This window comes from Janthinobacterium tructae (genome assembly GCF_006517255.1).
In the GTDB taxonomy this organism is placed as follows: Bacteria; Pseudomonadota; Gammaproteobacteria; order Burkholderiales; family Burkholderiaceae_D; genus Janthinobacterium; species Janthinobacterium tructae.
In genome coordinates, this window is the sequence record NZ_CP041185.1 from 1,537,029 (window position 1) to 1,594,699 (window position 57,671).

Below are 57,671 nucleotides of genomic sequence, written 5' to 3' on the forward strand. Positions count from 1 at the left end.
TCTATTTAGCATTCCCCCTCATCTGGTAAGGAATAACCACATGCCGGGCAATAAACGCTCCAGTGTTGGTTGATCGTGCCAGACTCGGCGCTTTCCCAGCTGTGATACCTGGCCCGTTCATGCGAACATGCCGGGCACTCCGCCTCAAAGTGCTCATTGTCGAGTTCCATGCCGCCAAGCTCGACGCCCCTTCCAAATACCCTGGTTCCCATATTGGCCTCCTCAGCAAGCGCCTTGTCTGGAAGGTGAAGCCCTCCGAGCAAGGAACCGCATCAACTGGGTTCGCCGCAACCAGAGCTCCATCGCGAGGTCAACAACACAGGCAAACAACGATCCTGTACCTGACCTCAGATACGGGAACATACTGCCAAGATGACACTGATATGGCATCTTCGCGCATGCCGAAGCGTGCAATATCCGAGAGTCGCCTGAGCTTGACCGGAGCAGTGCACACGCGACATACACCTCCCCGCTCACCTCACGTAACCCGGTGCCGCCGAGTAAAATGCAAAGCGGGTATGGCTGATCCTGTAGAAATTGTCGTTGGGACATGATAGCTCTCCAAAAAAAAGAAGGCACCATGGCCCCGCACGGGGACCGCGATGCCCCGCACACGATAAGATATGCCTAGCTATCGTCAAAAAACCGATAGACAAGCGAAAGAAGGCCCGCCATTCCGAAGAACAGGGGCCTAACCTGAGAAGTATCTAATGGAAGGTACTTCCATGACGCAAACGATCCTCCGCTTGCGCTATCAGCCTGACAAGTGGCCAGGCAAAGATCGGTTGCCGAAGCAACGTGTCGAAGTCTTATTCGACAGGTGAATGACGGGTGACGACCGCAACGCTCACCACGCGAGTGGCAAGATCCTGCCAGACATCCGCGATGGATGGGGCAGGAGCAATGTGAGAGCGATTCTCACAGAAAGCATTTTTATTTTTGCAGTAGTTCTTGACGAATTCAAGCCGCATCAAGACGAAAGTTCACCGAAAATCGATCGTTCATAGAACATTGGTCTTGCCGATGCATTACGAAACGTGCATCTGTTTGGCGAGCGAATGCATTACGGTGGTGGCCCAGCCGTGAATGAGGTTCGTACAGCGCGCGACGCCAGCGCCGCCAGGAGAGAACTCACTAACGGTACCCACACCATGTTCAAACAGAAACGCAGAATTATCGAGGTGCGGGACATCGGCAATTGCCGGCAGCAAAAGAAGGCAGAAAGCGGCACGCATGCGGTTCACTCGTAGAGCATCATGATAAATATGTGCAGACTCCATTGCTTCGAGCACATTTTCCCGGTGGCGACGATACTTTGCGTCCAGAACAATGAATTCGCATTTTTCACCGGAGACAATTCCAATCACAACATCGGGAATTCGCAGACCAGATAGACACCATCCCCTATTCTCGGCTGTGTTCCCATCACCAGCAGGAAAACGTGCCTGAAAATGTACCTCCATGCGAACGTGTTGATCCAGTTGCATCACATAGGATTCGTCAGCAGTGACTATCCCCCGTTTCGTCGTTCGGCTTAGCCTACCGCTAAACACTTGAGAAATTCTTGCTAGAAGATGGACCATACACCAGGCCTCATACACCCCCCACGTTGGCCTGACCGGTAACTGGTCCTGTTCATTATCACCAGTAGTGCCAAGCCAAAGTGCTTTTGTTCCACTCCGATAAGCGCCACTGTATGCTGGCTGGGCGGCAATTTGTGTTAGTCCACCGGCAGACGCGTTGGTGCATGCTGCACTGGCAAAGGGCTCAAGCAGAAGGAAAACTTTGAGCTTTTCCAGAATCATTTGCAATGCGCGTTCCCTACGCGGCCGGCGCTGCTCCTGTTCCTGTTTATCTCCTCCCAGCTTGTGTTCCTGGACGACGGCCAGTAGCGAAGTGGTCTGCGCCAACATCCTTTTGATGAGAGATTTGAGGGCGCGGTTGGATGGTGTATCAAAGGTAGGATTTACCACCGGACTCGTGACATACAATGTATCGATGAACTCGGCATGTTTTGTGGCATCCATAGCAATGGCAGCAATACGTGGTTGACGCAAGGCAGAGGAATGCAGACGCTTTGCTTGGGATAGCAAAATGGGGCGGGTGCTCTGCTGAAGCGTTCTATGCGGCGCGTTGGTGATCGGTTGAAGTTGGCGCAAAAAAAGAGGGGCATATGCGTTAATTCTCGCAAGCCTTACAAGCGCATCAAGCTTGCTCGCGCTCGTCTCCTCGTCAAAACCCAAGGTCGCGCCTGAGTTGTCGAGCAATAAGGAGGCACGAAAGCATCGAATCTCGCTCACCATCGCCTCATATTGCGCATCAGACAGCTTTTTCTCCGATGAACCAATGTGTACATGAAAAACAAACTCGGCCACCTCACTTACTACTACCGCTAACTGAACTGTTCCCGACAAAAAGCTAGGTATCCATTGATATAGGCCATCCTTGTTCGCATAAACTTCGACGTCGTCCACGAAAACCTGCGAGGGTACAGCATCCAGTACCGTAAAAATGCAGCTCTCGCGCTCCCTCAATCCGTAAATGATACTACCCGGTAAATAGATCTCCGGTGGCGCTGATGCGCCATCAAGTGAGACTGATAGTTGAGGAACAGTCACTTCGCTATTCCAGCTGGTCATCGCCAGAATCTCGCCGTTCCAGTTTCCTTCAGATCGTCGATCAGGACGGACAATTTTGCTGTGCATCTTGCCAGGCCATGCTCCGACAATATTGCGCAAGCAGACGAAAGCGCACGATGAAACCTCACCGTATTCTCCCCTCGAAGCTTTGGCAGCACCTTCGCATAAATCACCGCATCCAACGCATCTTGCTCAGTAGACCCTGCCTCAACGGCGAAGCTCAAGTAACGTAAAACGTCCTCGACAGTTCTCCATCCAAAATGCAAGCGAACTGGCGCGAGAGCACAACCCAAATCAATGAGAAGTTTTTTTGTGGAACTATGCAGCCTTGTGGACAATGAAAATCGATCCCATCCGGGAAAGTCTTCGACATTGATATTCCAAAACTCCAAAGTGAAAGCACGATCGAGTATTTTGTCAGACAAGCCGTGTGTCGTCTCATCCATATTTAATGTGCCGATGATCGCCAAGTTCGCCGGGTAGCGGATTCGTTGTGGCACATTGGTGACATCTTCCGGTAGATCGTGTAAATCAATCCATCCCCCTGTTTCCATCGCCGAAAGCATCGGAGCAAGATACTGTTCTGGATGCGATAAGTTCATCTCATCAAGGATGACTACGTAGGGGTGCATCGGGTCATCGGCTGCACTTATCAATATATCAAGAAATGGCGCTGTACTATAACGCTGGGTCAACGGGCTCACGTAGCCAAGAAGTGGCGAAGAGTCGTACCAGGCAGGCTGAACAGGAATCACACGAGTTCGATCTAGTTCGCCACGGCTGCTGCCCGTAACAGCAAGTCCATAGTTAAGCGCAAGCTGAGTTTTTCCGGATCCCGAAATCCCTGTCAGTACGGCAAAATGGCGTAGCGGCTGACTCCACAAACCACTATGTAGTTGACGCACCAGGTCATCAGGAAAAACGAGCTTTGCCTCGACAATATGTTGGATTCGCTGTTGTACCATAGAAAAACTTGGAATCTGAACTGCAACATTGTTCGAAGTACCAGATAATTGCACTTCAGGATGATCGATTGAGATCGATTCAGGTGCCCAAGTGACTCTGCTCGCCCACGCCTCACCACGCACGCTTAACTGGTATCGTCCTACCGAGTCTTGCTCAAGAAGATCAAGACTCGTCAACCACGTAATCATGGAGCGTGGCATGAAATCTGATGTCCAGCCCGGATTGATACTTTTGATCTTTGCAATGAAGTCGACGAGCGCTAGCGGCCCCCTTTCGAGAAGCTTGATCGCATAATCGACGCCAAGAATCCGGGTGAGTAAATGATCGGCTAACTCATCAGGATCACGCGTCTCGAGCAGATTTAAACCCCGCGCATTAAGGGTATAAATTGCTCCATCATAGACACACAGATCGAACTCTCTCGCAACCGTGTTAATAACGATGCCAACGCTGGACGGTGCTAGACTAGGGTTGCTGCGTCGTACTTCGTCTGCAAACTCTTCACGCGACAAACCATCTTGCAGGAGTGGCACGAGTTCAAGAAGTGTACTGAAATAGCCTTTTATAGATGTCAGACCTTTCCGACGAATGGCTGCAGGAAGCGGTCGCATTTCTGACAGAGAGTCGACTCCCGTGACATCGATTTCGCTAGCCGGCGCGGCAAGTGCCTCCTTGGTGATGTACTCATACAGAGACCAAGGAAGACAAAGGCGGTCGAGGTCTGCATCTGGTAGGTTTGGATCAACAGGGCCGAGTAAATTGTCGAGCCGACGTTTAATCGCGAGATGTGCATGAACTGGATGTGCATTGGATTTGCCGCCCAGTGCACGATGCAAGAATTGTAGACTACCCACATCTGCGATCGTTGTGAACTGTTGCGGAAAGCGCGCGCACATGACTCGATTCAGCTTCAAACGTGCCACCCGGTCACATTTTTGGCGCAGATTTCTCTCGATCTCCTTGTATAGCCTAATTAGAAATCCCTCGACCTCAGCTTCGTCAGCTGGCAGGGTAGTGCTAAACGCCTGACTAAACCATTCACGGAAGGAAGGATCATCGAGTGCAGGGCCTAGCTTCACGCTTCCCATTCCAGTCGACGCGACAGAATCATCCTCCCACAGCTTCTCCAAAAATTCGCGATTCATTAGCTCTTCTTGCGTGCTATCTTTCGCGCGCGCCAGTTGCAGCCGCAATCTCCGATACCAAGGTCTCGCTTCACTCTTTGTTTCAGCTAACACGGCATCAACTGTTTCTTTCAATGCAGCGTCTGAGACCAGATCGAAGTTGTTACTTTTCATGCTTATCCTGAAATGAGGGTTGGTGAAACAACATATGCTTAACGTTGCGAAAAAATTCTGTCACTTGCTGGTCTGCACTGACGTATAAATGAAATTCTGTGGATTAATTGCGACACCAAATGTACTACTTTAAGGAAATTTCACGCTGAAGAATGTAGGATTAGCGATTTGAAAATCAACCATCAGGGCCCTGCCCCATACACCTTTCCTAGTTTTCCTTAGAAACAGATACGATACTAAAAAATCTGTCTAAAACGCAACCGATTGCTCGAATGAATACTACACTGAAGGGTGACCTACTCGAAGGATACATCTTCGACCTTTTTTCGCAACAGATCGCTGCCGGCGATTTTTGGGGCAATGCAAAAAACTGCAAAATATTTCAAAAAAAAGGCTATTACTCAAAGGATCGCGAAAAAAATATCATATTCGATGTATCGATCGAGTTCTACTTGCCTGGCGCCTCGCAATATTCGCTCGTAACTTTTATTGAATGTAAAAATTATTCACACTCCGTTTCGGTCGATGATGTAGAGGAATTTTTCACGAAAACTCAGCAAGTAGCTGCTTCAAACTCCAAAGCCATTATAGCTAGTACCGCTTCATTTCAGTCAGGAGCAATGACGTTTGCGCGATCTAAAGGAATTGGACTGCTCCGTTATTTTGACAGCTCAAACTTCAAATGGGAGCTAAACCGTTCGCCTTCCACCAGTGCCTACTCAGATGTGAACACTTCATACGACATGATACTCGACGGACTTTCGGTTCCAGACTTCGTCAGTAACGTTTTCGATCTCTACATGCAGTCACCCGCAGGTCTGACAAATTCCGCCTGGGATTTCTTCGAAAAACTGCTAAACGATACAAATATTCCATCTGAAAAACTAGACAGCATACGCAACCAAAAAGGCAGACCTAGTCCACTGGTGCCATTTCTCGAACAAGCAATCCTGGAAAAGCGAAGTCTCTCGATCCTACGCGATATTGGCTACCAGGATGGCGAGGTATCACTGCATGCGATCTGCGCCCGCGAAGCTACACAGTGCGGCCTGGTGGTTAAGAGAACTGCTCACTTAGAACATCCGCACTCGAGAAATACGATATTGGGACAGATCTGCTTCGCACCACTCGAAATCCGTCTGTACGACCAACCGATATTGAACTCAGGACGAGAGCGATTTACGCTCGCACATGAACTTGCGCACCACTTTCTGGGACATTCCAAATATATGTTTAGGGAAGTGTGTGAGGAGGATGATTTCGCGCTCCCGCGCACCGGAAGTACCTTGGAACCCGATATTGCAAGAATCGAGTACCAGGCCAATATTTTTGCCTCCTGCCTGTTAATGCCCAAGGACGGCTTCGTACAAAATTTTGCAAGAATCACGCAATGGTTGGGTATCGCAAATAGAGGATTCGGGGCTCTTTACGTAGATGATCAGCACTGCAATCAACAACACTACCTGAAGGTGACTCACGAATTAATGGGCCACTACGGCGTCTCACGCGCGGCTGCAAGCATTCGCCTCGAGAGTCTAGGCTTGCTCCGGTTCTATCGTGCCGAGCCCCACCCGCAACTACACCCCCTTCAGGAGTTTTTCGACCAACTACTCAACACGGGCGTTGACGACTAAGCAGCCAACGGGCCATCATCCATATGTACATAGCCGTTGCTCTCTCAACAGATGTATCGGTTTCACTGACTTAGCGAATACCATGTTTTTCGTCAGATAATCTTGCAAGTAACCTGAAGCGCTCACGCACCAATTGATTAAAACAGCGCATGAATTCTCCACCATCGTCACAAGTCACGATCACATGCTTTTCCAGACGACCACATCGCGAGACGCGCCGCGTGTCAGCAATCACGCACGATGTGTGACTGAAATTGCAGATAACAAACGGCCGCCCCTCGACCGGCGCATCATAGTAAGCTTGCGCCGCGAGGCAGGCATCGTGCATTTCGATGCCCTTGCGCCCGCTTTTCTCAATCACCGTGTAGGTTGATCCGGCCGTCCGGCATGCTCGCAGCAACTGGCGGCTCTCCGCATTCAGTTCCATACCATCTTCCCCGCGCGCCTCCCCAATACCAGTTGCACGAGACTCGCGCCGCTGACCAGCACCACGTTGCTTTTGGTCAGATGGGGATACACGGCCGCGCCGCTGCGCCCGGTATGTAGGAATAATCCCGCCCCAACACCATGATCACAAATGGCCTCGCCAAAGGCCGCCACGTGTTGATGGTTCACATGGCCGCAATAGCGCTTCGACTGCACCGCATACCAACCATGCCCAGGCAACCACACCTTGCCGTCAATCCCGCCATCCCCGGAGTACCTCTGGTTGCGCAAGACAAATAGCCCGGCGTCTTCCAGGGCCGAGAGCACCACTTCTTCGAACACCAGCGGATCCACACTGCGCAAATAAGCCAGGCACCGTGCCGCGTACCCCTCCCCTGTGAACTGCCTCACAGCCTGCAACACCGCACGCGATTGAGCAATACGCCTGCGATGGTCTGGCAGCCGGCGCATGCGCATCGCATTGAACAACTGCGACGCACATCGAAACAGCATGCCGCTCACACCGCGTGATCGGGCCAGAACGGCTTCATAGCGCTCGCGCGCAGGACGCGGGGCACGGGAGCCGCCAGGTTTTCCATCCTCGATTCGCTCTTCTCTACCATCACCGGCCACCGTGTGCTTGACCCACCGCGCACGCGGATTTCCTGACGACCAACGCTGCCAATGTCCCCGTTTCATGATGCCGCTCCCATTAAATCAACTTCGTCACTGCGCCGGACTACCGGCGACCCCAGATACGCATTGCTGATTTGCCTCCGATGGTGGCCCAGCTGTTCTGCCACCTGCCGATAGGCGTCCGCCATGACCTCACGATCGATTATCAGCTCGCCACCGCGGACAGGCGGCTGTACCTGCGTGATATCAAAGTACAGATCACCGGCAAACTGGTGCCGCAAGCCGTGTGGCGTGACACCCAGGTCATTCTTGGTCAATCCGACTGAACGCACCACATTCGAAAACAGGTCCAGCGATTGTTTCAAGGACAATCCAGGATGCCCGATATGTCCCCAGTCCTGCCGGGCGAGACAGCGCGCCCGCACCAATGCTTGCCGCTGCTGAGGCGTGCGCACTGCCGCATAGCGCAGCCGGCCGCCCTTCGTCCCGCGCTTGATGCGCAAAAAACTAATGTAATGATCGGATCGAGAATGCTGCACTGGCAAGGCATACGCCGGTACCTCGGCGGCGCGCGGGCAGAACATCACGGCTTCCTTGCGCCGCAGGCCAAAGGCGATCATCATCGCCAGTTGGCCTCCCACGTGGCTGTCAACCGCATCGACGGCCGCAATGACCTCATCGACGGCAACACCGTGACTCTCCCAACCCTTGTCGATCAGCGCCCCGTAGGAGCGGCGCACCAGAGCCGGATCGTTCACATAGCTCACGGCACTGCGTACCAGTCCCGGCTTGCCGATCCAGCTGGCGAAGACTCGGATAAAGCTCATTTGCTGTTGAATGTAAGCTGCGCTGCAGGGATATGCACGGCGCGGTATCGTCATCGGCATATCAAGCAACACATCTGCCGGTAACTGCTGCGCCGTCCAATACGCCATCAACGCGCGCACATGCCGCTCCGCCAGGTTTTCAGGTACTGGCTTGAATCCCAATTTGCGCAGTAACGCGAATATCCGGTACAAGCCCTGGCTGCGCGCCTCCCTGGTGCTATGCGAAATCCCCTTCCCTACACTGGCATGCCGCTCATTAAACGCGTCCAGCAACGCATCGAGCTGCCCCCTCCATTGTGTGTTGTGGGTCATGACTTCTCCCTCCTGATACTCAAGGATTGTCGAATTGGCATGCTGCACTGTCTGGCGCGCATGCCCCCGGTGTGGCCTTCAACTGGCATCGGCGCCCGGCCTGCTGCGCCGACGAGGGAGATGTACTCTAGACATTCCAACGCGCTGTCCCTATCTCAGCGTCGATGGCGGATTTTCTATTTGCCCGAAGGCGCGGTGTCTTAAAAATGCTCATGCGAATAACCAGCGAATTTCTCCTTCTGTGTTAGTCCCCGCGTCTTGCGCGAGCAGTGCGGCGCTGACGCCACAAAGACATTTAGGTGCCCCGGCCACTCTCAATTGAACCAGGACCTTGCCCCCTCTTCCCTCACGGTCATCCCTTCAGCCCTACCACCAGGCCGCTTCGTGATTGCGCACTAACCAGGTTGATCGAAGCTTCTTCGGCAACGTCACAACAAGGCACCGCGATAGGCTCTTCGTACAGCAGGAAGATTGAATAGGTGATAAATCACTCTCCTGCGGTTCGCGGCCGCAGGCGATACATCGACACTACCAGGATCGTAAATTAGCGACGGAGCGCCGCAAGGCCCTCTCCGATTTGACAAGCGTCTCTTGACGAGAAATCACGCGCGAGCTGTTATCCCCAGCAGGGGCAGCCCGACATACTTCTTCACTGACATACCACTCAACTCGACCGCAGGGCGCGGCCGACAAACTTCGCTTCGATAGACAGGTAACGACTGCAACGGCATACCACGCTTGCCAGCGCCACATTCCGAACGCGATGTTCCTGGAAGTGGGTCCAGACAGTCGTCACAGAATATGATCAGTTATTTCGAATGTCAAGCCGATTTTCGGCGTTGAAAATTTGTGATTGAGGTCGAATTTATTTGGTAAGTACCTCTGGCGAGGATTTCTCCCTATGAAGAACGCTGCGTGGCCATTCCTCTGATTGTAAATGGTTTTGAACATCGGAACGGACTGAGCCAGATACACAGATGAGCGATGAAAATACGTCTGCGATGTGGCGCAATTCCAGCGCAGATGCGCTGTTATCTCATGCCAGCATGCGCCAATATAGCCGCGCCGCAGCGCGACTCCAGTCGTTCCCCAGCACGTCTGAATTGGCACTCACTACAAATTCTGGCAAAAAATCAGGGCTTTTCCCATGGAATACATACCACCCCGCTATTACTGTTGATCACTTGCAGCAATCAGGAGGACGAAGTGGAACCCATCGTGCGAGCCGTGGACATTGGCCGGGGAAATACCAAATTCATTGCAGGGGTCAGCGCTGGTGATGTGCGCTGCGCAATGTTCCCGTCGCAGGCCCACCCATGTGAAACAGTCTATGAGCAGGAAGCCTGGGGAACGAAACGTCGTACCGTCTGCGTCCCAGTCGACGATCTGAACTATGAGGTCGGGCCGGACGCTCACTTGGCCTCCGACATCTTTAATGCCAATGTACTGCAGCATGACAGCTACAGTGCAACGCCTGAATATCTGGCTTTGCTACTGGGTGCACTGCATTACATGCGTCTCGACCGGATCGATCTACTGGTACTTGGTCTGCCGGTAGCCACGTATAAGCTCAAGAAGCAGGTGGCGGCGTTGGAACGCCGCGTGACCGGTGAACACATCCTGGCGGAAGGCAGAAAGATCACGATCGCGCGCGTCAAAGCAATTGCGCAGCCGTCCGGGGCCTTGATGTACTGCGGGCTGACCCATGGGCGCCTTGCTCAGATGCGCAAGGAACGAAATCTGATCATCGATCCAGGTCGGCGGACGTTTGACTGGCTTGTGACGCAAGGCATGCAGCAAATTGACAAGCGCAGCCATTCGGTACCGCGTGGCATGTTTGATGTGCTCCACTCGATCATCGAAGGCATCAGCCGAGCCACCGGCTCTCACTACCGCGAATACGACGCGATCGATTTGGCGCTGCGAACGGGAAAAAAGCCGGTCATCTTTCAAAAAGAATACGACATTGCCCAACACCTGCCACTCGCGCAGAAGATCCCGGAGCAGGCTGTCGCCGAGATGCTGCACTACGTGGGCGACGCTGCCGACATCAACAATATTATTCTGGTCGGCGGTGGCGCCTTCTTCTATCGCAAAGCCTTGAAAACCGCATTCCCGCATCACGAGCTGCAGGAACTCAAGGATCCGATCTTTGCCAACGTCAAAGGTTTTCAGTATGCCGGCACGGAGCTAGCCAAGCAGGCCGACGCTTCATCGACTCGGCCAGATGGCACAGAGCCGCTAAACATGGCGACCTAAACTATGGGCACACCTCTTACCATCCGCTTGAGTGTAGAACTGGAACGCGCCGACAACCCTCCCCTGTATGACGATCTCATCAAGTTCCCAAAGGGGCCACGCCGCGTGAATCGCCTGCGAACACTGGCCTATGCCGGACTGGTATTACAGCAATGCGGACAAACCACGTCGGTCATGGAGGCACAGTGGCTCACCAAGCCAAGTGCTGAACCAAACACGTCGAGGCAGGATCCCGTCGTCGCCTTGGCATCGATGGAGCTTTTTGGCCCATCAAGAAGCGAATAGGAGTGAACATGGAAAACGACGAGCTACCTCGTATCAGTGCTAGCCAACTGGCCGAGATGGGATACTGCGAACGCAAAATCGTCCTGGCCGCCAGGTTTGGTCCACGCAGCACGCCGGAGCGCGAACAGGCCCGAGCAAATGGTGAGCTGCAACACGTGCGGTTCTTCATCGAAACGTTGGAAGTGAATACCGTACCGTTAGCGGCCTCAAGTTTGCGAGAACAGTCGTCCATTCAAGCGAACGCATCGTCTAAACGAACTAGCAGACGCCCAATAGGATGGTACAAGATACTGCCAAGATGTCTATCGGCGATGCATAAGACAAACTGCCAGGTGGCGCGATCTGTCCGAGCAGGGTTTGTAAAATTATGCGTTCGAGTGTATTGGCGGCCCCGGCAACGAGTGCAAACAAAGCGCCAGTTGCCTCTTCACCTCGTATCTCGTTCCCCCGAAAAAAAATGAGCATGTCGGATTTTCTGTCGGCGCTCTTGCATATGTGTGGGGCATTTCTGTTGCTCTGTCTCGTACGCGGAGTGAGAAGACATGCGATGTGTCGAACGCGCCCCTGCTGGTTCCCGGAGGAACTGCGGTACGCCAGCCTGGCTTACGCAGAACAAACCTTTACGCTTGACGCCCCCATCAAACTCATCGCACGTGTCGATCGAGCCTATCGCTACAAAGGAAAACTCACGTTGATGGAGTACAAAATTCGTCGTGTTGAGCGTGTGTTCATGTCGGACGTGATCGAACTCTCTGCCCAAAAGATGATTCTGGAATTGGCAAGCGGAACCAAGGTGAACAATTATGGGTTTGTCGTTGTTGAGCATCCCGACATAGCCGGGCGTAGAGCCATGAAGGTTTTTTTGCTAAATCACAAACAAATCATCGCGTTTTATCACCGCAGAATGGCTTTATTGAATCAAACGATAACTGCCGACCACGCAGAGTCATCATCGCAGTGTCGCCGATGTGAGTTCTTGACGGAGTGCAAAAAGTATCCTGAAAGTACGCCATAACCCAGGTGGTGCTCTGAGAGGGTCCTCTGTGAATACTAGCCCCCCAGTCCGCCCACGCGCGAACTTCCTGATAGGTTTTGTACAACCATTCAGTGAAAGAGGCCTCTCGTTCACTGAAAACGTGCACGAAGCGCTTCATTGCCCGATATCGGGTTTCCTTGCCCCTCCGTACTCATCCTGTTTCCTGAATGATTAGATATTGCGACTTCGCAATACCTTTCTTGCTGTGCCCGCTAAAGTCGTTGTTAACGCACTGCAAAGGCAACGAAAGACTCATGAACTTCTTTGACGGCGACACTATCGCACTGGCGGCTCTTGCCAACGATATGCAAGGTGAGCGCCTGCTGCGCCTGCACTTTCCGTATGGCGACGGCCCTGCTGACATCCAGTTCCTGGCCAACAGCCTGGACGCCAGCGAAAGCCTGTCGCGCGACTTTTCCTATGTGGTGGAAGTGCTATCCGACAATGCCGCCATCGCGCTCGACAAAGTGATGGGCAAGATGGTGACCATCGAACTGGTGCGAGAAGACGGCACCTTGCGCTACTTCAATGGTTACGTGTTCGAGTTCCGCTTCCTGCGCACGGACGGCGGCTTCGCCTTCTATGAAATGGTGCTGGAACCGTGGCTGTCGCACCTGCACTTGCGGCAAAACAATGTCGCCTTCCACGGCTTGACGGTGGCGGCGCTGACGGACAAGGTCTTCGATGATTACCTGATGCGCGACTACAAGCTGGCCGCCGGCGGCCTGGACCCAGCCATCACCTATACCTGCCAACACAACGAAAGCGACCACAACCTGCTGCACCGCCACTGGGAGCAGCTGGGCTGGCACTACCGCTACGAACACCGCCTTGACGGCCACACCTTGTGGTTATCCGACGACAGCACGAACGGTAAGGCCATCGATGGTGAACTGAGCGAAATGCCTTTCCAGCACCAGGCCGGTTCGCAAGAAGATGACGGTGTGCACAACTGGGGCACGGTACGGCGCATGGCGCCTAGCCAGATGACGTTGGCCAGCTTCAATTTCAAGAATCCGCGCAGCGCCCGCGCCAGCCGCGCCTCGCTGAACCGGCAAGGCGCCGTGCCGTCCCTGGAAGTGTATGAAAATACGGGCAGCTACGGTTTTAAAAACATCGACGATGGCGAAGCCCTGGCCCAGCGCCGCATGGAAGAGGTTGACGCACTGGGCCAGCTGTTCGAGGCGCAGGGCAACGACCGCACGGCGCAGCCGGGACGCTGGTTCACCCTGAGCGGCCATTTCGACACCGCTTTAACCATCCCACGCAAACCTGTTACCGAATACCTCATTCTCTCGGTGCGCCACCAAGCCAGCAATAACTACCAGCAAGGAAGCCACGCCAACTCTCACTACAGCAACACGTTTACCTGCATCGAGCGCGCCATCCCCTGGCGCCCCGGCCGCAATTTTCATAGCCGCGAGCCGAAGATCTACGGCGTGCAGACGGCCACCGTCGTCGGGCCACCCGGCGAGGAAATCCATACGGACGGTTATGGAAGAGTGAAAGTGCAATTCCACTGGGACCGCCTGGGCACCTTCGACGACAAGAGTTCGCCGTGGATACGGGTGATATCGACCTGGGCCGGCCCGAATTTCGGCCACATTAGCCTGCCCAGGGTGGGAATGGAAGTGGCCGTGCAATTTCTCGACGGGAACGTCGCCATGCCCCTCATCATCGGCTGCGTCTACAACGCGCGCAACATGCCGCCGTGGGACTTGCCGGCCAACAAGACGCAAAGCGGCATGCTGAGTCGTTCCTCAAAAAAAGGTTCCGCCGTGCACGCCAATGCCCTGCGTTTCGAGGACCGCAAGGACGCGGAAGAACTGTGGCTGCATGCGGAAAAGGACCAGCGCATCGAAGTCGAGCATGACGAGTCGCACTGGGTCGGCAACGACCGCCGCAAAACCGTCGACCGCGATGAAACCGTGCACGTCAAGCGCGACCGCACGGAAACGGTGGGCCACGATGAAGACATCACCGTACATAACAACAGGACGGAGCGGGTCGATCAGCATGAGACGGTCAGTATTGGTGGCAATCGCAGCAAGACTGTGTTCAAGAACGAAAAGGACCACATCCAGAAGAACTGGTCTGTCCGGGTCAACAAGACCAAGACCGAAACCATCGACATGGCTTACATGCAGAACGTGGGCATGGCGCGTCTGGAAAACGTTGGGCTCGGCTACAGCCTGAACATCGGTCTGGGCATGCACACAGTCATCGGCGTGAATCAAACCACCCGCGTAGGTAAAAAGATTCACATCAGCGCAGGCGATGAACTCGGTATTACCGTCGGCAAGGCGACACTGCTCATGAAATCGGATGGCTCGATCTTCCTGAATGGCTCCCAGATCAGTATCGAAGCGAGCGGGCCACTCCAGATCCTTGGTCATGACGTGGATGTCAACTAAAACAGGTCCGTCATGGAATTTCGTAACCTGACCTCTTTCCCTGCGATCGCCTTCGATGCGCTCGACCAGCGCGATGTCCGTTTCCACACGGTAGCAATACGCCTTACCTTTACCTTGCAGCCAGATGGCACGCTGGCGTTTGCCGAAGAACAGACGCCATTGATCACTAGTGACGTACATTACGGCGAACCAAATCAGTCTAGCTCCCGCCAGGAGTCTGACTTTGTGCCATACAAGCCTTGTACTGACGTCATTATCAATGCGCACGCGCATGCGCCAAAGGGAAAGGTACTCGAACAGTTTTACACGGGCATCGAAATCCAGTCCGCCTCGATTGCGCCGGATTTTCCTTCGCGCCCTCACGGACTTAACCAGTTTGATGCCCCCTCTGCCGCTCAACTAGCCAGCTGGGCCAAACAATGCGATGCCGCACGCTTGATGGCCCGGGCGCATGCCGTAATACTGTCCAAGAATCTGCTCGTCAGCGGTCCGCGCGAATGGAGGCGCAGATCGACTCTGCTACGAGTGTTGTCAGCCTTTGCTCTGCCGAAATGGCGCCTGTCGCGCGCCACTCCCATCGCCGCCCTGCCATTGCGCTATGAATACGCTTACGGCGGCGAAAACAAAGTACTTTCGAATGCACCGCATGCACGGCGGGTACCTCGACAAAATCGGTTATCGACATCGCCATCAGTCCCAAAGGCACCGCCGGCAACAGTGGCCATCGCGCACAGCGTACATGTCGGCAACCCCATCGGGATCGGGTGGATTGACGCCTGGTTTGCAAAAGCAGCGCGCTGCAAGCGGGTTTCGGCACCTCAAATCATCCATCCCGCTGAGCAGCTCACGCCCCCGGGAACCTTGAATACCCTGCAGCCAGCAGGCTTTGGCATCGTTTCCCGCGCATGGCAGCCGCGTTTGGCCATGGCAGGAACTTATGACCAAGCATGGTTGGAAAAGCGCCACCCCTATCTGCCAGCCGATTTTAATTTTCGCTATTGGAACGGCGCCCCCGAGGATCAGCAGGTGCGTGCGTTCCTAACGGGCGACGAGACAGTCACTTTATTCAACATGTGTCCGCACACGACACCAGGCGCACGACGGGACGCGAACGGCAACACGTGCCTCTCCTTTCATTTGCCTGGTCACCTTCCATTTGTGCTGGTGCGCTACGAGGACGGCCAGCTTGCTGAACTTCCCGCGCATCTGGATACCTTGCTAATTGAAGCTGTGCCAGTAAAACCGGCGCTACCGTTGGCAATACAGGTTATCGGAGTGTGGCGCGCCACCATTGCGGTGACACCCGCGGTACGGATTCTGGAGGCCAGGATGATCTCTAGAAACGAGGCGGATGCCATGCGCACCGAACAGCAGATCGGCACTGACGCGACAACGGCTACTGTCGCTCTTGCCACCTCATCTTGACTGGAAATCCCTCATGCCGACCGGTGCCCGCAAGAACAGCGTCTTTATGGTGGTTAGCCTGGTGCCCGACGTGTGCAAGACACCCATTGGTGCCAGCATGGTGCCCGTACCCTACCCCATCGTTGGCGATCTATCCAACAGTGTGCAGGTCGCCAAGCATGTCCGATTCAATGACGATCCCGTTTTCTTGCTCAGCGACAGTGTCGTCACCACGGTAACTGGGAATGAACCCGGCACCGGTGGCGGTATGAAGTCTGGTGTAAACAAAGGGAAAGTGCGCGCCACCAGCAGTTCCCAATCCGTCAAGGTAGAAAAAAAATACGTCGTACGGCATGGCGACGACTGTGAAATGAACCTGGCGAGCTAACGATGCGACCCTCGACAAGCGGATCCTACGCTTCTTCCCTTAATGCACTACCCAGCATCCTTAAGATGCTGGTTAACATCCCTGATGCGGCCGGCATCGTGCTGCCATGACGACCAAGGGCCAGTTCATCGAAAAGGCTGCCGCATCGACGACGCAAGTCAACCTCGATGGAAGTGGTTTCAATCCGGAAGTAATGCCAGAAACCGCTGCAGAAAAAACCATGTGGCAAAAAACCAGCCCTTGGGTACATGGTCTACTGGGAGCGGTCAGTTTCGTGCCTGGTCTGTCAGTGATCTCTGGAGGGCTGGACGCGGCCATTTATGCTGGAGAGGGGGAATTTGTCGAGGCGGGTCTTGCTGCGGCCAGCATGATCCCTGGCGGGAAAATCGTCACGACAGTAGGAAAAGTAGCCAAGGGAGCGGCAACGATGGCCAAAGGGGCAGGTACAGCTGCCAGGATCGCCAAGGGCGCACACGAATCCGCAGAAATGGTCAAGGCTGCCAAGCTGGCGAAGGAAGCGGCCGAATCGGGAAAGTTGGCCAAAGAAGCAGGCAAGGTGGCCGATGCAGGAAAAGCAACCGGGAAAGGCGGGAAAAATACGACCGTCAAAGGCAGAAAAAAAGGACCATGCGATCACCTGCGCCAGGGTAATGGAACCGGGCCCTATCGTGGCGGCGCTCATAGCAAGACAAGCAAGCCGAGCAATGACGGCAAGGATTCCCACCACATGCCGGCGGATGTGGTCAGTCCTTTAAAGCACAATGACGGGCCGGCCATTCAGATGGATCCACTCGACCACGCAGATACCTCCAGTAACGGTCAAAATGGTGTCTTAGGAAAAAAATACAGAGCAGAGATTGAGGCTATGCTACTAGATAAGAAATGGCGGGCAGCGATGCTAAAAGAAGTGCAAGATATCCGTCGTGTTGCACAAAGCGCTGGCACGCCCCGAAAGTACAATGAGGCGATGCTTGAAATGCTGGAGTATTTCAAGTGTCTGGAAAAAAACCGTCTCCTACCATAGAGGGAAGCATGGAATTCAATATTGAAATTTACAGAAATGTGGGACCGCTTTTTTTTGGGATGAACCAACAACAGGTCATTCAAGTATTAGGGCATGTTGATCGAACAAATAATTCCGATCCAGACATTGTAAAAATACACTGTCTGCCCTATTCTCTCCTGGCACATATCCGACGAGACACTGATCAGCTTTGTGAGGTCGGATTCGGGCACCGCGCATCCAATGTGAGGCTCGATGGAATCCATTTCTTCGAACATCCCCCTCTTCAGGTTATTCAGAACCTCTTGGCGCGGGATTCGACTGCCAAGGCTGGCTCCGGCTCTATCGTTTTTCCAATGCTTGGCATCTCTTTGACAGGATTTCAAACTGGCGATGACAATTCGAGAACCATGACGGTTTTTGTAGAAGGTTATTGGGACAGCGTTTTACCAGGAATGGCCCCCTTAAAAATGTAAGGCACGACAGCATGGCACTTGATCCCTCTTCCACGTGCGGCATGTCATGACAACGTATCGCTTGTGCGTGATGCAATATTACTAACCATTCTTTCTGGCAAGCGTTCAATCGCACTGCGATGGATCAATGAACTCAAAAATTTACCGGTATCTGACCTTGATCCAGGTCCTGACTTTCTCCAAGGGGTCGCGTATTGTGAACTCGGTGACCCGGACCGGGCGTTTGAACACTTCCAATGCTCGTTTACGATATCCAAAGGTATATCTTTTTTAGATGAAGATCCCAAATATCTGGCGTTTTATAGAGAACACGCAACAAACGGGAAATGCATGGACTTACCTTCCAATGTAAACAAGCAGATCGATTTGCTATCAGAAATGGGCAATGATCTGGCCGATCAAGGCGAATTCTCCCAAGCAGCGGAGAGATGGAAGCAGGCCCTTGAACTGCTCCCTGCACCACAGACTAACTGGGAAGCATATACCTGGCTGAAGGCGTCGATTGGCGATGCGCTCTATCAACTTGCGGACTTTTCTGCGGCGCGTGAGGCATTGTTCGACGCGCTCAATGGTCCTGACGGCCAGGAGAACCCGTTTGTGCATTATCGCCTTGGACAGTCGGAACTGGCCTTGAAAAACGAAGAAGCTGGTATCGCGGAGTTGCTCAAGGCCTACATGCTCGACGGTGAGGAAATCTTTACCGAGGAAGAGGATGGGCACATCTTTTTGCAAAAACTTCGGGATGCCGGGCTGGCCAGCTAGCAAACATGGTGGATTGTGTCGAGGTGCTCAATGCGTAAAATTCTCATGATCGTCGTCGTCATCCTACTCGCGAGTATCGCAGGATTGTTGGCGATGGACAGATACGACAAGCATGTGGAAAAAAAAAGGCAAAAAGCGTTCAACGAGAAGTTTTTTAAATAGCAAGTCGGCGCGATGTGGGATGTAGCCATGATCGATGAACTTCAGCCAGATCAGTTCCAAGGCCGCAAGACCGCGCAGAAAATTTCAGGCCAAACCTCCGCAGAATCCGACAAGATCAGCGCTTCCCTAGCTCGTCTCTTAGTTCCTGTAACGAAGCATACTGGCGGTACTGGCCCTTCGTAAGGTAGTCTATGGCACGAGGGTCCCCTGCGCGCACAGCTTCTTGGATGGCAAGGTACGTCGCTAATGCCCATTTTTGGTTGGCTTCGGATTCAGACTTCCACACTCGCGCCCAAGCATTGGGATCGACGCCGTCGGAAAGTTGGGTGAATCGTTGCCAAGGATCAGCCACTTTTTCAGCGTGCAGTATCTTCTGCTCATATTCTCTATCCGACGACGATGAGTGTGACCAATACCACGCAGCACCAAAAAGCGCACAAAGAAAAAGAGGGAAACCCATATTACGGGCGACGTTTTTGAGTTTCAACCGGTACCATTTGCGTAGAATGGCTAATTTTTCCTTGACTAGTCTGCTCAAGGACTGAGTAGAATCGCTTTGCATGATTTTTCCTCCTCTTCATCGTTGGCGAATCGTTTGGCCACCTAGCACGACAGAGGTGCAGCAAGTTTTTGACTACTGCTCGCTCAAAAAGTTCCTGCAAAAATATGCCGTTGCATGTTCCTCCCCATTGATATTTAGCAAGCGCTGCCGGACGATTGAAGTCCATACTAAAGATAATCATAATGTCATCGCTGTTAGATAATATCGAGCCCAGGGAATATTTCACAGAAGTGGCGATCTAACGCAATTTCCTGCAATTAAGAATAGAAGCGCGGAAAATGCATGCGAGGAAAATTCACTTTTTGACTATGGCAAATACCTAGACCATCGAACCAAGAATATCGTTCACCTTGAAGTGAAAATTTTACTACCCTGAATAGGGAAATAATGTGAAATTCATCAATATTGCACGGATTGGATTCATCGCACTGAATATCTCTGCTTGCGCCGACTTTTATCCATCACTCAATGGCTTGTTAAAGATCGATACTGACATAGCTGCGCCGTCCCACATACGTCCAGGTAATATATATCCCGATAGAATTTCAGCCACTACTTATTCCAGAGAATCGGGATGCACTGTACTGCCAATTCATAAAAGTAAGGTTGATGTTGATACGCTTTATGGCCGCGCAATGGCCCGTTTCGGATTTAAGTCACCTGAGCAAATCACGTTTTACCGAAAAATGGTTGATCGAACTTACTTGGTTGATCAGGGATACAAGCATGTAAAGCAAAGCGGCGCTTTTTACCATTTAGCTCAAACTGTCTCGTCTGGTACGCCTGGAAAATCAGGGGCAATGTGGCTCGAACTGTCATTTTCTAAGAGTGGTTCTGGCAGTGACGTTACCGCCGAATTTTGCATCGATCCAGATGATCCAGTAATGTCCAGCGACAACATTCGCCAACACATAAGCGCTCGAATCCAAGAGATTTTCGGCACCTAACAAGGTGCCAGCAGTGTGGAGCTCGCACACACGCACGTTCCAAGCTTATGTGCATCGCACAGTTCTGGTTGCGCTGCATTGGCTAGGTCTATGTAGCCGTTGTGCAAGGGGTTTGGGACCGATGTTTCAGCTACATGCGCAATGCTGCGACGGTTTCGGTTGCTGCCTATCTGACATACATTCGACTTGTAAGTGCAAGTTTCTACGACTACACCCATACCTTACGACCGATCCGAACGCCAAAATATCCGCGCAGAAATGCCAGATATCGGACAATGTCGCCCGACACCCTGCCTACTTCTGCCTATATCAGGACGAACACGACGTGTTTTGTTGGGAAATGACTGCGTTTTCAAGATCAAGTTCCCATTGTCAGAACGTAGGTAACGAGATACTCACGCAGGAATTGGAAAAATACTACCATGAGATTAATTACTTGAAATTTCGATTGATTTTCAACGAGACGTTGAGCTTGATTTTCTCCATAGAGTGACAAAGCCACTTTATTTGAAATTTAATATCATTTTTTTGAAAATAACCAATAGATAACAATAAATCAATATATATGACTCAATTCGGAAGAAAGCTTTATGCATTTAAATCGTCCCGCATGACAGGAAACGAGGATGATCCAGTTTTAAACTTTGAACGACTCGCTGAAAATTCAGAAAACAATGTTGACACCATCTTCCTTACAGATAACAATTTAATGATCGAAGTAGACCGTGCATGCGAGCCAGAATGGCCTGCCACTGATGCAACTTTATCCGAACTGAAACTGCTAGAATGGGTGGATTTCATGCGTCATTGTGACAGAAACAATTTGCAGTATAGCCTTACCCCTTTTTTTGCCTACGCTGAAATGCCAGCACAATTGGCACAATCGCGCGCATCACGTTTATATAAGTTCGCGGAGAAATTCGGTCTTCAATGGCGTGACGATGAACTCGCACCGGACCTGTCTGACCTTGGTCGAATTGACGTTTCTTTTGATAGCCTTGACGTTAATCAGCAAATTATTATTTCACTATCGTTTAGTGTGCTGTTACTAATGCTGATTGTTAAGCGCGATGGCACAGAATTTTCGCCTATTGGAAGATTTCAGAGATTTCTTCGAGAGTACAAGCGGATGATAGGAACTGTATCACTTCGGGAGATCGCGATAGCTCGATACGTTTTCTCAACGCCTGCTGAATGCCCAGGACCGCTCGATTCAGTTAGAAGTGCAGTAGAAAGAAATTTTGCGAGGAAGAATGACCGCCACCCTCGATCCACCGATGAAATGCTTGCAGTGGCACTAAATGGAGCTTTTGACCTTCTTCTTTTCAACGCAATGAATATAGCCGAAACTAAGGGTGTAGACGGTCGCAAGGTCGATTGCTGGTTATTTTCTATGGATGGAAAGCTGAAGGCGTACAACGACTTATGCTTCAACGCGAGCATGGGGACCGGAGAGGCGGGTTTGTTCACTGTCATTACGACCCATGAAGATGTATCAGAGTATTGGGAGAAAACTGCAGTGTTACTTCAAAAAATTGGAATGGAAGGTACCAAGAGAGCTCTCTCACGCATGGTCGAGCGAATAAATGGCACCGAAAATCACGAGGTAATTTTAGAGAGACTTGCAGCACTACCGAACAAAGCTCGTGCTGTAATTGAAATGGCAAGGAACGGGCTTTAGTTACTGCGGCCTTCCCTCGCAGTATCGGACGGCGAGGGATGTTATAGCCCATCAAATCCTCAACAGAGCGCCTGCTTCTGCGCGCTAGAAGTTTCCGACGATTGATTCTTGATTACGAGCAGCACGTTGACGTATCAGAGAATACGATTTACTTGGCAATGGGTTCGCTGCTAGTGCATCGTCGACATATCCGCTAAGTTATAAATTGTCTGTAAGACCACGATTTTCAGCGCGGGAATTTATACGGTACCAACAGGCCCTTGCCGCCCGGTGGCGTCAATAGTATCTCGTCACCCGGCAGCACCTCTTCATACATCATTTCGGTTCTATTGGCGGCCAGAAATAGACAGAAGCAATATCATTGCATAGTCAGCCCCCTAATACAGTCAAGCTTCATGTTCTCACGCAAAGTTACTCGTCCTGTAGAGAGTTAGGATGAGGCCAATCATGTCCTGAAAGTGAAAAATGAGAAGGCTGTGCTCGCTTATGTTTATCATCCTGACATCGGGATGCGCGGCCAGCGGGGATCTCGCATTGGATAATTTGGTTGGTCAGAACAGCTTTACTGTCGCCGAACACTACGGCACGCCCGGCAGCTATCGACATGAGGATGACCTTTTGCAGCTCAACTATGGGAGCCAGGCTGCCGGTTGCAGGATCATGGTGTTGGTGGACCAGGCGCAGCGGGTCGTGGGCTGGGCCAGCATTGGAGCAAGGTGCGCGAAGCTATCGGACAAGCCGAGCATGCCTTGATTTACCCTGGTCCAGGACCGTTATCGCTGGAAGATCTTAATCCAGTTTTGTTACCTGAAGGTTTTCAACACCATTGGCTAATGGAAGACCTACAGATGTCCCTCGCATCCGCCAAGATGTCCATTGAGTCGACGCTAAAAATTCTCACGATGATTGGCACAATCGTTGCGTTCTGCTGGGGAGCATATCAATTTACCATCACACAGCGTGGCCAAGCTGAAACACGGCGGATCGAGGCGACCAGGCCATTTCTCGACAGACAATTGAAGCTCTATACCGATGCCACTCAGGCTACAGCCACGATGGCGACATCGGCATCGCAGGACGAGATCGCGGCTGCAAGAAGCAAATTCTTTCTACTGTTCTGGGGCGAATTGGTCAAGGTGGAGGACCGTAACGTCGAATCCGCTATGGTCGAATTTAGGAACGCGCTTAACGCAGGCAAAGAAGGGCCAGAACTCGAGCAATTATCACTCACACTTGCTCGATCATGCCGCAATTCACTAGCCAAATCCTGGGGTGTAAAGCAATGGCAGGACCCGCACTCCCCCTTAGAACAACAAAAACACAGTAACCCTAGTACGATACATCCATGAGAGTTCAGGCACTAACTCAGTGGCACATGCTGCCTCATCCTAGTCCGGTCATGGTCCGGGAAATCGGGTTACCACACATGAGTTTTTAATAGCTAAAAGTGCTGCGATTGAACCAACTGCGCAGGTACAAAAAATTTACCCATCATTATTCTTCGTCGTCGAATGGCAGGGTCTGACCAGCCGCCAACTCGGCTAGCAGGTGCGCGCGCTTCCGGTTCAAGTTACGAACATCTTCATGACGGCAACGGCCTAGCTCGAAGTCAATTTGTTTGATCCCTTCCTCGATTGCTGCTTGGTGTTCTTCCGTCAGGATCGTACCGGGGCCATTGTCTTGGTCAAAATGTACTGTCATGTCTTTTCCTTGCGCTGACGGCCGGCCAGCATGCGGGCGCTCAGGGCGCGTTTTCCTTTACGCCCTATTGCATGTTGTCGACCATGCCCCCCGAAACCGTGTCGATAAAGGTTCTGTCCTGAAATGTCAATCCTGAACATGGTGCCGAATCGCTAGTCGTTTTTTTAGTGTATCACCGCATGCTTCCTCACGTCCTCTGAAAAACCCTTCACGACGGTTCTCAAAACCCTCAGGGCATTTTCAAAAAGCACTACTGCAGCGATCACTGGTAAGCGTGCACATGCCCGCCGCTTCGGCTATGGCCAGGCTGCCGACATGCAGTGCACCCAAGTGCTGCAACTGGCGGACTCATAGTCGTCGGCGACACGGTGCTTCGCCTGCGATAAAAATTCCCAAAGTCATGACTGTGCCTGGGACAGACATGGCGAAAGGAATGGTGTGAGCCTCCAATAAGACATACGCACAAAAATGTGCCCAGAATGAAGCTTCTCTATTGACTCTTTTGCATCATTGCAACTATTAGTTTCAATTCAAGAAATTCATGGACCTTGCAGTTTTTGACGCCCTCAGCATATACTGTGTTTATATACAGTAATTTTGAGAACGATCAACGACCTCTAGCCAGACGCCATGCTTTCACCCTCCCTTCAACATAGCAGCCCTATCACACTGGCCAATAGCGCCCTGCTGCGTGACGTCTGGCGGGCAAGTGAACTGAGTCGAGGTACAACCAGCACGGTTACTACCGGTCATAGCATCTTGGATCGTGAGCTTCCTGGCAACGGTTGGCCGCAATCGACCTTCACAGAGTTGCTAGTTCAGCAAGCGGGTATCGGGGAAATGCACTTGTTGCGGCCAGCGCTGGCACAACTGTCGCAACAACGTCGGATCGCCCTGGTGCAGCCGCCGTACTTGCCCAACTCCGCTGCCTGCAAATTCATGGACCTGAGCTGCCCGAACCTGCTCTGGATACGTGCCCCCAGCACCGCCGATGCTCTCTGGTCCACCGAGCAGATCCTGCGCAACGGCAGTTGCGGTGCGGTATTGCTGTGGCAGACGAATATTCGCGACGAAGCACTGCGGCGCCTCAATCTGGCGGCGCAGACAACCGAAACGTTCTTCTGGCTGGTCCGGCCGATGAGCGCAGCGGCCGATGCTTCACCGGCGCCATTGCGCCTGGCTTTGCGCCCCGCCGCCGGCGGTATTTCCACTCACATCATTAAACGGCGTGGCCCACATCATGAGGCGCCACTCTTTATCCCGCTGGCTGACATGCCGGCACGTCAACGATTTTTGGACGATCAAAATGCGGTTCTGGTTCAGCGTACACCTCCCACTGTTGCCTCTCGAATGCCTCAGGCCGCGCTGGTGTGAGCCGGGGCCGTATGCGGTGGTCGAGAAAGGCCGCATCATCGCGGTCTCGCAGCACGCCTTTGCCGAAGGCGTGCGTGTCGGCATGCGCCCCGGCGGTGTAGCGGCCGTCTCGCCGGATACCGTGATCCTGGAGCGCAGCCTTGAGCGCGAACAGATTGCCAGCAATGCCATCGCGCTCGCCCTCCTCCAGTTCACTCCGGAAGTGGCGCATGCCGGCGACTTCAGCCTGCTGCTGGACGTGACCGCCAGCTTGCGCCTATTTAACGGGCGAGCCGCTATCAGCCGGCGCATTCGCGCTGCCCTACAAGCGCTTGGGGTGACCTCGCAGCTCGGCACGGCGCCAACGGCCATGGGGGCCTGGCTGCTGTCGCGCTGGCAGCCGGCCAAACGCCAGATCATTCTGCGGCGCACCGTGCACATGCGCTCACTGGAGCGCCAGCTCGACCGCATGCCCTGCGCCTATCTGCCCAGCACGGCGAATCACCTGGAGTGGCTAACGGATATTGGCGCGGATCATCTGGCGGCACTCCGGCGCCTGCCCCGCCCGGGCATCCAGCGCAGGATGAACAAGCACGTGCTCGATGAGCTCGACCGTGCCTATGGGCTCGCTCCTGAATTGTTTGAATGGATCGCCATTCCCGAAACTTTTTCAGCGCGCATCGAAACCTTTGACCGGATCGAACACGCCGATGCCCTGCTGGACGGCGCCACTGGCCTGCTGCAGCAATTTGTCGGATGGTTGGTCGCGCGTCAGCAGGCCGTGAGTGTTTTTGTTCTGCTGCTGGAGCACGAACGCGGCAAGACTGCGACCCCGCCCACGCCGATCGAGATCGGATTGGCAGAGCCGACCTGGCGCGATGAACATCTGATTCGGCTACTAAAGGAGCGCCTGGCGCGCACGGAACTGGTTGCCCCGGTCATCGCCCTGCGCCTGGAGGCGCGCCTTCTCACGGCGATGGCGCCCCCGACACAAGACCTGTTTCCCGAGCCGGGCGGCAGTCCCGCCGACTACAGGCGCCTACTGGAATTACTCAGTGCCCGTCTTGGCAGCGACAACGTCCTCTCGCCTGTCGAGCATCACGACCATCGGCCGGAGGAAAGCAATGCCTGGGCTTCCGCCACCGAGAAGCGCAAGGCGGTCAACGCCGAAGATGAGGCTTTTGAGCGCCCGTTCTGGCTGCTACCTAAACCTATCCCGCTGCTGCTGCGCGGCGAACGTCCCTTCTATGGTTCCCCCCTAAAAATGCTCAAGGGGCCGGAACGCATTGAGGCCGGCTGGTGGAACGATCAAATCGCGGCCCGCGACTATTACATCGCGCAAGGAAGCGATGCGACTTGCTACTGGATCTACCTGGAGCGCGTCGTTGACGGCCGCTGGTATCTGCACGGGATGTTCGGCTGATCATGGACCAGCCGCCAATTTCCACGCTGCCGGACTATGCCGAGCTGCAGTGCATGAGTCATTACTCCTTTCTGCACGGCGCCTCTCCGCCCGATCAATTGGTGGCGCGCGCGGCGCAGCTGGGCTACGAGGCCGTCGCCATGGCCGACGAATGTTCCCTGGCCGGCGTGGTCAAGGCGCATGTGGCCGCGCGGGAGTGGAACATTCATCTCATCATTGGCAGCCAGATGAGGGTGACACCGGAGGACGGCACCCCGCCCTTCACTGTGCTGGTCCTGGCCATGGATCGCGACGGCTACGGCAACCTGAGCGAACTCATTACCGCTGCGCGCACGCGCGCCGACAAGGGAAGTTACCTAGTCTGGCCACGCGACATCGCCAACCCCACCGCCCCTCTCGCCCATATAAAAGGGCTGCCGGGCTGCCAACTCATCCTGTGCCCCAAATATAACGCCCCCTATGAAGAGATCGAGCGGCAAGCCGAATGGCTGGTGCGCAGCGCACCGGGCCGCGCGCGCGTCGCTTTGACGTTGCACCACCGCGCGCAGGATGATCGGCACCGCGCCATGGTCGAAGCCATCGGCGCCGAATTCAGCCTGCCGGTGGTGGCCACGGGCGACGTCGTCATGCACCTGCGCTCGATGAAAATCATCCAGGACACCATGACCGCGATTCGTCTGAATACGCCGGTGGCGCAGTGCGGCTATCAACTGGCCTCGAATGCCGAAGCGCATCTGCGCTCGCGCCTACGGCTGGGCAACCTGTATCCGCGAGATGCCCTGGATGAAACCCTGCGCGTGGCCCAGCGCTGCACCTTCTCGCTTGATGAACTGCGCTATGAATATCCAGGCGAGATTGTGCCTGAGGGACAGACCCCGGCCAGCTACCTGCGCGAACAGGCGTATATCGGCGCGCACTGGCGCTACCCGCACGCTATACCCGACAACGTGCAGGCGCAGCTCGAATATGAGCTGGAACTGATCGGCGACATGCAGTATGAACCGTATTTTTTGACGGTATTTGACATCGTGCGCTTCGCCCGCTCGCAAAAAATCCTCTGCCAGGGGCGCGGATCGGCGGCCAATTCGGCGGTGTGCTACTGCCTCGGCATCACCGAAGTCGATCCCTCGCGCGGCACCCTCCTCTTCGAGCGCTTTATCTCGCGCGAGCGCGATGAACCGCCCGACATCGATGTCGACTTCGAGCACCAGCGCCGCGAGGAGGTGATCCAGTACATCTACCGCAAGTATGGGCGCATGCGGGCCGCCCTGACTGCCGTCGTCATTTCCTATCGCCCGCGCAGTGTCCTGCGCGATGTGGGGCGCGCGCTGGGCGTGGATCTATCGGTGGTCGACAAGGTGGCCAAGGCCTCACATAGCTGGGGTGGACGTGCCGACCTGCAGCAGCGGCTCATTACCTGCGGACTCGATCCAAACTCCCCCATCGCCGAGAAATGGGCGGCAATTGCCGAGCGCCTGATGCGTTTCCCGCGTCATCTGTCCCAGCATCCGGGCGGCTTCGTCATTTCACGCGGCCCCCTCTCCCGCCTGGTGCCGATTGAAAACGCCGCCATGCCCGAGCGCACCGTGATTCAATGGGACAAGGATGACATCGATGAGCTGGGTCTCCTGAAAATCGACATCCTGGCGCTCGGCATGCTGTCGTGTATCGCCCGCACCCTCGCCTTGATCTCGGAGCAGCGTGGCGAGCGTTTTGAACTGGGCGATATTCCCCATGAGGATGCCGCCACTTATCAGATGATTTCCAAAGCGGACACCGTCGGCGTGTTTCAGATCGAATCGCGGGCGCAGATGTCGATGCTGCCGCGCATGCAGCCACGCGAATTCTATGATCTGGTCATCGAGGTGGCCATCATCCGGCCAGGCCCGATCCAGGGCGGCATGATCAATCCGTATTTGCGCCGGCGCCAGGGACTGGAAGCAGTCACCTATCCGAGTCCCGAGATCGAGGCGGTGCTGCGGCGCACGCTCGGGGTACCGATCTTTCAGGAGCAGGTCATGTCGATCGCCATGACGGCGGCGGGATTTACGGCCGGTGAAGCCGACCGCCTGCGCCGCGCCATGGCTGCATGGAAAAGAAAAGGTGGCCTGGAACAGTTCGAAGACCAGCTCATGAGCGGCATGGCCGAGCGTGGCTACAGCCTCGAGTTTGCCACCTCCATTGTTGGCCAGATACGCGGCTTTGCCGAATACGGTTTTCCGGAATCCCATGCGCACAGCTTTGCCCTGCTGGCCTATGCCAGCAGCTGGCTCAAGTGCCATCATCCCGCCGAGTTTCTGGCCGCCCTGCTCAACAGCCAGCCCATGGGTTTTTATAGCTGCTCCTCTCTGGTGCAGGACGCGCGCCGGCATGACGTCGAGGTAAGACCCGTCGATGTCTGTACGAGCGGATGGGAAGCATCCCTGGAGCCGATGGCGGACGGCAGACTGGCAGTACGCCTCGGCTTAAATAATATCAATGGGATGGTGAGAGAGGCGGCGTGGCGCATCGAAGAAGCTCGGGCAGCAGCACCATTCAAGAACACACGCGATGTTGCCATGCGCGCGCAACTCGATGCGGGGGATATGAAGGCGCTGGCGTCGGCCAATGCCCTGGTAACGCTGACGGGCAACCGGCGCATGGCCATGTGGGATGCTGCGGCGAGCGTGCCGGAGCGGGATTTGATGCGCGCAACGACCATTGCCGAACCCGTGCTGGAGCTGGCGCCGCCCACGGAAGCCGATGACATCGTGGCGGACTACCGGCATCTCGGCCTGACACTGGGCCGTCATCCGCTCGCTCTTTTGCGTGAACGGCTCAATAAAATGCGCTTTGTGCCGTCGGATATCCTGAACACCTTCAGCGATGGCCAGCTGGCCAGGGGCTGCGGCATAGTCACTGTAAGGCAACGGCCGGAGACGGCCAAGGGTGTGATCTTCCTCACCCTGGAAGATGAATTTGGCACCATCAACATCATCGTCTGGCCCACGCTGGTGGAAAAGCAACGCGCCGAACTGATGAATGCCTCCCTCTTGGGGGTGTACGGCATCTGGCAATCAAAGAGTGGCGTGCGCAACTTGATCGCCAAGCGGCTGGTCGATTGCTCGCATCTGCTCGGTCAGCTTGATACGAGGAGCAGGAACTTTCACTAACGAGTGTCCTTTCGCAATTAATGATGGCAACAAAGTGCCTGCAGCAATCGTAGCGATTCAATCCGCATCCTCTGCCTGCGACAGTGAGCAGCCAATTCAAAGCATATTTCCCGGCCACGGACACGTGCAGTTTGCCAACCGGTATCCCTGGCGGTCACGTCTTAGACTGTGAAGCATGCGTGCAGGGATCTGGGCCGGCATGAGAACAAGGCTCCGGTCAGCCAAGATTGGCCAAATTGCGAGTGAGATAGTCATTAAACATCGGAACAGTGAATGCGATGTCTCCGTGAGACGGGCTGTAGATCATTCCTTTGCTTATTATCTGGGCACGGCGCGGCCCTAGGCTTTGCGAGGATTCACCGAGCGCGTCGGCCACATCTGAAGAACGGTATGGCCCGTTCCCTAACCTTGCCATAGCAATGACATACTCGCGCTCTTTCGGCGTTAATCGATCGAAACGCACCTTGAAAAAACCTTCATCCAGACGCTTCAGGGTGGTTGCTTCTGCCTGTCTTGCGTCATGAAGGGTGATCGTATCCCCGACGGCAAGGTTCCAGGATTGGTGGCCCCATTCCTGTAAAAAGTAAGGGTAGCCTTTGGTTTTAAGGAATATTTCGGTTAGAGCCCCCTCATCGATAACGGCACCTTCTTCATTTACAGGTTGCCGGATGGCTGCCTTGGCATCGACTTCAGACAGGGCACCGACCTCTGGGAAGTGGAATAATCTCTCTGCATAGGATTTGGCTTCGCCAGATAATGCTGCTACTTGGGGTAATCCGGCACCGAAAAACAAGACGGGGAGCTCACTCTGGTTGATCTTGTGGAGCGAAACGATGAGAGCTGCCAGATCCTTCTGGCTAAGGTACTGGAGCTCGTCAATGAGGAGCGTCCAAGCCTTTCCTGCGGCTTTTGCAGCTTCGCCAATACGTACGAACAACTCAGGAAGATCGTTCTCCAGGTCGCCACTGTCTGCTACTCCTACTTCGGGATCGACGGAGATTGACATGTCTCCGTATTCAAAATTGAACACAGCGGCAAAGGATCGTAGCGCACGCAGTGCCTCGTATGCTTTGCCTTTAGCATTGTCGATAAGAGAGAGCTTGCGTAGCACCTGATGTACACGCGGCAAAAGCAATTCTCCTAGCGGCTTACTTTCCGGCGCTTCGATGCTGGAAGTTAGATGGCCGCGCTCGTTGGCCATGGTCTCAACAGCATTCAGAAGTACGGTTTTACCTACACCACGAAGGCCCAGGAACACTTGAGATCGGCTAGGTCTTCCAAGCAAGGCTCGATCAATAGCCACGCGCGCATCATTGATAATCGCCTGTCGCCCTGCGAGTTCCGGTGGGCGGCTACCTGCGCCGGGTGCGAAAGGGTTTTTTACGGGGTCCATGCAACCTCCATTGATAGGAAATTCTAGTAAAGTATAAGGTCTTCACGTTATACATACTTATACTTTAGTAGATTTTGTTAGACTTCTATCCTTGTAGAAAGTTCCAGCGGGCTTCTTTTTTCCACCGGTACGGATTAGCCTTATTCGGCCATAAGCGATGGCGAAGATGTCATATCCGACTGATGCAGCCGCAGCCGCAGCGAGCTTGTGTTGCAGGTTCACGTCTTGGAGGTTGATAACGATGACGTCGTCAACGTCTACATGGTGAATCGCCACTGCTAGTTTAGCCAGTCCTGATCCATAGTTCTTGAAAGATGAAAAGCCGATGGATCGTGTTGGGCCTGGGTGTCCTGCCAGACTCCTGGTGTGCGATCTCATGGCTGCCTGATCCAGCGATGAGATCGGGTCTTCCCTACCCCTGGCGATCCCTTGACACGTTGCAAGACAGTGCCGCCAATCCATAAGCGAGAAAGATAATCATGTTGGATAAGAAATGGTGGCATAACGCCGTCGTGTATCAGATCTACCCACGTAGTTTTCAAGACAGCAATCACGATGGGGTCGGTGATCTGGCCGGCATCATCGGCAGACTAGACTACCTGCAACATCTGGGAATCAACCTGATCTGGCTGTCGCCAGTGTACCGGTCGCCGATGGACGATAACGGCTATGACATCTCCGACTATCAGGATATCGCCGCTGAATTCGGCACATTGGCCGAGATGGAGCAGTTGATCGCAGAGGCGGCCAAGCGCGACATCCGTATCCTGATGGATCTTGTGGTCAACCATACCTCTGACGAGCATGCTTGGTTCGTCGAGGCGAAGAAATCCAAGGATAGCCCCTACCGTGACTACTACATCTGGCGCAATGCAGGCGCAGATGGCTCCCCGCCCGACCAGCAACGTTCGTATTTTGGCGGGAGCGCATGGGAATACGATGCCGCCAGCGGTGAATATTACTTCCATCTGTTCTCGAAACGACAGCCGGACCTGAACTGGGAAAATCCCCAGGTGCAGGAAGAGGTGCATCGCATGATGAACTGGTGGTTGGACAAGGGCATCGGCGGCTTCCGCATGGATGTGATCGATCTCATCGGCAAACAGGTCGACCAGCAGATTATCGCCAACGGCGCACAACTGCACCCGCGGCTGCAGCAAATGCACCAGGCGACCTTGGCGGCACGCGATGTAGTGTCGGTGGGCGAGACCTGGAGCGCCACCCCGGAGACCGCCAAGCTGTATTCCGACCCGGCGCGTCAGGAGCTGTCGATGGTCTTCCAGTTTGAGCACATCACAATGACCCACGATGCCAAGGAGGGGAAATGGAAGCCGCGGCCGTTCGATCTGATCGAATTCAAGCAGATCATCAGTAAGTGGCAGACCGCGCTGGCCGATGCCGGCTGGAATTCACTGTTCTGGAATAACCACGACCTGCCGCGCGCCGTATCCAAATACGGCGATCCCGGCCGCTATCGGGTCGAGTCGGCCAAGATGCTGGCCACCGCGCTACATTTTCTCAAGGGCACCCCCTACGTCTATCAAGGCGAGGAAATAGGCATGACCAATGTACGTTTCGATTCCATCGACGACTATCGCGACATCGAATCGCTCAACCTCTACCACGAACGCACGGCCGCCGGCGTGTCACCGGAGACGATGATGGCCGGCATCCACGCCAACGGACGGGACAATGCACGCACCCCAATGCACTGGAACAGCACACACAACGCCGGCTTCAGTACTGGCACGCCATGGCTAAAGCTGAATCCCAACTACCCTGAGATCAACGTCGCGGCCGCGTTGGAACAACCCGATTCGGTCTTCTTCCACTACCAGAAGCTGATCGCACTGCGCAAGCAGTGGGACGTCATGGTGTACGGGAAATACCTGCCGTTGCTGGAGCAGCACCCGCAGGTATTCGCCTACCAGCGCAGCTTGGGGAGCCAGCAGCTGGTTGTCGTCAACAACTTCTCCGACGAACATGTCGAACTGGATCTGCCGGCATTGCTGCACGGCATTGCCGGGCAAGGCTTGATCAGCAACTATGCCCAGCGTGACAGCTTGACCGACCACCTCAGCCTGCAGCCATACGAATCGTTTGCCATCGCTTATGTGTGTGAGCCAGGGCGCGGGTAAAGCGTTGCTGTGCAATCACTTGGAGTCGCGCGACCAGTAGCTAAGGCTCTCGTGATCCATGGTTATCGAAAGAAGAAGAGCCGATGATCGTGTTCGGGTCTGGGGTCTTGCCAAGCACCTGGCGTGCGATCTCGTAGCCGCCTGATCCAACGACGAGATCGGGGCTGGCCTGCCTATCTCCCCTGCGCTGCAGCGACTTCTACCGCGCTCAAGGACAAGCGGCTTGAGCTTCGGCGAGATCCTGCATTAACGTTCCCCATCGCAAAACGGCTTGCGACGACTATCTCGGATTTCGCGGGGAGCGTTGCAATCGATGCGAGGTCTCTTTCGCATAATTTTTGCTCTGCAATGATGCATTTAAGTTAAAGTATTGCGTTGAACGATTGAGTCTGCAGCCGCAAGCTGCCTTTCAAATTCATTTAACTTAGACCTGATGGAAACTCTGAGCATAGTGGTACTGGCGTTAATTTTTTTGTCTTTACCTGTCACCATTGCCTGCGGAATTCTTGTCGCGCGGCTAAAAATAATTCGCGCGGGGGGACATGGAGCGGCAGGATGCGTTCTACGCTATATTGCGCAAGGCTTGGGGTTGCCGATAGTCGTTGTTGCTCTGGTTTCTGCCTTTTTGATGCTCCTCTCCATTGGCGGTGGCCCTGCATGGATTTGGCCTATCTTTTTCTATGGTCTCGTCACCTACTTTGCCATCGGTTGGGCCCTGGCGTGGATAGCTGTGGGATGTTGGTTTCTTGCGAAGCATTCTCTTGCTATGATGAATCGCCACTCGTAGCTTAGACTCTCCTGATCCATGGTTCTTGAAAGATAAAAACACGATGGATCGTGTTAGTGACCTGGGTATCCTGCAAAGCACCAGGTGTGCGATCTCGTGGCTGCCTGATCCAACGACGAGATCGGGGCTGACGTGCCTATCCCCTGCCCTGCAGAGACTCCTGCCTCGCTCTAGCAAAAGCTGGCCTTCCCTAGCCATAACTTCCGGCAAAGGATGGCATAGCTGGCTGAGGCAGCATAAAGTGTCTGCCTCAGAGTTCTATAAAGGCACAGTTGGCTGCGACAGCCCGCCGATCATTTTCTTGAAGCGCTCGATGAGATTGCTGATTTTGTTCACTGTCGGTGGCCTGGTCATCACGGAACTCCTGATCTTGCCCCCGTATAACCAGACACAGCCAATCGTTTAGTTAGCGCCACTTTCCTGAGCCCGGCGCGCCAGCTCCCTCCTGAACATGCGAGGCGATTTCCATTTCAGCGACGAATGCGGATGGACCTCGTTGAAGTGCATAAAGGCGTCTGGCAATTGAGCCAGAACGATTTCTGCGCTGCTGCGGTCCATCAAGTTCACATAGTCTCGTTTAAACGTGTTCACGAAGCTTTCAGCAATGCCGTTCGACTGCGGGCTGCATACCGGCGTGTGCACCGGTTCAATCCCAAGTGCGCGCACCAAGGCGTGCGTTTCATGGGCCCGGTAGGCGCCACCGTTGTCGCTCAAGAATTCCAGCCGGGTCGATCCGACACTGGCCTGGCCAAATCGCGCTTCCACCGCTTCCACCAACATGTCACGTACCGGTTCGCCAGGCAACCCACGTTCAGCCCACGCCCGCCACGCGATGATTTCACGATCACAGCAGTCCTTCATGAACACGCCGGTCACCACTTCGCCGTTGTCGCAGGCGATCTCGAAACCGTCGGAACACCAGCGTTGGTTCGATTCGGCCACCGACACCACACCGTCGTGCACGCGGCTACTGACGGGCCGTTTAGGTGCTTTGGGCAGCAGTAGAGAGTTCTGTTTCATCACCCGGTAAAAGCGCTTATGGTTGATCGTTTGCAGCCCCATCAATGCGCGTGTTCGATTGACCAGAGCGCCTGCACGGCGATAGCCATACGTTGGCAATGCGGTGATCTCGGCGCGCACCGCGTCGACCAGGATCGCGTCAGCAGGTTGATGGAACGTTTGTACAGTGCGGCCATCGACCCAGTCGGCCGGCCGAATCAACATTTGCGAAACATGCGAGCGCGCTACACCAAGGGCAGAACAAACCGGCTTCACTGGTCGTCCTTGCCCAACAAGGGCGAGCGCGCAATCCACTTTTTTTCGCGAGCGAACTCGACGGCCTCCTTGAGAATTTCCGCCTCCATCGTCTTCTTGCCAAGCATGCGCTGCAATTGTGCGATCTGGGCGCGCGCAGCTGCCAGTTCGCTCGCTGGCACGACCGATTCGCCGGCAGTAACCGCCATCAGTGCACCTTCGCGTTCGAGTTTGCGCCAGTTGAACAGCTGGCTCGCCCCCACGCCGTGCTTGCGAGCGACCAGCGACACGTTCATGCCCGGCTCGTACGTCTCGCGTACCAGTGCCGCCTTTTCCTCGGCTGACCAGCGTCTGCGACGCTCCTGGCTCACCGTTACCACTTCGATTGTTTGCTTGTTCCTAGTCATATGCACAGTCCTATTACTATCCGTAAGAATAACGCATAGGCTGTGTCCGGGGAATCAGGGGGCTATCTCACTCCCAGCCCGCCCAATTGCGAAAAGCAGTATTTGGAGCGTCTGAAGAGCGTCTAGCGAACCCATGGCGATTCAGACAGTGTTATCGCTGTCAAAAATATCGAAGAATCTCTGAAAGAGCGCGTTATTTACTTGCTGAAAATCATCTTCACTTTCCCCTGCCTCTCGAGTGATAGTGCCGATGGTTACGTATGGGCGCCCCAATCTATCTTTTACAACTTTGGAACTACTATCAAGTTCCTTACATAGACGTAATGCTACCGCCACTAGGCGCTGTAGATCAGCACACACTTGAATAGGGCCAAGATCTTCGCTTGCGGTTGCCGTCATAACGGCCCAATGGGGTTCTCCCCCGAGGATTCTTAGAAAACTGACCCCATTACGTGCAACGACGTAACTCTCCTCACTATCTAAGCCCACTTTGTTCGATCTAACAATCTGATAGGGATGTGTCATAGGTATTCCTGTGTATGTCTTGCCATTAACATATGCAAACTATGCCTGTAGCAATGCAATCTGAGATTTAATCTAAGTGGACGCCCTTGTTGTATTGTCATCCACCATGCTTGCGTATCTGAAAAGTCGGTACAGATTAAATTTGCTCCCATGTGGCGTACAGCATTCTTTCAATCTCAAGCATTGTGACCGTGTGAGCATTGAGCATCGCTGCAAGGTCCGTTTGATCGAGCAGTTTGACCCCGTTCAGGGCAGCATTTTCAATCGCGTGAGAGTTGAAGAATTGATTCGTTATACAAACTTTCTGAAATTGCACCTCAAAGTGCCTGCGTTTGTAGAAAGCTTCACCGGCCACCACCTCTTTCACTGCGTCCCAGCCTAGTCTCGCTCCATCGGTACCACAGGTTTTTGCCTGAACTAAGATGCCTGCACTTCCTTCAATTGCGACGATATCAACCCCATAGTCCTTCGCACTAGGCGTTTTATAGCAGGCGTAACCGAGCTTAGTCCAGAGCACGCCTGTAAGACACTCAAAGTGTTGACCGTTCATGCGTAGCGCAATGTCAAGGTTAATACGCTCATCGATATCGCTTGCATCAGCACTAGATACAACATCGGCTAGCCTGAAATCTCCAGGCCCAATGTCTCCGGCACCGTTTAGCATGTCTTCGGCCAGTTTTCGCTTGTATGTCAACAGCTGATCCAGTTTTACATCGAAGGTGGTGAAATCCTGGGCGCTCACAACTGGGTAATACACGTAAACTGGCTTTTCCTGACCAATTCGATAGGCTCTGTCTGTAGCCTGATCTTCCTTTGCTGGATTCCAGGTACGGGTGTAGTGAATGACGTGATTGGCTTTCTGAATGTTAACGCCGAATCCAACAGCAACTGGCGAAAGAATGATGACACCAAAGCCAGCTCTATCCTGAAAGGACTTGATGCGTTTCTGTCGGCTTTGTGTATGGCTTGCCGATGCACTTACGTCGCCGTTGATGATGTCGGGACGTAAGCCAAACTCCATTTCGATGTAGTACTGCAACAGGCGCTGAATTTCGCGGAACTCACAAAAGACAATCGCTTTTTCCCCCTTTTCTTTGATGGCCGTCAGTGTCAGAAGAAGCCAATTGAGTTTCGGGGCTTTAATGCGATATTCTGCAACCGCCTCCGGCTTGAACACACTGAGCCCATAAGGCCGTGGATCGGTACACACGAGTCGAAGGTAGTGCAAGAGACCAAGGTGGTTTTTGAAGGGGGACTGGCTCGCCTCGTCATTGCGTTTTTTGAAGCTATCTATGGCTTTAGCGTATAGATTCCGTTGTGTCGTTGATAGTGCTAAAGCTCTGCAGTCTTCAACGATGATCTTTGGCGGTAGCTCCTTGGCAACCACAGACTTCATGCGCCGCAGTACTTGCGGCGCAATTCGTGCACGGAGCTCGGCGACGCGCTCCTTCTCTTCATCGGTATTTGCCTCAATTGGTCGCCGATAGCGCGTTCCAAAGTCATTCAACGCACCAAGCAGACCTGGTTGAACAAAGTCAAACAAGCACCATAAATCTGCTAACGTGTTTTCAACGGGCGTACCAGTGCAAGCAATTTTGAAATCGACGTTCTGCTTCTTTGCCGCGCGCGTAACCATTGCAGCTGGATTCTTTATTTTTTGCGCCTCATCACAAACCATCAGCGACCATTTTTGGGCGGCAAAGGAGAACTCCAAGTCGCGTAGTGTCTCGTAAGTGGTCAGCACAATTTTGGCTGAGCCGACCCAGTTCGGGATTAGAAATTTTATTAATCTATCATCAGTTTGTAGTCGCTGCTCAATTTGGCTCCTGGGCACCTTGAGGCCGTCCAGTCCCGATCCGTATGCTGTGAGTAGTGGTAGCGAACCTGGTATGAAAAATTTTCCAGCTTCTTCAACCCAGTTTTCGAGCAGAGAAACCGGCGCGACTACCAGCATCGGTGCTATCGATGCATCGCGCTCAATCAGGCCAGCCATCAATGCGAGTAATTGAAAGGTCTTCCCTAGCCCCATGTCATCGGCGAGAATTGCTCCACGTACTTGGTATTCAGTCTGGAGGCTATACAAGTGCTGCATCCAAGCCAGTCCTTCGACTTGGTGCGGTAACAATGCCGCAGTCGCTCGAATCGCTCGCGGTATCAAGGGGATGTGAGGTACAGCCTCCAATGCCTCGCGGCGAAGTTCTTCGTATTCAACCTTCTGTATGTTCGCCCGTAAGATCAATTGCGTCGGCGCCTCACCTTGAAGATTCTTCGTTTTTCCTTCACTTGGTGATATAGAAGACCCGCCTGCGTCGATCTCTTGGAAAATACTTTTGAATGTTTCGACAATGCTGGTTGCCTCGGTGACAGCGATGGCTTCAGGCAGCCAAGACACGCTTACCGAGGACTTACCGGCATGCCGTGCGGATTCAATCTCGCGCTCGAGCGATTCGATGGCTAGCTTTGTAGTGGGTATAGCAATTGGTTCCCCACCATCCTCGGGCCTGTAGACTACTAAGGGAACGACATTGTCAGGGAACCAACCATCGCCTGCAGTCTTCTTCGCAATGTATGGGGAATAGTAGGGCTTTTCGACTCCAATTCCTTCGATACGCGCAGAATAGCCACTGAGGTCGTGAACTTGAGCATAAGAGACCAGTGTTGACGCTCCTTGCCAGCGCTCGTGCGCAGCCTTCAACTCGTCCACATAGCGTTGTGTTTCACCTTGTAGCTCCAGGTCAAACCCCCTCCATGCTACTAGTTGATGTCCTACTCGCAGAGCTTTTTCTACTGTGCCAATGAACGCTGGAAGTGCCGCCTTATCGAACCACTCGGATTCTGAGGAGGCTAGACCGTTGACATCGGCGGTCTCAATTAATAGCCCCACTCGTACAGGAAAACCGAGCGCATCATGTTCGACTATGGCTGAAAACCTCTCATAGGTCAGGCCGGCCTCGGCACGCGCATTCTCGAACTGTGCCTCGTCAATGACATCTACTGCGTCCGGGCCAAGGGCGGAGTAAGGATTCAGGATGAACGCTTGAGCACGTGAGCCTGCGATACGGCGATGATCGAGGCGCTTCACCTCCTGTAATACAGTTCGTACCTTTGGCTCAATCAGTACTTGGACGATGCCCTCATCGGTGACGATGTCGTAACGGTCCCTCACGTCCTTGCTGCTATCGAAAGTCTCTAACCAACCCTTGGGAGCGTCGGTGAACATGGGCATGATTTCGACAACGCGATCTCCCACAACAACATCAGATTTTCGCATCTCTAACTGTAAAGAGTGCGGAGTTAATACTGTTGAGCGGATGAGAAAATCGTCGAGTATGGCATTGGCCTGTATAGCAAGCGTCCTGATGCGGCCCCATGCCTGTCTATGAAAGAGATCGTCACGTTGTTCGGGGGGGCGCCGGGAAAAAGCAACCACTGACTGAAAAAGATGCCACTGCGCCGGCAGCATGAGGTGCTCTTGCTCGCCCTCCTGTAAGACCGGCCCAATTAGCTTGACCTGCATCCTTGATCCATCAGAGCGATGCCAAGCGCCTATTGCAATCGAGAAATCCTGATCCGCTAATGAACCAGTGCTGCGCAATGCAATCCTGGCGCCACAGAAGCTGGGCATGTCGAGCGACTGCAGCAAGCCGTCGAAGTTAGATTGTGCGACTGCAGTATAGAAATCATCCCAACGAATTGCTATGCCATCAGGTACCTCATTGGCTAGGCCCTCATCGAGAAGTTGAGAAGCGTAGCCATGAAAAACACTGCCCTCGACTTTGCGGCCGATCTCCTGACGCTCCGAGGATACCAAGATGCCAGATGTTGTAATGGCCCTGAAAATCTGAGGCAACTCGATAGTAAGTTTTTCTTTTTTGAAGAATCTGAACATCTATTTCCACCACCCTTTACCTGGCTTGTGACTAAATCCCCAGCTCGTCAGTGTCTGTGTCACATCCTCGTTTGCCATATCTGTACGTGCCCACAGACTTCCGCCGAGAGCAGAGTTATCCTGTATTTCAAACCCATTGTGCTTGCCCAATGCTTTCAATCCATCGAGCGAGTAATGCCGTTTCACCGTTGGAGATATCGGCTTACTTACTTCCGTGATCGGTGTTGTGACGGGGGACCTACGGACTTTCTTTGCAGGGGCAGGAATAGCTTGCTGAGGTTCTATTCCGAAGTGTCGACGCAGAATTGTTTCGAAGTTATTCTCCCATTTCGACCAGGTTCCGACACCATCCTTGTGAGACTCCCAGAGAACACTGCGTGCTTTCTGTTTAAGGGAATTGTCTGCATCTGTGGGGAGTCGAAGAACCTTTTTAGAGTCGAAAGGCAATCCTTTGCGTACGTCGTATCCGTAGAGGGCGTTTCCCATACCGCTGAACTCAACGACGACAAGGTTTCCCATCTTCATGATAAATGCGTTATTTGCACCAGAAGTGTCTAGATGGCAGGTTAATCCGTGCATTTTTTTACGTAGAGCCACGAAGTCGGGTTCGGCGGAATTGCGTGCCGTGGAGCCAAGCGCAAACTCCATACTATCGATTGAGTTGACATATCTCTTCCAGAACTGCATGCGGCGTGGGTCAGCAGAGCCATCCTCTGCCAGCTTGGTAAAGAATGTCTCGATAATTGCTGCCTTGAGCCAATTCGATACCATTGTTCGGGCATCTGAAGTGACACCGCCCCACCGGGTTTCATTCGATGGCAGCCACGGATTTCCCCACCAGTTGACTGATACGTCTTGCAGTTGTGCATGCAGGGGTAAAGCTGGGATATCGACATAGCGATTCAGCAGCCGTATAAGGCCTGCGTCTCGGAGGACCTCATTATCAGCAAGGACATTGAGTAACCTGGGCAGGATGCTTAAGTAATTTTCATCTTCCATCTGGGTAGCCCGCTTCACTTGAGCCATGACCAAACGCTTCAGGAACCAAGAGGCCTTCCCAATGTGAAGCCGTTCGCATAGCTCTTCGAGAATCGAAGAATCTCCCCAAAGTAATGCATCAACATAGGGGGCATACGGCTCGCTGGTGAAAAGATGCTTGTTATCGATAGCAGTGCGTACCCAGTCAGGAACGACTACCTGCTTGCCAATACTGTCGTTCCGCTCGAAAAGATAGTCACGCAGGTAGCGCCAGTTGCTGTAACGGACCTCCATTTCTTCTGCGACAACAGGAGCGTAGCTGAAATAACTCCGGACCAGTCCCTGATAGCAACGGCGGTATGCTGTTGGCTTCTTCATCCAGTCATCTGCGCCGGCTAAGACACGTTCGAGCCGCGGTCGATTATCGAGGACACAATCGCCATCTGGACGATGGGGAAGACACAGGCCCCACGATAACAGATACGTATCCCGGAAACTCGAGATTTGTTGTGTCTGCCAGAAACGGCGTACTGCTTCCAGTTGTTGGTCATCCGATATACGCGGACGCATACCAGTACTCGCCCGAGACCGAAGTTCTGCCAGGACGGCATCAATGCGAGGGCTCGCGGCCATCGGTCTGGTACCCTCCTGGGTCCCAGCTGCTAGGAGGTTCGCAAGGTGGGCAAGCGCATTCATGTAAGCGCACATTCGCCAAAATTGCCTGGTTGTTGAGCAACCTCCTGCCTGTGTTCATCTACACCGAGGAATTCCAGGCGCATTTCGACGCGGCGGCTTTCTTCATCCTTATCTTTTGCTGCATTAAAGGAGTAGCCCCCTACCAGAAAAAGGCTTCTCACTTGCTCTTTCTCAGCGTCTGATAGTAGGGAGGTACCTCTGACAGCGAACATTGAGCAGAGCACACGCTGGCTACGTTGCAAGCTTAGGTTCAGATTGCTGAGGTAGGTTCCCTTTTTATCGGTGTACCCTTCGACCACTAACCTCTTGAGCACCCGTTTTCCCAGGTCGTCGTTGGATAGTTGGAGGATTTCTGGCACGAACCTGCGCAACACCTCCTCTTGGTTCTTTTCGAGGCTTGACCTACCGAAGGCGAAGAGTGCACGTTGCCCGAAATCGATGACCTGGCGTTGTCGATCGATTTTGATGCCATCATCTTCGTGTTTTTTTGCCGCCGCCTCAAAGCGGTCAAGAATAATTTCAATTTCCTTGCGATGTTGGGCTTCTTTTTTTTCTCTTTCTGTCACGTTCTTGGTGACGGCTAGGAGGGCTACGCCCATCACCACTAAAAACAACACCATCAATGCAGTCATCAGATCGGCGAACGAAATCCAAAAAGGCTTTTCAGCTTCGTCTTTGCTGCCACGTTTTAAGTATATTTTGGTGCCGGTCATGCGATTTTCCTAGCCGGAGTCATGGTGCCCATTGAGGCGAGTGTGACTTCAAGCTCGCCAACTGCCGATGACAATAAAGCGACCGCCGAGCCTAGCTTTGTGTGAAACTCGGTATTTGCCTTGTCTAGGGTTCGCTTCACCTCAGTAGCAAACGCGGTGTGCGCCGTACCCAGCACCTCGCTGACGCCGGCTAAGTATTCGTCTGCCTGCCTTTGAGCGGTTCCGAGTTTTTGTGCGGACTCCTCGATGCGTGCAAGGATGTCGCTGGTCAGACTAGCCTCTCTGCGTGCCAAGTCCACAGTCGTACGCAATTCGGTGACTAAGTTGGAAACGGCTGTGCGCTGCATGCCGTAGTCCCGGAGTAGGTCCTGAATTGCCGTTGCCCCGCTTGTTAGTGCCCCCGAGGTCTCTGAAAACTTGGCCGATACCGTCGCCGCCTGCCCCATGATTCCGGAGACACGCTCGCCTGCCGAAGCGAAGTCTCTTGACGCTGCGCCTAACTTTTCTGCTCCTGCGTACATTTTGTCGACAGAGGTTGATGTTACTTGGGTAAGGGACGATACGCTTCTCGCAATTTCACTGATAGCTGAGTTGAGTTCCCCAATCACAGACTCCACCGATGCAGACATTGCGCTAACGACTTGGCTAGAACGGTCCGACATCGCCTGTTCCCGCGCCTGATTGCTATCGAATACTTGTTTCTGCGTATCGTTGAGTTTGCCAAGCATGGTCTCAACTTGAGTGCCCATGTTATCCAGTGTCGACTGCAGCTTATTGCTGGTTTCAGTCTGGGATGTCGCTACAAGCTGACGAATCTGGTCAATGAACTCAGTAGAAGTGGCGTTGATAGATTCTTGGCGAAGTTCCATTTTTTCGATGGCTTCGGCCATCCGTGTTGCCATGGTGTCAGTTGAGCGCTGGCTAGAATCCTCTATGTTAGAAACAAGTGTCTGAAGGGTCGTGACCGCATCCTGCATGCTACGTGCAGTCTGCTGGTTAAGATCGCTAAGTCCGGAGATTTGTCCGCCAAATAAGTCATTCAGACGCTGACTGAAGCTTGTCATCACATCTTGGAGCATACGGGAAGCAGTTGAGCTCTGGTCCCCACTGGCTGCCTTGACTGTTTCCGCAATATCCTTCATTGGACCTTCTAAGCTGAGTTTTATGCTTTCAGCGATGGTTGCACCAAGTGCCTGATTATCTTGTCTGGAAAGCTCGGCTTGCTCCTTGGCTGTGCTTGTCAAACGACTGGCGAGTGCATCTTGTTGCTCCTTGGCAGCTGCAATTTGCGATGCGGTTAACTCGCGCAGCAGCTGGCTCATATCCTTTACAAGCGCATCCTTTAGAATTTTCGCCTGGCTTGCTGACTCTTCAGATGCCTTCACTAACCGTGAGAGATACTCTTCGCCTGCGCCGGATTCAAAATAGGAGTCGATTGCGCGAACGATGTCCTCAGTCTGCTCATACAGAGCAGCCAACAACAGTTTCTCGAGGAGCGTGACCAGCATGGCGGCAAAAATTGCTGTAGCCGAAATGAGAAATGCCTCGCCGACAGAATGCATTAATGACTCTAGTCCCGCGCGGACGATGGCAGCATTTTCGCTTACCTTGAATGCCTCTAGCCCTGTAATCAGTCCACTAAACGTTCCGATGATGCCGATGCCCGTGAAGAGCCCTGGAACGTGTTTGAAAAATTCTGTCCGCAATCTGCCGTCAACAACTGCCTGGGTGCTGAAATACACTTCAGCTGGCACCGTTGCGCGTGAAGCGACAACCATCATCTGGCCATCGCGCTCTTCTTCTTGGTCATGCAGTGATTCACGGAACTCAGTCCATAAATGCAGCAGGCGCTTGTCCGCTGAAAATGCCGCGGAAAATAGTCCGACAGCGTCGTTTTTCCCAAAGCCTGCAATCTGTTTTTTTATATTGCGTAACCGAATGAAATGCAATACACCTGGTATCAAAAATACGGTGAGGAATGCGATGCTCAGGATCACAATTAGTGCCCCGGTTATCAAAACGGATGTGGGAGTACTGACAAAAAATTCCTGAATGCTCACGTTTAGGTCTTTAACAAGATCCGAAGCGATATCGAACGTGCCTTGTGGAGCTAAGCGCGATATCCCTTCTGAGGGGATTGCCCTGGTCGGGGAAGGGAGGACCATAGGTTGAAAATGGCCGAGAGCAGTCTTAAACCGCAGAGGTCGCTTAATGTAACCAAGATACCTTTATTGCATAAGTGCAGCAAGTCAGATAGTCTGATATTTATGATTTTTGGACACCAAATCGGTAAATTGTGGATTTTCGACATGGTGTTGTTGCGAAAAAACCTAATTTTCCTTCCAGTGACGCGCAGGGAGGATATCAACGTTATCTAGCCGACGCCGCCTCCGTATAACGCATGCATCTTGCGCTATAGTCATACTTAGGACTGAAAAGTGCTGGCTTGTGAATTTGCTTCAGAAATGAGTTTATTGGGCACCAGCATCGGAATTGACTGTTCGTACAGGAGCATCAGATGTCAAATTGGAGTGAACACGCAGCTGCGAACATGATAAAACTATCTCAAGGCAATTCCCTGCGTGAGGCCATGCGTGAGTGGGGAACAACTGGGGGATATGAAGACACACATTCTGTTGGTGAAGTGTGTGAGTTATGTGAGCATGAGGGACTGCGCTATCAGTACGAGATAGAGAACCGCCTGACTCGTCATGCTCTTTGGGTCGGGTCTACCTGCATCACCAAATTTGTTCCTCTTTATGAAAACGGCTTTGAAGTGGTTGGTGAGGAAGAGAAATCCAAATTTTTACGGCGTACTCAGGCAGCGCATGAAGCGAGATCTCGTGAGGAGCGAGCATTTGGTGTCCTGGAGGCGCTCGCGACCGCTCAACCCGATCAATTTGAGCAGTCTAGTTGGCGAGAAAAGTGGAAAATGGGTTACAGTGCCCGCCAGCTCATCCTGATCTCGGCCGTTTGCAACGCACACAAAATTGCATTTAATGCCGCAGATTTTCGTATCAATACACGGCGTGATAATGTCGTCTCTCAAGTGAGAACACTCCAACCGTGGCAATATCGTAGATTACGCGCGGCACTTCCAAAAACGCGCATTGCGGAGTTTGATGCATTCTTCGGGCTGAATCGCCGTAAGTAGGTGCGGTGTTCTTGATTCATGTTTCTTGGCGAATGCGAACCCAACGGATCGTGTTAAGCCTGGAGCTCACTGCCCGGCCATAGGTGGGTGCTGTGTCGTCGATGATTCCACGATGCGATCTCGCATGCCTAACCCCTCCCCCTGTCCTGCTGATAGAGACTTTTCCGCGCTCAAGCAAGAGCTGCTTGAGCTTGGGTGGATTTCGCATCCACCATGCATGGTTACTTACGAGAAGCAACCATCTGAGCGGCTCACGGCGGGTCATGAACACGAACTGAAAGGCCGCCATCTGAGCAAGACCTACAATCGACCAGATGCGAGCTAAAATAGCAACATTTTATTGCTAAGGGAAAAATTTAGTGTACCCAAATTTAGTTGCTGTATCGGCATTTTTGTTATTGCTGCTGGCCGGTTGCGGCAAGGAAGTGGTAACAGAGGTGCGGGGCGTCAGCGCATCCGAGGTGGTTTCGACGTCCATATGTGAGCACAAAAACGCTTTGCAGGAAGGAGTGACAGGAATTTCATCGCAGGATGCCGAGTTCGTTTGTCGAGCTATGAATGCGAAGCTAGGGCGTGAACCTTCGCCGCAGCTGCTCGCGACCATGCAAAAATTCCTCTTCGGACTCCGTGCAAACTATGGAATGCGAGACTCGGCCAAGGACTTCACTGAGCAAGCTATGGCCATTGTCGAAGCACGGCGCCAACTTGAACGCGCAGACGCAGATATCATCCAGACGCTCAACGTTGCTGCCAAGTGCTACTCAGGATCGGACGGCCGCGTCTCGCTGGTGGACATTGCTTCTGCGTTACACGCATCAGGGGATGCTGCTGCGACCATAAGCGAGGATGGTATTTACTCGATGTGTGCAACGATTAAAGTAATGAAAAAATAACCGTCATTCAACATCCCTGCAAGATAAGGAAATTAGGATGCCAGAGGAAGCGACGAGCAACGGACGACATGTCGATGAGTACAGTGCGAAAGCGACTCAAGCGCAGGACGTTGAGCGGCTCGCAAGCATCTGGTGATTTCGTGGCGATTCATTATTTCAACAAACGACTTAGAAAATCTAACCCATGGAAACGATCCGGCGACAAACAAAAGAATGTGCAGATAAGCTATTGCCACATGCAAGAGAGGCCGGCACCGCCGAACTGTTCGAGGGATGTATCAATATGGTCGTTGTTTTAGCAAACGCGCTCAACTGTAATCAAGCGCGCACTACTGGGAGCCCAGGGTACGGAATTTTGTTTGAAATAACAGGGAGAAGTAACCCTGGACAGTTCACGCTCTTCGCCAGGCGCAAGAAAACGGGTGCTGGAGTCGTCGCGCTTGCGATAAGTGATGCAGCAATAGGGGCACGTGCCTCTGAATTGCTCGCTTTAGTCCATGATCTTTGCCGAGATCCAGGTGTCGCTGTTGTTAAGGAAGGCAAAAACAGATGGCCAGCAATCGGTTTCAAGACGGTCGCCGCTGGCAAGCAGATCATTCAAGCGGTTTCCACCTTCATACTAGACAAGCCTCTAAACATTCAACCTATTTTAAAAGTGCGCGACTCATTCGCAGATCTTGTTGATCCAGGAGACGATCCGGCCTTTCGTGCATACGTTGCTACTTTAAGTGAAACTGAGCGAGAGATCATCATCAAGGCCCGGGTTGGTCAAGGACCGTTTCGAGATGGTCTAATAGACCGTTGGGCCGGTTGCTCGGTAACCGGGTGCGGCCTCACAGAAGTGCTAATCGCCAGTCACATCAAGCCTTGGAGCAAATGCGAGACTCCGATAGAGCGGCTAGGAGCCGCTAATGGATTGCTTTTGACCCCAAACTTAGACAAGTTGTTTGATAGGGGCCTGATTAGCTTTGACGATAACTTCCGAATTATATTTAGTCCGGGGCTGAAAGACGGATTTGCACAAATGCTAAACGTCGACAAGCATATGCGCCTCAAAAGCAGCAAGCATACCGACATGCTACCTTTCTTGGAGTGGCATCGGCAACATGTTTTCAGAAGCTAGAGCTCGAACTATGGAATGACCTTCCCTCGCCATAGCGGACAGTGGAAGATGACATGAATCGCCACCAATAGCTTAGACTCTTCTGATCCATGGTACTCGGACGATGAAAACCGATGGATCGTGTTGGAGGCTCGGTGTCCTGCCAGGGTCCTGGCGTGCGATCTCGCAGCCGCCTGATCCAACGACGAGAGCGGGTCTGGGTCTATCTCCCCTGCCCCGCAGAGACTCCTATCGCGACCTAGTAAAAGCAGGCTTTCCTTGGCTATAGCTGCCGGCGAAGGATGGTTTATCCGATCGAGGCAGCAGCAGTGCGCCTGCTTTTGCGCGCGATAGCGGCACAGTTGGCTACGATAATCTCGCCCGTCTTCTGCTTCGGGCGCTCGACCACGCTCCGGTGGTGGAAGGCCAGGACTGGTCATCATGAGCCTCCGAGCCCGACCAATTGCGAAAAGCAGTATTTTGAGCGTCTGAAGAGCGTTTGGCTAACTCGTGGCGATTCACAACATGGAATTTGAATATGCCAATTAGATCCCTCGTCTATGCAAATAGTCTTTGAGCCGACGGTAGTTCGTGCGTTGAACAAATTGTGGTGCGGCTTGTGCTATCTCGGTTAGACATGGGTCCAACTCTTGAGGGACCCACTGTTGGTCCGAAATCACAGCATTTAGTAGCTGCATCGCCTCCTCTGGAAACCGTTTGCAAAGTCCAGATCTTTGCAATAGAGAGACTGTGAAGTTAGGATACTCAATTGGTATTAGCCAGTCCTTAACTGTGGCCAAGGCTGCTGGGAACTCACCTCTGGCAGCAATGACTAGCCGGCTCAACGATTCGGCAATTCGCGGCGTAGCCAAGTCGCGAGATTTAGGCCATATTTGGAGCCAGAACGGCTGCGCTCGGTTCTTCCAATAGGCCTCACGCTGCTCGGCCGCACCATCAAGAGCTTGGTACAGCGCCTGTGCGCATTTCTCCAATCCAGATGGCGGCAAAATACCAAACGCAGATCGGAAGTCCTCGATTGAGTATCCATCTGTCGGCCCCAACGCCGCAAACGTCAAGAATACAGCATATTGCTGACGACGTTCGCCAAGATCCGCGTAGTGTTTCGCGGCATCTAAGAACTGATTTTTAAAAGCGGTCATCAAGGGTTGATACAACCGTGGTGATAAGAGGAAACCTTCCCAAATAGGTCTTGCATCGTCTAAATTATTCCAATTAAACAGCGGCAACAGAAATTGATCTGTCCAAGCCCTATCTACACGAAAAAAAGCAATCAGCTGCGATGCCAGCAATACGCGGCCGTGGCGGAAACGATCTACACCCACGTCGCATATGGTACCGAACAAGGGGCCAATGTCGGCTGGAAGCAAATCGTCGTCGTTGGGGTTCCGTTTGAACCAAAGATTAATCAGGGTCTGAGTAACATGGCCGATCGGGTGGTTGAACGCTGAACCCACCGGATCGTAAGTTTTGACGCCATTTCTCGTGATATGAGAATCCGTCCCAACTTCTAGTGGTAGCTTCAGCACACGATGGCACAGCTCAAGCATAATATCCTCGTGGAGATTGCTCGACTTGGAGGCGGACTTTATCCACCAAGAAACTGAATGCGCTATCTCTTGGAGAACTGAATCTGGCATCGTCTGTACTAGGTGTGCGGCAAAATGCCAAGAACGTGAAACCGTAGCCTCCTCTGCCCAAGTCTGCAGAGCATCGCGCCACCTGCCTTTCGGCCAGATGCCATCCCGTGCCAGATCGCAGAGTGCGGCTAAACTTGGAAAGAAGCGAGTGCGGCAAACGTCATGCCAGTTATCCTCGTCAAACGGTAGCCGTACCGAAGCTGGCTTTATCAACCATTCAACGATATCGCGCCGCTTCCGAGGCGCGATATCAACGGCACGGCTGTCTTCATAATCTGGATCGCCGGTACCACTCATCCAATGCGCGAACTCGTCGCGCTCATTCGCCGCTAGGTGCCATTCTGGGTAGGTTTCGGACAGTTCCCTCAGGCGAGCTGCTGCAAGCGCCCCCAACGCGACACCGGACATGTTCAGTTTGGCCAAATGCAGCCATACGGAGTGAGACACTGTGCTAATCCAGCGATCCTGCCCACGGTCCTCCTCCTCCCCTTCCCGCTGCGGACCTATAAGGATCGCAGCCTCAAGACGCTCTTGAGCAGCGCCCTTCAACTTTCGCCCCTGCAGAACAAACAATCTGTACACCTCCCGTCTGGTGTTTGAGGACCATAGCCACCACGTGCCATCGGCCAGCAGCCAATCCACCCACTGCTCGGGCGGGATACACTCATCCTGGCTGGCGGCAAAAAGGGCCAAGCGTTTAAAGGAAGGGTATGGCAACTCGAACCAAGCAAGAGCAATTCGCTTCGCGCGCACACTGTCATTCACACGGACGGCATTCCATGCATCCCGCAGCATTTCAATCAGACTTACCCAATCATGAAACCCTTGGTTTTGCCAGTGCGGCGTGATTGAGGGAAGATCCCAGTCTGAACGATCACTGCGGTCATCGGCCCCGCCTAACTCCCGCGAAAGGTCCAGCGCATCGCGCAGCAATTGCTGTAAGTCCTCGATCAGCAGTGGCAAGGCAGCCACCCAGGTTTCGTCGGTAAGGTCATCTAGAGCGGAATGCACATTGTCAGAAGAAAGTACAAGTTCCCAGTCCACTAGCTGCCAAATCTGGGTTGGTTCGGCAGAACTCGAGTCGTCATCGGCCCAGCGAAATGGTTTCTTCAAGGTCACCTTGGGAGCAAGTAATTCGCGCAACTCCAGCCGCAGCGTAGTGGTTAGCCCCTCGCGTTTAAGTCGATTTTTCCAACGATACAGATCTGGATCGCGCCACTGAGACTTTACCCTTCCACTCAGCATAAGGCGCCATAACGTGCGCATCAAGGCCCCAGGAACAGACATAGGCGCATAGAGGCGGATTTCATCCAATTCTGATATTTTCCCTTCTTGCTCCAGTGCAGCAATGCGATCTAAACCCTGCTCGATCAGAAAAAGCCACCTGTCGTGTAACTTCCCGCCCCGCTCCGCGATCCATATGATTAGTCTCGCGTCATTGAGATGACGCACTAGCCAGCGGGCTAGGTGAAACATCGCGTCATCCCAATGGCTACCTGTGACGCCTCCAGAAGCCAGCAACATTGGCTGCGCGCAGTCATAAGGTGCAGGTCGGCGAATCAGGCTGAAGCGCAGTTTCGCATCAGCCTCAAAGAGGGGTGGGACACCAAATCGCGCCAGATCAGCATACCCGAAGCGCTCGTCCGCGAAGGACTCTAGTAACCAATCCAGTGACGGGACGGGGTTAAGATCTGCAAATCGCTTAGCTGGCAACCCTGACTTGTCTGACAAGGCCCAGAGCATCCGGCCTACGAAGTTATCTGACAGGGTACTGTCTTGTGGACGAGCTAGGGCATGTTTGACGATGATCGCCTCTTTACCCTGCACTCCGTCGCGGTGAGTGTTTGACCAAGCGACCAAGGTTTGGTGCAGCATTGAGTGGTTGTAACTACCTGCTGGGACGTTATAAAGAATAGGTGTTACGCCTTTGGCTTCCCACTCGAGTGTCGTCCGAAGTTCCTGTCCTGGTTCACAATCGCCCAACGCCCACGCCTGCGGTGTGACTTCACCTAGCAACCGATCAGCTGCCAATGCGTCCATCATGTAGCGCAGAATTGGGTCATTGATGCTATAGCCCACGAAGCAAACGACGTAGTTCCGAAACAATTCGCTCACAAAGCGTGCCGCCCAGCGCTCAGTGAGATAAGCAGAGCCGAAATCACCACTAGTAACCACCAGACGATTCAGGACCGTTTCGTTCATCTTTTCGGGTAACAGCCCGTGCAAATAGACCACCCCATTCCAGCGACTATTTTTTGGGACCGGCAGCATTGGTGCTGCGTAAGCTTCGAAGGCTTGGCCCGTGCGTCTGGCCGCCACATGAAAGACGCGATCGAAATTAGTAGTAACCAACCGCAGCGCATCGTTGCGGCCACGCGCTAGGCGCAACAGTGCTACATGCGTGTCAGTGGCGCCCTTACGGCGGAGCTTCGGTTTTAGCGCCCGCGCCAATGCGGTGCGGACAGCCAGACGCTGTCCAGGCAAGCGACGCTCAAGTAGTTCGAGGGTAGCGTCGAAATGCCCAGCCTCGAACGCCGCGCACTCAATCTCCGAACACTCCGTGCCATTCAGACGGTATATCTCTTTTACCAATCCATTGAAGCCCGGCAGGCCAGCGGGATAGGAAATGCCAGCTCCGCAAAAAAAAACTACGCGACCCTCTTCGTGGGCTTGCAGCAACGCATCAGGTATGTCGGGGCCATGATTAATGAACTGCACTCAGACTCCTTGGTTGATACCAAATCCAGGACGCTCGGAAATGTCGCAGGTAAAACGTTAAGTTCACAAATTTCGTTAATTCATTGACGTTAATACGTCATAAATTTTAAGGAAATAATAACATTATGATAGAGTGTCGGCAATATCATATGTAAACGTCCTAGGCATGCATACCTAATCGAAGGATACGGACAAATTCTCACCATTTTAGTTACGTGGATCCTCCGGTAAGGAGGTGAATCGCCACCAGTTCACTAGACACTCACGAATCTCGCAAAATGCGGCTTTTCGTAAGGCCGGGAGCAACTTGTTGTTGAAGCGGTGGCGTACGCGCCGTCACTGCCCCTCCTATCCCTGGTCCGGGTGATCTTGCGTTAACGATCCGCGACGAACGCAGGGGCGATATTTTTTCACGTTGTCTTTTTGCTTACCTGCAGACTCATTTACCAGCGATACATTCAGAAGTGGTGTCGGGCACTTTGTTTACTGGCAATGCGCTGGAGATATCTGAACGCCTTCATACTGTGCATAGTCGGGATACACGTTTGTTGCTAGTCTTACCTTGCAGTCTTCGTCGAACCACAGCAAATTATTATCGTACAGCGCATGTAAGTCTTTCCTAATCATGAAACCATCGCCTGCACTATTTTGTCCAGAACGCCAATTTCTTCCAGTTTTATGCGCTGCGTCCAAAACTTGTCTAATTTTGCAGCCACTTACAATGCAACGGCCTTCACACGCAATAAAAACACTCTTACTAAATGCTTGTTGATCAGGCCGTACTTGGACTTCTGCGAACTTGGCAGCCCTAGTTTCTAATTGCTCTTTTTCAATATCACGAGAACGCGATTCTATTAATTCCAATATTTCTTCTTTTCCTTTATTGAAGCGCCGAAGTCGCCCATTGGGATCTGTTCCATGAAGCTTGCTAAATTCCGTAGCTGTGATCGGATTTTTCCTCAAATCGGCATACCAATCTACTTTTCGGTGAAACTCTCGGACTTCCTTTTTGCTTACTATGTCCTCAGTGCGAGTGACTCTCAGTACATCATTATCAGAAAATTTTCCTGCGGCAACCCCTCCGATTCCGTTTTCCCACATCAAAACTATTGCGCCAATAGCTGGTTGAGCAAGTTTTTCAAGGTCGTCTTCGTCCCTACTAAGTACAGCAATCCCACGCTCCAACCATCTATTATGCAGACTTTCGCCGGGATTTGTCACCTGATCAGTATTAATGGTGTAGGTATCTGGTAGCAATTAAATTTCCTCTCAAGATTTTATTGAAATAAGTAAATCAAAGATAAAAATACGATTCTACTATGTTTTTTTGAGATTTATTAATTTTCGATATTGAAAAATTCCGATAGTTGATATCGTTCTTTTGGGTTATTCTGAGTGAAAAAATGAAATGATCTGCTGGTTGTGTAGTTATTTAGTTTCGTGCGATCATATTCCTCGTCTTAGCATGGCCCTGTTCCGTGCCTTCCCATAGCAAAACGCCTTGTGACGTTAATCTTAGGATTCGCGGGGCGCGGCGCAATCGATTCGAATCGTCTTTCGTATTATTTCCGTTCTACAATGATGCATTTAAGTTAAAGTGTTGCGTTGATCGAGTGAGTCCGCAGCCGTTAACCGCCCAAGAGCATAACAAGTTGCCAATCGAAAAACTCACACATTGTCACATGCTTGTACGAAAGTCCGCTTGGGGGGAAAGCCATCTGTCAGAATCAAGTCGCTGCAGCCATCAACTCTGGTGGCGATAGCCAGGCCGATCTGGAGACGACCTTGTTCAACTATTTAAAGCTTTACAACCACCACATTCCACAACGGGTCATCGGTGCAAAAAACACCCATCCAGGCGCTCAAAGAATGGCAGCAAAAGAAGCCGGACCTATTGGTAAAGCGCGTTTATGATCAAATGGGACTGGACAGCCAAGTTCAAAATATCGACAGCGAAGCTTGGCTTTGCCATGTGCTGGTGCACATCTCAGAGCACCCGGTCAACCAGATCGACGTCATCTAACAATACGACGACGAGCTCACGATGGTTCAGGCAGGAGACTTACGATGTAGCCAACTTAAGCTGGTGACATAATGAACATAGCTCAGCAACTAACAATGTAAGGTATGGAAATTCAATGACAAATACTGGCTTTATAGAAATACATATTTCTTCTTGGGAGGAGTTTCGTAAAATCGTGACTGGCGAGGACTACCAAAGTTGGGCGTTTAGAGGGCAAGCGGACAAAAATTGGCCGCTTTTTAGCTCACTGTCTCGATACCTTACCGCCCACCTTGTGCATAGAGACGCTTGGCCGCAACAGGAGGCTCGCATACTTCGAATTTTTAAACGGAAGGCACATCTCCTACTTCAAAATATCCCTGCTGCAGACGACTCTTTCGAGTGGTTATCAATCATGCAGCATCACGGGGCGCCAACTAGACTGTTGGATTTTTCTTGGTCCCCTTTTGTCGCGGCCTTTTTTGCACTTGAGCAGGCAACCAAAGACGCAGCGGTGTGGGCAGCTTTCCCTCCTGCCCTAAACTTGGAGGGAAATCGGACTGTTCGGCCCAGTCAAACAACAAGAACCGATGAAATCGGGCCATGGCTAAAGGGTGCATACGAGGAACACTTTCTTCCTAATACGAAATCCGTAGCTGTTATTGGGGAACCTCACAACATGAACCAGCGACTGATTGCTCAGGGAGGAACCTTCATAATGCCGGGGATGCTTGATAAACCGGTCGAGGAAATAGCTCCCCTTGGTAGTATTGTTAAATTTGTGCTCGATACAGGGAAGATGAGAAGAGAGGCGATGCAAGATCTCTATCGTATGAATATCAATAACGCCACGTTGTTTCCTGGTCTTGACGGGCTTGCAAGATCATTAGCTTTTGAACTGGAAAATCACTGGGCATTTGACCCTATAACGATGATCGACCGTAAAGGTTACGAAAACGACTCTTGCAACCAATAGATGATTCGGCAGGTTCTGTCGCATTGACGACGAAGTAGCTACCTCGGGTAAGCTGCGGAATCGAAACTTTGGCGACACGACATGCCCAACTTCCAAGGAGTGCGTTTCCCGATCAAAGTCATCTTGGCCTGTATCCGCTGGTATGCGGCTTATCCGCTGAGCTACTCGCACATCGAGGAAATGATGGGAGAGCGCGGAGTTTCGGTCGACCATTCGTCGATGAATCGATGGGCGATCCGTGTCCTGCGGCTCATCGAGAAGATGGCTCGCAAGCATAAGCTCCCGGTCAGCCGCAACTGGCGGATGGGCGAGACGTACATCAAGGTCAAGGGTGCCTGGACATATCTACATTGAATCTCCACCAGTAGCTTAGACTCTCTTGATCTATGGTTCTTGAAAGATAAAAGACCCATGGACTGTGTTGGACATGCGCGGTCCTGCCAAGCACCTGGTGTACGATTTCGCAACTGCCTGATACAACGACGAAATCGGGTCGGGCCTATCTATCCCCTGCCCTGCAGAGACTCCTGCCGTGCTCTAGCAAAAGCAGGCCTTCCCTAGCAATAACTGCCGGCGAAAGCTGGCATAGCTGAACGGGGCAACAGCAGAGCGCCTGCTTCTTAACGCAGTAAGGGCATAGTTACGTGTGTCGAACTCATGCACATGATCCGCAAGGGCCAGTTCGCAATGGCTCGCACAGTGATGACGTCGTTCGCCGACCAATTTTATACGCTGGCAGGACAGGTTTGTCCAATTTGAGGGGAGAAGTGCCGTGCTGGGATAACTTCGACCTTTGATCAACAACGCGACAGAAACTAGATTTTTTCTTCCCCCTACTTTACAAAAATTCCCCACCGCCCGTAAGTTGACAGTACCCCGACAATGTGCCGAGGCGGGCGCAGTGCCGCCCCGAGCAGCAGGAGCATCCAATCATGCGCAAGCTCGGCATGAGCCCAAATGAAAAAAGCGAGACGTGTAGGCATCTACACCATTGACACTCAATGCCGAGCAAGGTATTATTCAAAACATGAGTTCGTGTAGATATCTATACGAACTCATGTTGCCAACCTTAAGTTAGAGCTTAAGGTTCAGAAGTGTCCCTCGACAAAAGGAAACCATGTCATCTTACACCATCTTTTCTCATTATATCACCCTGCGTATTGCTTCCTTGGAGGTGGTATGAACACGACAACCCTGAGTTCCCTCCTCAGCTCATGGGGTGACTTCATCAAGATTGTTGACGCCCATCCATTGGGTGGGATTATCTGCATGTTGATGCTTTGCGTAATTTCACTGGGCCGCTACCTTAAAGTAGCAAGTCGTCGACGTAGTCGCTAACTCAAGTTGCCACGCTGCACATAAAAGCAGCGTGGCATGAAAAACAAATTCGATGAAAAATAAATTAGAACCATTAAGCTCTGTAGCGGACCTTCATACAGTTCAGGTTTTTCGCGATAGCTCGCCGGAAATCGACATTGAAGGTAACGCGTATTCAATTTCCATTCGAGATATTGTCGGTCCTTGGCCGCTCTTTGTAAACGAGCTAACCAAAATTTTACTCACACCAGAGCAAAAGCAGCATTGTATTAAAAACGAAGATATTCTTATGCCTGGTCGTGGCGATCGCTATCCAGCTAGAATCATACAAGAGAATGAAAAGAATATAATTCCGGTTGGCCACATCACTGTTATTAGATCTACGGAACGTATAAATCCGAATTATCTAGCGTGGTATCTGAATCGAAATGAAACTCAGCAAGAGTTAGCAAAACTTTTGACTGGAACCAACATAAAATCACTAAATAAAAGCAAGCTAATGTCCATACCTATATATATGCCGGAACGACATGTGCAAGAATCCATATCTGAAATACAAAAACTATACTTCCAAAAAATTATCCTTCAGAAAAAACTGGCTATATTAGACGAAATTGAAGTCAAGGCCGTGTGTGAGAATATTTTCTCCAAAAAAGAGGATCTCCATGGATAGAAATAAAAATATCGGGGATGCAATAATTACTGCTAGCGATTCCTTAGATTCACTAATCCCCAGCAGTGAACATAAATATTACATATTGCCGATAATTTTTTTGCGACTTCTTTATGACTATATAGAGATTTTAAAAAATAGCGAAATGTCAAAAGATAACTATGAAACAGTAATCGACAAAGAAAAAATCAAAGATGTTCAGTCCAGAATATTTGCCTTCTTTAATGACAATAAAAAAGAAACACTATATGGAATTTTAGATGCAGTTGAAAACTGCTTTCCTGATAAGTTATCTTCAGTATTTTCTACTTTTAAATTTTCAACTAATCGTCTTGGCTCGAAAGAGCAGCAAAGTCTTGCGCTGGAAAATATAGTTAAAACGTTCGCACTTCCACCATTTAGCTTCAGCTCTTTTTTTGAATCAAAGAAGTCGCTAGGGGAGATATTTAAGAGCTCGATAGCATTATTAGCATTGCATTCAAAGGGAGATGTTGAATACATTACTCCACCTGAAATATCGATTTTGATTTCAAAAATTGTTTCACATAGCAAAGAACTGAAAAAAAACAGAAAATATTATGACCCTGCTTGTGGATCCGGCTCCCTGCTTTCGACTTGCGCAACAATGGAAAAAGAGCGCGGTAATGAAGTC

The 57,671-nt window shown here is 52.5% G+C and carries 41 protein-coding genes and 2 pseudogenes (1 of these 43 only partly in view); 27 read left to right on the plus strand and 16 right to left on the minus strand.

The features are described 5' to 3' along the window. Positions 1–1,028 precede the first annotated feature (1,028 nt). Together FJQ89_RS06815 and FJQ89_RS06820 are read right to left on the minus strand one after the other, a co-directional pair. Entirely contained in the window at positions 1,029–2,705 is a 1,677-nt protein-coding gene (locus FJQ89_RS06815; RefSeq protein WP_141169591.1) for a DUF2357 domain-containing protein, read from the minus strand. After that, positions 2,636–4,903: an McrB family protein gene (locus tag FJQ89_RS06820; protein ID WP_141169592.1), complete on the minus strand. Its 2,268-nt coding sequence runs from the start codon at positions 4,901–4,903 to the stop codon at positions 2,636–2,638. The genes FJQ89_RS06815 and FJQ89_RS06820 overlap by 70 nt, the downstream gene beginning before the upstream one ends. Positions 4,904–5,175: 272 nt before the next feature. Here FJQ89_RS06820 and FJQ89_RS06825 point away from each other — a divergent pair, with 272 nt between their 5' ends. Continuing rightward, positions 5,176–6,537 carry an ImmA/IrrE family metallo-endopeptidase gene (locus FJQ89_RS06825; protein ID WP_141169593.1) on the plus strand — a complete coding sequence of 454 codons (1,362 nt, stop codon included), beginning with the start codon at positions 5,176–5,178 and terminating at the stop codon, positions 6,535–6,537. Positions 6,538–6,607: 70 nt separating this feature from the next. Here FJQ89_RS06825 and FJQ89_RS06830 read toward each other — a convergent pair whose 3' ends face one another. The 3 genes from FJQ89_RS06830 to FJQ89_RS06840 are packed head-to-tail and all read right to left on the minus strand — an operon-like array spanning position 6,608 to position 8,738. Continuing rightward, positions 6,608–6,964 carry a hypothetical protein gene (locus tag FJQ89_RS06830; RefSeq protein WP_141169594.1) on the minus strand — a complete coding sequence of 119 codons (357 nt, stop codon included), beginning with the start codon at positions 6,962–6,964 and terminating at the stop codon, positions 6,608–6,610. Then, positions 6,955–7,662 (minus strand): restriction endonuclease, encoded by a 708-nt coding sequence (locus FJQ89_RS06835; protein WP_141169595.1) that lies wholly within the window; start codon positions 7,660–7,662, stop codon positions 6,955–6,957. The genes FJQ89_RS06830 and FJQ89_RS06835 overlap by 10 nt, the downstream gene beginning before the upstream one ends. Continuing rightward, complete coding sequence (locus tag FJQ89_RS06840) at positions 7,659–8,738, minus strand: integrase domain-containing protein (RefSeq protein WP_141169596.1); 1,080 nt, start codon at positions 8,736–8,738, stop codon at positions 7,659–7,661. The genes FJQ89_RS06835 and FJQ89_RS06840 overlap by 4 nt, the downstream gene beginning before the upstream one ends. A gap of 1,206 nt (positions 8,739–9,944) precedes the next feature. Here FJQ89_RS06840 and FJQ89_RS06845 point away from each other — a divergent pair. The 9 genes from FJQ89_RS06845 (at position 9,945) to FJQ89_RS28345 (ending at position 18,765) form a co-directional block, all read left to right on the plus strand. Beyond that, complete coding sequence (locus FJQ89_RS06845; RefSeq protein WP_141169597.1) at positions 9,945–10,997, plus strand: PRTRC system protein D; 1,053 nt, start codon at positions 9,945–9,947, stop codon at positions 10,995–10,997. Positions 10,998–11,000: 3 nt separating this feature from the next. After that, positions 11,001–11,282 carry a hypothetical protein gene (locus FJQ89_RS06850; protein WP_141169598.1) on the plus strand — a complete coding sequence of 94 codons (282 nt, stop codon included), beginning with the start codon at positions 11,001–11,003 and terminating at the stop codon, positions 11,280–11,282. 463 nt (positions 11,283–11,745) lie between these two features. Beyond that, the gene (locus FJQ89_RS06855) at positions 11,746–12,297 is read left to right on the plus strand and encodes a hypothetical protein (RefSeq protein WP_141169599.1); all 552 of its coding nucleotides are present in this window, start codon (positions 11,746–11,748) and stop codon (positions 12,295–12,297) included. 275 nt (positions 12,298–12,572) lie between these two features. Beyond that, positions 12,573–14,732, plus strand: coding sequence for a type VI secretion system Vgr family protein (locus tag FJQ89_RS06860; protein WP_141169600.1), 2,160 nt, complete (start codon positions 12,573–12,575; stop codon positions 14,730–14,732). A gap of 12 nt (positions 14,733–14,744) precedes the next feature. After that, positions 14,745–16,157, plus strand: coding sequence for a DUF2169 family type VI secretion system accessory protein (locus FJQ89_RS06865; protein ID WP_141169601.1), 1,413 nt, complete (start codon positions 14,745–14,747; stop codon positions 16,155–16,157). A 13-nt stretch (positions 16,158–16,170) separates the two neighbouring features. Next, the gene (locus tag FJQ89_RS06870) at positions 16,171–16,524 is read left to right on the plus strand and encodes a DUF4150 domain-containing protein (protein WP_168208386.1); all 354 of its coding nucleotides are present in this window, start codon (positions 16,171–16,173) and stop codon (positions 16,522–16,524) included. 106 nt (positions 16,525–16,630) lie between these two features. Further along, positions 16,631–17,548, plus strand: coding sequence for a hypothetical protein (locus FJQ89_RS28210; RefSeq protein ID WP_205704583.1), 918 nt, complete (start codon positions 16,631–16,633; stop codon positions 17,546–17,548). Between the two features lie 8 nt (positions 17,549–17,556). Further along, positions 17,557–18,003, plus strand: coding sequence for a hypothetical protein (locus FJQ89_RS06880; RefSeq protein WP_141169603.1), 447 nt, complete (start codon positions 17,557–17,559; stop codon positions 18,001–18,003). 18 nt (positions 18,004–18,021) lie between these two features. Next, positions 18,022–18,765, plus strand: a complete 744-nt coding sequence (locus FJQ89_RS28345) for a hypothetical protein (RefSeq protein ID WP_243136454.1) — start codon at positions 18,022–18,024, stop codon at positions 18,763–18,765. Positions 18,766–19,042: 277 nt separating this feature from the next. On the opposite strand, the gene FJQ89_RS06890 is transcribed toward FJQ89_RS28345, so the two are convergent. Beyond that, positions 19,043–19,489, minus strand: a complete 447-nt coding sequence (locus FJQ89_RS06890) for a hypothetical protein (RefSeq protein WP_141169604.1) — start codon at positions 19,487–19,489, stop codon at positions 19,043–19,045. Between the two features lie 389 nt (positions 19,490–19,878). Between FJQ89_RS06890 and FJQ89_RS06895 the strand changes: the two genes are divergently transcribed. The 4 genes from FJQ89_RS06895 to FJQ89_RS06915 all read left to right on the plus strand — a co-directional run bounded on the left by FJQ89_RS06895 (position 19,879) and on the right by FJQ89_RS06915 (position 23,466). After that, positions 19,879–20,436 carry a hypothetical protein gene (locus FJQ89_RS06895; RefSeq protein ID WP_141169605.1) on the plus strand — a complete coding sequence of 186 codons (558 nt, stop codon included), beginning with the start codon at positions 19,879–19,881 and terminating at the stop codon, positions 20,434–20,436. A gap of 565 nt (positions 20,437–21,001) precedes the next feature. Continuing rightward, entirely contained in the window at positions 21,002–22,117 is a 1,116-nt protein-coding gene (locus FJQ89_RS06900; RefSeq protein WP_141169606.1) for a hypothetical protein, read from the plus strand. A gap of 486 nt (positions 22,118–22,603) precedes the next feature. Further along, positions 22,604–22,870 (plus strand): hypothetical protein, encoded by a 267-nt coding sequence (locus FJQ89_RS06910; protein WP_141169607.1) that lies wholly within the window; start codon positions 22,604–22,606, stop codon positions 22,868–22,870. Then, positions 22,834–23,466, plus strand: a complete 633-nt coding sequence (locus FJQ89_RS06915) for a hypothetical protein (RefSeq protein ID WP_141169608.1) — start codon at positions 22,834–22,836, stop codon at positions 23,464–23,466. Before FJQ89_RS06910 ends, FJQ89_RS06915 begins: the two co-directional genes overlap by 37 nt. Positions 23,467–23,611: 145 nt before the next feature. Here the strand turns inward: FJQ89_RS06915 and FJQ89_RS06920 are convergent, their stop codons facing one another. After that, on the minus strand, positions 23,612–23,818 hold the full coding sequence (locus FJQ89_RS06920) for a hypothetical protein (RefSeq protein ID WP_141169609.1): 207 nt from the start codon (positions 23,816–23,818) through the stop codon (positions 23,612–23,614). A gap of 630 nt (positions 23,819–24,448) precedes the next feature. Here FJQ89_RS06920 and imuA point away from each other — a divergent pair. The 3 genes from imuA to FJQ89_RS06935 are packed head-to-tail and all read left to right on the plus strand — an operon-like array spanning position 24,449 to position 29,746. Beyond that, positions 24,449–25,192 carry a translesion DNA synthesis-associated protein ImuA gene (gene imuA / locus FJQ89_RS06925; RefSeq protein WP_141169610.1) on the plus strand — a complete coding sequence of 248 codons (744 nt, stop codon included), beginning with the start codon at positions 24,449–24,451 and terminating at the stop codon, positions 25,190–25,192. Positions 25,193–25,208: 16 nt separating this feature from the next. Beyond that, complete coding sequence (locus tag FJQ89_RS06930; protein ID WP_341474481.1) at positions 25,209–26,594, plus strand: Y-family DNA polymerase; 1,386 nt, start codon at positions 25,209–25,211, stop codon at positions 26,592–26,594. Positions 26,595–26,596: 2 nt separating this feature from the next. After that, positions 26,597–29,746, plus strand: a complete 3,150-nt coding sequence (locus FJQ89_RS06935) for an error-prone DNA polymerase (RefSeq protein ID WP_141169612.1) — start codon at positions 26,597–26,599, stop codon at positions 29,744–29,746. 217 nt (positions 29,747–29,963) lie between these two features. Here FJQ89_RS06935 and FJQ89_RS06940 read toward each other — a convergent pair whose 3' ends face one another. Beyond that, on the minus strand, positions 29,964–31,139 hold the full coding sequence (locus FJQ89_RS06940) for an ATP-binding protein (protein WP_141169613.1): 1,176 nt from the start codon (positions 31,137–31,139) through the stop codon (positions 29,964–29,966). 479 nt (positions 31,140–31,618) lie between these two features. Between FJQ89_RS06940 and FJQ89_RS06945 the strand changes: the two genes are divergently transcribed. Both FJQ89_RS06945 and FJQ89_RS06950 read left to right on the plus strand, forming a co-directional pair. Then, a complete protein-coding gene (locus tag FJQ89_RS06945) occupies positions 31,619–33,277 on the plus strand; it encodes a glycoside hydrolase family 13 protein (protein WP_168208387.1) in 1,659 nt (552 codons plus the stop codon). Between the two features lie 433 nt (positions 33,278–33,710). Then, positions 33,711–34,064: a hypothetical protein gene (locus FJQ89_RS06950; RefSeq protein WP_141169615.1), complete on the plus strand. Its 354-nt coding sequence runs from the start codon at positions 33,711–33,713 to the stop codon at positions 34,062–34,064. A 402-nt stretch (positions 34,065–34,466) separates the two neighbouring features. Here FJQ89_RS06950 and FJQ89_RS06955 read toward each other — a convergent pair. The 6 genes from FJQ89_RS06955 to zorA all read right to left on the minus strand — a co-directional run bounded on the left by FJQ89_RS06955 (position 34,467) and on the right by zorA (position 44,586). Further along, positions 34,467–35,725 (minus strand): IS3 family transposase gene (locus FJQ89_RS06955; protein WP_423245175.1). Its coding sequence is split into 2 segments (ribosomal slippage): positions 34,467–35,377 and positions 35,377–35,725, totalling 1,260 coding nucleotides; the frame shifts between segments, so codons are not numbered across the junction. A 141-nt stretch (positions 35,726–35,866) separates the two neighbouring features. Further along, positions 35,867–36,250 carry a hypothetical protein gene (locus FJQ89_RS06960; RefSeq protein ID WP_141169617.1) on the minus strand — a complete coding sequence of 128 codons (384 nt, stop codon included), beginning with the start codon at positions 36,248–36,250 and terminating at the stop codon, positions 35,867–35,869. A gap of 136 nt (positions 36,251–36,386) precedes the next feature. Continuing rightward, positions 36,387–40,139 (minus strand): SNF2-related protein, encoded by a 3,753-nt coding sequence (locus FJQ89_RS06965; RefSeq protein ID WP_141169618.1) that lies wholly within the window; start codon positions 40,137–40,139, stop codon positions 36,387–36,389. After that, the gene (locus tag FJQ89_RS06970) at positions 40,140–41,825 is read right to left on the minus strand and encodes an EH signature domain-containing protein (RefSeq protein ID WP_141169619.1); all 1,686 of its coding nucleotides are present in this window, start codon (positions 41,823–41,825) and stop codon (positions 40,140–40,142) included. Next, positions 41,810–42,526: an OmpA/MotB family protein gene (locus FJQ89_RS06975; RefSeq protein ID WP_141169620.1), complete on the minus strand. Its 717-nt coding sequence runs from the start codon at positions 42,524–42,526 to the stop codon at positions 41,810–41,812. The genes FJQ89_RS06970 and FJQ89_RS06975 overlap by 16 nt, the downstream gene beginning before the upstream one ends. Beyond that, positions 42,523–44,586: an anti-phage ZorAB system protein ZorA gene (zorA, locus tag FJQ89_RS06980; protein ID WP_141169621.1), complete on the minus strand. Its 2,064-nt coding sequence runs from the start codon at positions 44,584–44,586 to the stop codon at positions 42,523–42,525. Before zorA ends, FJQ89_RS06975 begins: the two co-directional genes overlap by 4 nt. A gap of 458 nt (positions 44,587–45,044) precedes the next feature. On the opposite strand from zorA, the gene FJQ89_RS06985 reads away from it, so the two are divergent. From FJQ89_RS06985 to FJQ89_RS06995, 3 genes are all read left to right on the plus strand, one after another. Further along, positions 45,045–45,680 carry a hypothetical protein gene (locus FJQ89_RS06985; protein WP_141169622.1) on the plus strand — a complete coding sequence of 212 codons (636 nt, stop codon included), beginning with the start codon at positions 45,045–45,047 and terminating at the stop codon, positions 45,678–45,680. 359 nt (positions 45,681–46,039) lie between these two features. Continuing rightward, positions 46,040–46,573 (plus strand): hypothetical protein, encoded by a 534-nt coding sequence (locus tag FJQ89_RS06990; RefSeq protein ID WP_141169623.1) that lies wholly within the window; start codon positions 46,040–46,042, stop codon positions 46,571–46,573. A gap of 184 nt (positions 46,574–46,757) precedes the next feature. Further along, complete coding sequence (locus FJQ89_RS06995) at positions 46,758–47,696, plus strand: HNH endonuclease (protein WP_205704584.1); 939 nt, start codon at positions 46,758–46,760, stop codon at positions 47,694–47,696. Positions 47,697–48,220: 524 nt separating this feature from the next. Here the strand turns inward: FJQ89_RS06995 and dsr1 are convergent. Together dsr1 and FJQ89_RS07005 are read right to left on the minus strand one after the other, a co-directional pair. Continuing rightward, on the minus strand, positions 48,221–52,051 hold the full coding sequence (dsr1, locus tag FJQ89_RS07000) for an anti-phage defense-associated sirtuin Dsr1 (RefSeq protein WP_141169624.1): 3,831 nt from the start codon (positions 52,049–52,051) through the stop codon (positions 48,221–48,223). Between the two features lie 483 nt (positions 52,052–52,534). After that, the gene (locus tag FJQ89_RS07005) at positions 52,535–53,308 is read right to left on the minus strand and encodes an HNH endonuclease family protein (RefSeq protein WP_141169625.1); all 774 of its coding nucleotides are present in this window, start codon (positions 53,306–53,308) and stop codon (positions 52,535–52,537) included. A 504-nt stretch (positions 53,309–53,812) separates the two neighbouring features. On the opposite strand from FJQ89_RS07005, the pseudogene FJQ89_RS28705 reads away from it, so the two are divergent. From FJQ89_RS28705 to FJQ89_RS07030, 5 genes and pseudogenes are all read left to right on the plus strand, one after another. After that, positions 53,813–53,981 (plus strand): annotated as a pseudogene (locus FJQ89_RS28705) (IS481 family transposase); the annotation flags it as partial. 208 nt (positions 53,982–54,189) lie between these two features. Then, positions 54,190–55,029 carry an FRG domain-containing protein gene (locus FJQ89_RS07015; protein ID WP_141169626.1) on the plus strand — a complete coding sequence of 280 codons (840 nt, stop codon included), beginning with the start codon at positions 54,190–54,192 and terminating at the stop codon, positions 55,027–55,029. 81 nt (positions 55,030–55,110) lie between these two features. After that, positions 55,111–55,380: pseudogene (locus tag FJQ89_RS07020) on the plus strand (IS6 family transposase); the annotation flags it as partial. 1,039 nt (positions 55,381–56,419) lie between these two features. Then, positions 56,420–57,019, plus strand: coding sequence for a restriction endonuclease subunit S (locus FJQ89_RS07025; protein ID WP_141169627.1), 600 nt, complete (start codon positions 56,420–56,422; stop codon positions 57,017–57,019). Further along, positions 57,012–57,671, plus strand: partial view of an N-6 DNA methylase gene (locus FJQ89_RS07030; protein WP_141169628.1) — the 5' end (the start) only. It continues 822 nt past the right edge of the window; only the first 660 of its 1,482 coding nucleotides appear in the window; it begins with the start codon at positions 57,012–57,014; its stop codon lies off the right edge, out of view. The genes FJQ89_RS07025 and FJQ89_RS07030 overlap by 8 nt, the downstream gene beginning before the upstream one ends.

Coding starts and splice junctions, on each gene's coding strand:
- FJQ89_RS06950 (WP_141169615.1), top strand. CDS start 33,711: ATGGAAACTCTGAGCATAGTGGTACTGGCGTTAATTTTTTTGTCTTTA.
- FJQ89_RS06835 (WP_141169595.1), bottom strand. CDS start 7,662: ATGAAACGGGGACATTGGCAGCGTTGGTCGTCAGGAAATCCGCGTGCG.
- FJQ89_RS06830 (WP_141169594.1), bottom strand. CDS start 6,964: ATGGAACTGAATGCGGAGAGCCGCCAGTTGCTGCGAGCATGCCGGACG.
- FJQ89_RS06825 (WP_141169593.1), top strand. CDS start 5,176: ATGAATACTACACTGAAGGGTGACCTACTCGAAGGATACATCTTCGAC.
- FJQ89_RS06935 (WP_141169612.1), top strand. CDS start 26,597: ATGGACCAGCCGCCAATTTCCACGCTGCCGGACTATGCCGAGCTGCAG.
- FJQ89_RS06880 (WP_141169603.1), top strand. CDS start 17,557: ATGGAATTCAATATTGAAATTTACAGAAATGTGGGACCGCTTTTTTTT.
- FJQ89_RS06920 (WP_141169609.1), bottom strand. CDS start 23,818: ATGACAGTACATTTTGACCAAGACAATGGCCCCGGTACGATCCTGACG.
- FJQ89_RS06865 (WP_141169601.1), top strand. CDS start 14,745: ATGGAATTTCGTAACCTGACCTCTTTCCCTGCGATCGCCTTCGATGCG.
- FJQ89_RS06945 (WP_168208387.1), top strand. CDS start 31,619: ATGTTGGATAAGAAATGGTGGCATAACGCCGTCGTGTATCAGATCTAC.
- FJQ89_RS06965 (WP_141169618.1), bottom strand. CDS start 40,139: ATGTTCAGATTCTTCAAAAAAGAAAAACTTACTATCGAGTTGCCTCAG.
- FJQ89_RS07025 (WP_141169627.1), top strand. CDS start 56,420: ATGAAAAATAAATTAGAACCATTAAGCTCTGTAGCGGACCTTCATACA.
- imuA (WP_141169610.1), top strand. CDS start 24,449: ATGCTTTCACCCTCCCTTCAACATAGCAGCCCTATCACACTGGCCAAT.
- FJQ89_RS06940 (WP_141169613.1), bottom strand. CDS start 31,139: ATGGACCCCGTAAAAAACCCTTTCGCACCCGGCGCAGGTAGCCGCCCA.
- FJQ89_RS06970 (WP_141169619.1), bottom strand. CDS start 41,825: ATGTGCGCTTACATGAATGCGCTTGCCCACCTTGCGAACCTCCTAGCA.
- FJQ89_RS28210 (WP_205704583.1), top strand. CDS start 16,631: ATGACGACCAAGGGCCAGTTCATCGAAAAGGCTGCCGCATCGACGACG.
- FJQ89_RS06900 (WP_141169606.1), top strand. CDS start 21,002: ATGACTCAATTCGGAAGAAAGCTTTATGCATTTAAATCGTCCCGCATG.
- FJQ89_RS06850 (WP_141169598.1), top strand. CDS start 11,001: ATGGGCACACCTCTTACCATCCGCTTGAGTGTAGAACTGGAACGCGCC.
- FJQ89_RS06820 (WP_141169592.1), bottom strand. CDS start 4,903: ATGAAAAGTAACAACTTCGATCTGGTCTCAGACGCTGCATTGAAAGAA.
- FJQ89_RS06995 (WP_205704584.1), top strand. CDS start 46,758: ATGGAAACGATCCGGCGACAAACAAAAGAATGTGCAGATAAGCTATTG.
- FJQ89_RS06910 (WP_141169607.1), top strand. CDS start 22,604: ATGTTTATCATCCTGACATCGGGATGCGCGGCCAGCGGGGATCTCGCA.
- FJQ89_RS06960 (WP_141169617.1), bottom strand. CDS start 36,250: ATGACACATCCCTATCAGATTGTTAGATCGAACAAAGTGGGCTTAGAT.
- FJQ89_RS06855 (WP_141169599.1), top strand. CDS start 11,746: ATGTCGGATTTTCTGTCGGCGCTCTTGCATATGTGTGGGGCATTTCTG.
- FJQ89_RS07015 (WP_141169626.1), top strand. CDS start 54,190: ATGACAAATACTGGCTTTATAGAAATACATATTTCTTCTTGGGAGGAG.
- FJQ89_RS06815 (WP_141169591.1), bottom strand. CDS start 2,705: ATGCACAGCAAAATTGTCCGTCCTGATCGACGATCTGAAGGAAACTGG.
- FJQ89_RS06985 (WP_141169622.1), top strand. CDS start 45,045: ATGTCAAATTGGAGTGAACACGCAGCTGCGAACATGATAAAACTATCT.
- FJQ89_RS06975 (WP_141169620.1), bottom strand. CDS start 42,526: ATGACCGGCACCAAAATATACTTAAAACGTGGCAGCAAAGACGAAGCT.
- FJQ89_RS06840 (WP_141169596.1), bottom strand. CDS start 8,738: ATGACCCACAACACACAATGGAGGGGGCAGCTCGATGCGTTGCTGGAC.
- FJQ89_RS06890 (WP_141169604.1), bottom strand. CDS start 19,489: ATGCAAAGCGATTCTACTCAGTCCTTGAGCAGACTAGTCAAGGAAAAA.
- FJQ89_RS06870 (WP_168208386.1), top strand. CDS start 16,171: ATGCCGACCGGTGCCCGCAAGAACAGCGTCTTTATGGTGGTTAGCCTG.
- FJQ89_RS06860 (WP_141169600.1), top strand. CDS start 12,573: ATGAACTTCTTTGACGGCGACACTATCGCACTGGCGGCTCTTGCCAAC.